Raw genomic sequence first — 56813 nt, forward strand, 5'->3', positions numbered from 1 at the left:
CCCCGGCGCACGTCCTCCTCCCCAGCGTCGCCGGAAGCGGAGCCTGGGGCGGTGCCCCGTCATACGGGACGAAGAGGTCATGCTCATGCCGGACCGCGGGCGGGACGCCCGCGGTCCGGCATGAGCATGACCTCTTCGTCCGCGAAGACGCTTCGGCGTCGCTCAGCACAAGCGCGAACACCTCCCCAGCTCCGCTGGCGAGCAAGATGAGGGCCATGCGCACCTGGACCGTGAAGCCGTCGGCTGACGGCCGCGTCGTCGCACCGGACGAACGCCTGCCGTGGCCGCAGACGCTGGTGCTCGGAGTCCAGCACGTGCTGGCGATGTTCGGCGGCACGGTGCTGGGGCCCCTGCTCATGGGCTTCGATGCGAACGTCGCCATCCTGATGAGCGGCGTCGGCACGCTGATCTTCTTCGTCGCGGTGGGCGGCAAGGTGCCGAGCTATCTCAGCTCCTCCTTTTCCTTCATCGCCGCCGTCGCGGCGGCGACGGGCTATGCCGGCCAGGGGCCCAATGCGTCGATCGACGTCGCCCTGGGCGGCATCATCGTGTGCGGCGCGGTCTATGCGCTGATCGGCGTCGTCGTGATGGCGAGCGGCACGGGCTGGATCGAGCGCCTGATGCCCCCCGTGGTGACCGGATCGATCGTCGCGACGATCGGGCTCAACCTGGCATCGGTGCCGATCAAGACCATGGGCTCCACGGCGTTCGACGCCTGGGTGCAGGCCATGACCTTCCTGTCGGTCGGCCTCGTAGCCGTGTTCACGACGGGACTGGTGCAGCGACTCCTGATCCTGGTGGGCCTCGGCGTAGCCAGCCTGGTCTATGCCGTGCTCACCAACGGGCTGGGCTGGGGACCGCCGATAGACGCCAGCCTGATCGCCAACGCGGCATGGTTCGGCGTGCCGCATTTCACCGCGCCGAGGTTCGAGGGGCGGGCGATCTTCCTCATCCTTCCGGTGGCGGCGATCCTGGTCGCCGAGAACCTTGGCCACCTGAAGGCCGTCGGCGCGATGACCGGGCGCAACATGAATGCCTACATCGGCCGCGCCTTCGTTGGCGATGGCCTCGCCACCGTGGCATCGGCCGCGGTCGGCGGCACCGGAGTCACGACCTACGCCGAGAACATCGGCGTCATGGCGGCGACGCGCGTCTACTCGACCGTGCTGTTCGTGGTGGCGGCGCTGTTCGCCATCCTGCTCGGCTTCTCACCCAAGTTCGGCGCGCTGATCCACACCATCCCGCTGCCCGTGATGGGGGGCGTTGGCATCGTGATCTTCGGCCTGATCGCCCTCGCCGGCATGCGCATCTGGGTCGACAACCGCATCGACTTCACCGACAGCCGCAACATGATGGTGGCCGGCATCACCCTGATGCTGGGCGCCGGCGACTTCACCCTGTCCTTCGGCACCTTCTCGATGGCCGGCATCGGCACCGCCACCTTCGGCGCATTGCTGCTGCACGGGTTGTTGAGCCTGCGGAAGTGACATCTCCTCCCCGGCGTCTTCGCCAGGGAAACACCCGCCCAGCCCTCGGGCGCGCACCACGATGCCGAGAAGTTCGGGCCGGTACCCGCCTCGATCTTCATGGGAGGTGTCGCCGTCTGCGGCGACCTGCCTCCGCCTGGCCGCGCGAAGCCGCTTCGGCTTCGCGCGGCCAGGCGGAGGGCCATGACCCAATCCCGGCTGGTGATGCTCCCGGCTCCATCGGCCCGACCGCGAAGGCGTGCACGAAGGTGCTGGCCACGGTGACCGGCGAGAGGTCGGCCGGATTGTACGATAGCTGGCGGTAGACATGCGGATAAACCGTCATGGTCGAAGCCGGCGTCACCAGCATGGCGCGGCCATCGGGCGGCGAGGTCTTGAGTGCATCGACGGCGATGCGTCCCGCCGCTCGGCGCGATACTGGGCAACCCGCCCCGTCCTGACAAATCCCGACACTGCCTCGCACGTTCGGCTGCGAGACTCCCCCGCCGCCAAGGCGTATAATGCGGGCGTGGTGGATCGCAGTTCCTCGTGACCGGCGACCGCTTGGGCGTCATGGCACGTCGGGCCTGCGACCTTGGGACGAGCGTTCGCAAGGAGGTAAGCATGGCCACGCATGACCACATCCGAAATCCCGTCGAATGGGGCTGGGACCAGCTGAAGCAGGTCGGTCACGCCATGGGGTCGGCGGCTCATTCGATGGAGGGCACCTGGGAGGCGCGCGACACCGCGCCGCCCGTCGTCCGCCGCATTGGCCTCGCCGACCTGCGCGACTCGCTGGTCCAGGGCGCGCGCGACTTCGAGGCGTGCCGGACCGACGTCATCTTCCTGTGCCTCCTCTATCCGGTCGCCGGCCTGATCATGGCGCGCATCGCCTTCGACTACGGCCTGCTGCCGCTGATCTTCCCGCTGGTCTCTGGCTTCGCGCTGATCTCGCCGCTGTTCGGTGTCGGTCTCTACGAGATCAGCCGCCGCCGCGAACGCGGCGCCGAGACCACGTGGACGGACGTGTTCGGCGTCCTGCGCTCGCCGGCGCTGGGCTCGATCGCCGTGCTCGGCTCGCTGCTGCTCGCGCTGTTTGCGCTCTGGCTGTTCGCGGCGAACCTGCTCTACACCGTGACGCTGGGCCCCGATGCGCCGGTGTCCGCCCTGGCGTTCGCCCGCGATGCCGTCAGCACGCCGGAAGGCTGGACGATGATCATCGTTGGCGTCGGACTCGGTTTCCTGTTCGCGCTGGCCGTGCTGGTTATCAGCGTGGTGTCGTTCCCGCTGCTGCTCGACCGCGACGTCGGCGTCGCCACCGCGATCCGGACCTCGTTCCGCGCCGTCGTGCAGAATCCGCTGCCGATGGCGGCATGGGGGCTGATCATCGCCATCGGCCTGGTGATCGGCACGATCCCGCTGCTCGTCGGGCTCGCCATCGTGCTGCCGGTCCTCGGCCACGCCACGTGGCACCTATATCGCAAGGTGGTGACGCGCTGATTGTGCTCGCCTCCCCCGTATTCGGGGGAGGGATTCGAGTTGTGTCCTCGCCCCGAATTACTCCTCCGCCTCGAATTCGACCAGCTCGGCGCCCTCGGCGACCTGCTCGCCGACGGTGTAGCGCAGAATCTTGACCTTGCCGTCCATCGGCGCGGCGAGGGTGTGCTCCATCTTCATCGCCTCGAGCACGAGCAGCGGCTGGCCCTTGCTCACGCTGTCGCCGACCTTCACCCGCAGATCGATGATCTTGCCCGGCAGCGGCGCGCGCACGGCGGCCTCGCCCGAGGCGGCGGCCTCGTACTGCGTCACGTCGAACGGATCGACGAGGCGCAGCCGACGGCTGGCGCCATCGGCGAACACGGTGTAGTCGATGCCGTCGCCCGTCGGGCGGCGCACCACGGAGGCTGTGAACGTATCGTCTGCCAGGCGGATGGCGAGCCTGTCCTCCTCGAGACGCCGGACCTCGGCATCGATGGCCCCGCCCGGCAGCTCGAGCCGGACGCCGCCGGCCCGCCGGCGGCGCGCGATTACCGTGACCTCGCGCTCGCCGTCCCTCCAGCGCACCTCGTCGTGCCCGTCGTCGAGCAGCCGGAAAGCGTTCTGCCGGGCCCACGGCGACCACGGATCGCCGGACGCCTGCGCGGCCCTGTCCGTGGCCTCCTGCCATTCGACCAGCCGCGCCAGCGTGGCGACCGCGAGCGCTCGATCGTCAGCCGGCTGGAGTTTGGCGAACAGCGTGTCGCGATGGCGCTCGATGAAGCCCGTGTCGACCTCGCCGCCGACGAAGGCCGGATGCGCACACAGCGCCTTCAGGAGCGCCGCATTGGTTGTCACGCCGACCACCTCGGTCTCGCCCATCAGGGCCGCCATGCGGCGCAGTGCCGACGGTCGGTCGCGATCGTGCACGATCACCTTGGCGATCATGGGATCGTAGAACGGCGTGACAGTGTCGCCCTGGCGCACGCCGGTGTCGACGCGCACGTGCGGCCCCTCTTCGGGCAGGCGGAGATGGACCAGGGTGCCGGTCGACGGCAGGAAGTTGCGCGCCGGATCCTCGGCATAGAGCCGGACCTCGACGGCATGGCCGTCGATGTGGAGCTGGTCTTGCGCGAGCGGCAACCTGCCGCCCGCCGCCACGATCAGCTGCCATTCGACCAGGTCCTGACCGGTAACGGCCTCGGTCACCGGATGCTCGACCTGCAGCCGGGTGTTCATCTCCATGAAGTAGAAGGTGCCGTCCTGATTGGCGATGAACTCGACGGTGCCGGCGCCCTGGTAACCGATCGCCCTGGCCGCCGCGACTGCCGCCTCGCCCATCGCCTTGCGGCGCGCCGGGTCCACGGCCGGCGCCGGCGCCTCCTCGATCACCTTCTGATGGCGGCGCTGGATCGAGCAGTCCCGCTCGAACAGGTAGACGCAGTTTCCGTGGCTGTCGGCGAAGACCTGGATCTCGATGTGGCGCGGCCGCGTCAGGTACTTCTCGACCAACACGTGGTCGTCGGCGAAGGAAGCCTTTGCCTCGCGCTTGGCGCCCGCCAGCGCGTCGACGAATTTGGCCGCATCCTCGACCACGCGCATGCCCTTGCCGCCGCCGCCGGCCGACGCCTTGATCAGCACCGGATAACCGATCCGCTCCGCTTCGCGCGCTAAAAGGTCGGCCGACTGGACGTCGCCGTGATAGCCCGGCACCAGCGGCACCCGGGCCTTCTCCATGATCTTCTTGGCCTCGCTCTTGGAGCCCATGGCATGGATCGCCGCGGGTGGCGGGCCGATGAACACGATGCCCGCCTTGCCGCAGGCCTCGGCGAAGCCGGGATTCTCGGACAGGAAGCCGTAGCCCGGATGGATCGCCTGGGCGCCGGCACGGTGCGCCGCCTCGATCAGCCGATCGCCCACCAGGTAGCTGTCACGCGCCGGCGACGGTCCGATATGGACGGCCTCGTCGGCCATCGCGACATGGCGCGCGCTGCGGTCGGCATCGGAGTAGACGGCCACGGTCTTGATGCCGAGCCGCCGCGCCGTCTTGATTACGCGGCAGGCGATCTCGCCGCGATTGGCGATCAGGATCTTGGAGAACATCAGACCGCCCACCTTGGCTTGCGCTTTTCCAGGAACGCCTTCATGCCCTCGATCGCCTCGTCCGTCGTGCATTGGTTGGCGACGTGCTCGCCCAGGAAGTCGGCCACCTCGGCATCGTGCGGCACGGCATTGACCGCGGTGATCAGCTGCTTGACCAGGCTCTGCACCGACGGCGCGCTGAGCTTCAGCTCGCCGGCCAGCGTGGCGATGGCCTCGTCGAGCTCATCCGCCTCCACCACCTGATCGACCAGGCCGAGCCTGAGCGCCGTCGCCGAGTCGAACAGGCCGCCATGCATCAGGAGCTGGCGTGCGACGCGCGGGCCGACTGCCTGGATCAGCACCGGAATCGCGATCCCCGCCAGCAGGCCGTTGCGCGCCGAGGTCAGCCCGAAGCGGGCCGAGGACGCGGCGATGGCGAAGTCGCAGGCCAGCATCAGACCGATGCCGCCGCCCACCGCCGACCCGTGCACGCGCGCGATCGACGGCTTGGGAAAATCGTAGACCGCCTGCACGGCGCCCATCATCACATCGGCACCGACCCGGCGGGTGATGGCGTCGAGCCCGGGCCAGGTCAGCACCCAGTTGAAATCGCCCCCGGCCGAGAAGGACCGTCCCTCGGCGGCCAGCACCATGACGCGCACGCCGTCGTCGGCGGCGAAGGCTTCGATCGCCTCGATGATCGCCCGCGCGGTGTCGCCGTCGAAGGCGTTCATCTCCTGTGGTCGGTTCAGGGTCAGGGTGGCGATCCCGCCGGCGACCGCCGTCTTCACGATAGTGGTCATCGCCCGATCACATCCGGAAGACGCCGAAGCGGGTCGCCCCGATCGGCTGGTTCATCGCCGCCGAGAGGCCGAGCGCCAGCGCCATGCGCGTGTCGACCGGGTCGAGGATGCCGTCGTCCCACAGCCGCGCCGTGGCGTAGTATGGATGACCCTCGCGGTCGTAGGCCTCGCGGATCGGCTGCTTGAACGTCTCCTCGTCCGCCTTCGACCAGGTGCCGCCACGCGCCTCGATGTTGTCGCGACGCACCGTGGCGAGCACGCTCGCCGCCTGCTCGCCCCCCATCACCGAGATGCGCGCACTCGGCCACATCCACAGGAAGCGCGGTCCGTAGGCGCGGCCGCACATGCCGTAGTTTCCGGCGCCGTAGCTGCCGCCGACGATCACCGTGAATTTCGGCACGTTCACGGTCGACACCGCGGTCACCATCTTGGCACCGTCGCGGGCGATGCCGCCGGCCTCATACTTGCGGCCGACCATGAAGCCCGTGATGTTCTGCAGGAACAGCAGCGGAATGCCGCGCTGGCCGCACAGCTCGATGAAGTGCGAGGCCTTGAGCGCCGATTCGTTGAACAGGATGCCGTTGTTGGCGACCACGCCGACCGGATAGCCCCAGATGCGGGCGAAGCCGGTGACGATGGTCGTGCCATAGAGATGCTTGAACTCGTCGAGCTCGCTGCCATCGACCAGGCGGGCGATCACCTCGCGCATGTCGAAAGGCGTGCGGTTGTCGGATGGCACGACGCCGTAGAGCTCCTCGGCGGCGTATTTCGGCTCGCGCGGCTCGAGCAGCGAGACTGAGGGCTGCTTCTTCCAGTTGAGGTTGGCGACGATGCGCCGTGCCATGCCGAGCGCGTGGCTGTCGTTCTGCGCGTAGTGATCGGCGACACCGGACGTGCGGGCATGGACGTCGGCGCCGCCCAGATCCTCGGCGCTCACGATCTCGCCGATCGCGGCTTTCACCAGCGGCGGACCGGCGAGGAAGATGGTGCCCTGCTTACGCACGATGACTGTCTCGTCGCTCATCGCCGGCACGTAGGCGCCGCCCGCCGTGCACGAGCCCATCACGACGGCGACCTGGGGGATGCCCTGCGCCGACATGTTGGCCTGATTGTAGAAGATGCGGCCGAAATGGGTCTTGTCGGGAAACACGTCCGGCCACTGCGGCAGGTTGGCGCCGCCGGAATCGACGAGATAGATGCAGGGCAGGCGATTCTCCATCGCCACTTCCTGTGCGCGGAGATGCTTCTTCACCGTCATCGGATAGTAGGTGCCGCCCTTCACCGTGGCGTCGTTGCACACGATCACGCATTCGACGCCGCTCACCCGACCGACGCCGGTGATCACGCCCGATCCCGGCGCCTCATTGTCGTACATGTCGAGGGCGGCGAGCGGCGACAGCTCGAGGAACGGCGACCCCGGATCGAGCAGCGCCCGTACGCGCTCGCGCGGCAGCAGCTTGCCGCGCCCGACGTGCCGCTTGCGCGACTCCTCGCCGCCGCCCAGCCGCACCTCGGCGGTGCGCCGGCGCAGATCCTCGACCAGGCCACGCATGGTCTCGGCATTACGCTTGAAGGTGTCGGAACGGGTGTCGACTTGCGATGAAAGGATCGTCATGTGCGGGCCAAACTGCCCGGCCGCGCGAGGACGTGCAAGGCACGTCTTCCGGACCGCGGGCGTCTCGCCCGCTCTTCCTCATGAGCGGGCGAGACGCCCGCGGTCCATATGAGAATGCGCTACGGCAGCCTTGACAGTGTCCGCCAGCCGACGTTCTGGCCGATGAAGGCGCGCTGGTTGGCGAGGGCTGCGGCGAAATCGGCATCGCGGTCGGCCTCCTCCTTCAGCACGATGTCGGACTTGGCGCGGAATGCCTTCATCAGCTCGGGCGACCATTGCCGGATAACGACGCCGGAGGCACGCAGCTTGTCGATTGCCAGCCCCTGCATGTGCGGCGAGCGGCTCAGCATCCAGGCGATGTTGGCGCGGCAGGCGGTCTCGATCTGCGCGCGCAGGGTGGCCGGCAACCCCTCCCACTTGTCCTTGCGCATGAGGAAATCGAGCAGCGCCGACGGTTGCTGCCAGCCCGGCACGTAATAGGGCAGGCCGAGCTTGTCGAAGCCGAGCGCGGCATCAATCGACGGCGTCGACATCTCGCCGCCATCCACCGTGCCCTGCTGCAGCTTGTAGAAGAACTCACCCGGCGGCAGAGGCACCAGCGTCGCGCCGAGCCGCGCCATCACCTCGCCGGCGAAGCGCCCGTAGCGCAGCCGCAGGCCCTTGAGATCGGCCACGCCGTTGAGATCGCCACGGAACCAGCCACCGCCCTTGGCGCCCTGGATGCCACAGGGAATGCCGGCCACGCCGAGCTTGTCGTAGGCGTCGCGATGGATGCGGCTGCCGTCGCCCTCCAGCATCCAGGAGGTCATGTCCTCCGGGCCGGGACCGAACGGAACGGTGGCGAACACCCCGAAGACCGCCGCCTTGTTGGCGGCATAGCCCGACCAGGTAAAGGCCGCCTCGAGGTCACCGTTGACGATGGCGTCGACCATGTCGCCGGTCGAGGCGATGCGACCCGGCTCGACGATCTTGATCGCGAGCCCGCCGCCCGACATCTGCTTCACGGAGCGGGCAAAAACCCGTACGGCCTCGCCGGACCCGGGCAAAGCCGGGTTGAAGGCGGTCTGCATGTGCAGCAGCCGCTTGGCAATTGGGGCGGCATCGATGCGCTTCTCGAGGGGCTTGTCCTTGTCCCCCGCAACGGCGCTCTCCATCGCCACCAGCATTGCAGCGGCGAGGCCGACAACGGCAAAGATTTTACGGCGCACGACCGACCATCCGTCGCCCGGCTCTCCCAAGCCCCCAAAGCCGCTTCTGCGGCCCTTTTCAGTCCGGGTGAGTTTTGCACGACCCCGGCGCGGGAACAAGGGTAAGGCAGGCCCTACAATGTTGCCAATCCCCGGCCGATCAGGATGCGCTGAACGTCGCTGGTCCCCTCGTAGATCTGGCAGACCCGAACGTCGCGCCAGATCTTCTCTACCAGGTAGTCCGAAACGTAGCCGTAGCCGCCGTGGACCTGAATTGCAGCCGAGCACACCTCCTCGGCCATCTCGGAGGCATATAGCTTGGCCATTGCGGCCTCCGTGAGGCAGGGGCGGCCAGCGTCGCGCAACGTTGCCGCATGCAGCACCATCTGGCGCGCCACGGCGATGCGGGTGGCCATGTCGGCCAGCCTGAATTGCACGGCTTGGTGGTTGACGATCTTGGTCCCAAAGGCCTCGCGGTCGTTGGCGTAGGCCCGGGCGGCCTCGAAGGCAGACCGCGCCATGCCCACGGCCTGGGCCGCGATCCCGATCCGTCCGGCTTCCAGATTGGCCAGTGCAATGCGATAGCCCTCCCCCTCGCCGCCCAGCAGGGCGTCGGCGCCGACCTGGCACTCTTCAAAGGCGATCTGGCAGGTGTCGGACGATTTCTGGCCGAGTTTCTTCTCGACGGATGCGACGCGATAACCCGGCGTCCGTGTCGGCACGATGAAACAGGAGATGCCGCGCCTGGGGACGGTCGGGTCGCTGACGGCGAACACCAGGGCCACGTCGGCCGTCCGGCCGGAGGTGATGAACTGCTTGACCCCGTTCAGCACCCAGCCGTTGCCGCGGCGTTCCGCCCGAGTCCTGAGGTTGGATGCGTCCGACCCGGCGTGCGGCTCGGTGAGGCAGAAGGCGCCGAGCATCTCGCCCCTGGCCAGCGGCTTCAGCCACCGCTCCTTCTGCTCGGGAGAGCCGTAGGCCATCAGCGCGGCGCAGTCCGGCGAGTTGTTGACGCTCATCACCGTCGACAGGCCCCCGTCGGCGGCGGCGATCTCCTCGAGCGCCAGCACGTACGACACCATGTCGGCACCGGCACCGCCCCATTCGGCGGGCACGCACATGCCGAGGAAACCGAGTTGGCCCATCTCGGCCAGCAGCCCCCGCGGGATCTCGCCGGCTGCCTCCCATTCACGAACATGCGGCGCGACCTTGTCCTGGGCGAACGCGCGCGCCGTGTCGCGGATCAGGGTTTGTTCTTCACTGAGCAGCATCGGGCGGAGAGGTCCTTTGAATCTTCATTCTGGATCATGCTCTTCCGGACCGCGGGCGTCCCGCCTGCTCATGATCATGACATGAGCGGCCGGAACGCCCGCGGTCCGGGAAGAGGACTAGCGCCGGCTCAACAGTCGCGCGCGCTGGCGCTGCCAGTCGCGATCCTTGATTGCCTGGCGCTTGTCGTGCGCCTGCTTGCCGGTGACCAGGGCGATCTCGATCTTGGCGCGGCCACGCGGGTTGAAATAGACCTGCAGCGGCACGACGGTACGGCCTTCGCGCTGGATGGCCCCGATCAGCTTATTGATCTGCTTCCTGTGCAGCAGCAGCTTGCGCGGCCGCCGCGGCTCATGATTGAAGCGGTTGCCGGCGGCGTATTCGGGAATGTGCGCGTTGACCAACCACGCCTCGCCGCCCTGCTCCGTGATGTAGGACTCGGCAATGGTCGAGCGCCCACCGCGCAGGGACTTGACCTCGGTTCCGGTCAGCGCCAGCCCGGCCTCGAAGGTCTCGTCGATGAAGTAGTTGTGCCGCGCCTTGCGGTTCTGGGCCACCACGGTGCGGCCCAGGTCCGGTGCCTTCGCCAAGAATATGCCTCTGCTCGAACCGGCCTAGTTGATCAACCCGGCATGCACCATGGCGTCGCGCACCTGCTTCTTGGTGGCGTCCGTGCATTGCACCAGCGGCAGGCGCAGCTCGGCGCTCGCCTGTCCCAGCAGCTCCGCGCCGTACTTGACCGGTGCCGGGCTGGTCTCGACGAACAGCGCCTTGTGCAGCGGCATGAGGCGATCCTGGATCTCGAACACCTTGTCGAGGTCGCGCTTCTTCCACGCATCGTGCATGTCGCCGCACAGGCGCGGCGCGACATTGGCCGTCACCGAGATGCAACCGTCGCCGCCCTGCGCCAGGAAGCCCACGGCGCTCGCGTCCTCGCCGGAGAGCTGCAGGAAGCCCTTCTTGGCGCGCAGCTTGGTGAGGGTCGGACGCGCCATGTCGTAGCTCGCGTCCTTTATGCCGATGATGTTGCGGACCTGCGAGAGGCGCACGACCGTGTCGACCTGCATGTCGCCACCGGTGCGCGGCGGTACGTTGTACAGCAGGATCGGAATATCGACCGCCTCGGCCACCGCCTTGAAGTGCTGGAACAGGCCTTCCTGAGTCGGCTTGTTGTAGTACGGCACGACCAGCATGGCGGCGTCGGCGCCGGCCTTCTTGGCATGCCGGGTGAGCTCGATCGCCTCTTCGGTCGAATTCGAGCCGGTGCCGGCGATCACCGGCACACCCGTGCCCTTGGCGGTGGCAATGCAGATGTCGATCACCCGCTTGTGCTCATCGGTGCTCAGCGTCGGCGATTCGCCGGTCGTGCCGCACGGCACGAGGCCGTCGGTGCCTTCCTTGATCTGCCAGGCGATGAACTTCTCGAAGCCCTTTTCGTCCACGGCACCCTTGCTGAACGGGGTGATGAGCGCGACGAGCGACCCGGTGAACATGGCTTCCCCTCCGAATTCTTGTGGAAAGAATCACTCTAGGCCTCGCACCAGAACCCTGCAAGGCAACTTGCCATTGTGATGCCGCATCTCCCTGCCTACGATTCCTGGCGTGAAAAAGCTTCGATACCCCCTCATCCTGGTGGCTGCCGTCCTGGCAGCCAGCCCGACGCTCGCCCAGCAAGGTGCGCCGGATACCGGACTGCGCCGCGGATCGGCGGACAAGCCGCAGGTCGGCGCGACGAAGCCCGGCGCCGGCGCACCTCTTGCCTCGTCTGAACCGGGCACACCATCGCAGGCCGTCGGCCCCTACAAGCCGTTGACCGAAGCGGAGACGGCCGCCTTCGCCGCCGCCCTCAAGGCGATCGACCAGGGTCGCTACGGCGATGCCCGGGCGATGGTCGCGAACTTCGGCAATTCCCTTCTCTCGCGCTACGTCGACTGGAGCATCCTGCGCACAGCACCCCGCCCCGAGGCCGCCTTCGGAGCGACCTGGCGGTTCCTGCGCGAGAATCCCGACTGGCCGGAGCCGGAAGTGCTGCGCCGCCAGGCGGAGGACCGCATCGGCCCCGAACACCCGCCCGCCGAGGTCGTCCGTTACTTCACCGCCTTCCCGCCGCTCACCAGCACCGGACACATGCGCCGTCTGGAGGCGGCGCAGGCGGCGAGCCCGGGCGATGTCCAGCGCTTCGCCAGCAACAGCTGGCAGATCGCCACCTTCCGCAGCGCCGACGAGAACGATTTCCTCAACCGCTACGGACAGCTGCTGAAGGGAACCGATCACATCGCCCGCTTCGACCGCATCCTGCGCAGCGGTCGCCCGCAGGTGGCGCGCGACCTGGTTCCGAAGCTGCCCCCCGACTATCAGCCGGTGGCCGAGGCGCGACTGGCGATGACGACGAAGGCCGCCGACGCGCCCAAGCTGGTCCTCGCCTTGCCGGCGGCGCGCTTCAACGATCCGGCGCTCGCCCTGGAGCGTCTCCAATGGCTGCGCCGGACCGGCAATCTCGATGCTGTCAAGGCGCTGTTGATGGGGCCGCCTACCGTGCCCCAGACAGAGGCGTGGTGGAACGAACGCAACCAAATGGCGCGCGAGCTGCTGGCGGCAGGACGCGCCGGCGATGCCTATGCGCTCACGCTACCGCATGGCTTCACCAAGGGCATCGCTTTTGCGGAGGCCGAGTTCCTCGCCGGCTGGATCGCGCTCCGTCATCTCAAGCGCCCGGCCGACGCGCTGAAACACTTCCAGACGCTGTACGACGGCGTAAGCAGCGACAGCTGGCGCAGCCGCGGCGCCTATTGGCTGGGCCGCACGCACGAGGCGGCCAACCGCAGCAAGGAAGCGAACGACTGGTACGGTCGTGCCGCCCCGTTCGGCCAGACGTTCTATGGCCAGCTTGCGGCCCGCAAGCTGCCGGCCGGCGCGAGCCGCCTGCCGAGCGACCCGGTGGCGACGCCGGCCGATACCCAATCGCTTGCCGGCCGCGAGCTCGCGACCGTGGCGCGCCATCTCGGCGAGGCCGGCGACTACGATCGCGCCCGTCCCTTTCTGCTTCGCCTCGCGCGCCTGATCACGGCGCCGGGAGAGACCGCGCTGCTCTCGCAGCTCGCGCTCGAGCTCAAGCAGCCGGACGTCGGACTCACCATCGCGCGACGCGGCGTCCAGAACGGCGTGGTGCTGTTCGACGCAGCCTTCCCGGTGGTCGATCTCGGCCAGACCGGTTCGATCGAACGGGCGCTGGCGCTCGCCTTGACCCGCCAAGAAAGCTCTTTCAATGCGACGGCCGTCTCCTCGTCGGGCGCACTCGGCCTGATGCAACTCCTGCCCGGCACGGCCCGCGACGTTGCCGGCCGGCTCAAGATCCCCTTCATCCAGGAAAAGCTCACGCGCGATCCGGCGTACAACGTGCAGATCGGCAGTCAATATCTTGCCGAGATGCTGAAGCGCTTCGGCGGCTCCTACGAGCTCGCGGCGGCCGCCTACAATGCCGGCCCCAACCGCGTGGCGCGCTGGCTGAACACGATGGGCGATCCGCGCAACGGCAAGATCGACATGGTCGACTGGATCGAGACGATCCCGTTCCGAGAGACCCGCAACTACGTCCAGCACATCATGGAAGGCGTGGTCGTGTACCGCGACCGGCTGATCGGCCCGTTCCGGCCGGTGCCACCGGCGGCGGGACGCTCCTGAACGGCGGTGACCAGCGAAATCAATCGGCGCTCCAGGCCAAGAGCGTCAACCCGGGGATGTCCGAGTAGTCGTCGCCATTCATCGTCACGAGCGTCGCGCGATGAACAAGAGCTTGGGCTGCGATCGTTCGATCGAGCAGCTTTCGTCGTGAGTATCCAGCAGCCTCGACGATCGATCTGAACGCATCTGCCGTGGCAGCATCAAAGGCGACCGCGGGTATCGCCTCCAAGATCGCGTCGAGGCGGGCACGGCGAAGACGCGCGACCGCCGGATTTCGATACACGCCGCCTCCGAGCTCGACACGACTAACGATCGACATCAAAGCCGCATCCGTAAGGGCACCGACCCTCGCTGTTACCCAATGGTCACCATCGCGAAGGTGGATAATGACATTCGTATCCAGCAGAATCGTCATCGCCTAAAGGCTCGGCCGCTCGGGCAGCTCCTCATTGTCTCTCGATTCGACGGAGGGTGGCACACGCAGAAACTTGAGGCGATTGATCATCTCACTTATCGACGTTCTCATCGGAGAAATCGTCATGACGTCGCCGGAGCAAACAATCTCGAGCTCGACGCCTTCGCCGAAGGCCACATCACGCGGCAAGCGAAGCGCTTCGCTATTGCCGCTGCGAAACGTACGTGTACGGACTTTTGGCATGCTACGGCCCACTTGGATATATCCGTATAAACACCTCGGTACGGGAGGCTTCAACCCAGCGCAGAAGCGAAGAGAGCCGGCCCGAAAGCAGCGCAGCAGGCTTGTAGTCTTGGCACTCGGCTGCGGCAGCTAGGGCCTGCAGCACAACTTAGCGACTGATCCTTCCTACTGTGTCGGCAGGCAACGGTCCCTTGTTCACGGCCGTGATGGCGGCCTCGAGCTGGTCGAGGGTCGAGTACCCCACCAGCATGGTCGACACGGCGGGATGGGCGATCACGAAGCGCTGGGCGAGCTCGGTCAGATCGCTCGAGCCGCTCTCGCGGACCAGCGGCTCGAGCTCCTTGGCCCGCGCGACATCGGCGGCGAAGCTTGGCGCGGAGCCGATCGGGGCGACTGACTGCATGGCAAGCGGATGGCGCTCGGTGGTGCCCGAGAGGGCGCCGCCGGCGAGCGCGCGGATGACGATGGCGCCCATGTCGGCCGCCCTCACTTTGTCGAACAGCCGGCCGTAATCCTGACCCGGGGCACCCTTGGCCAACGGCCCGCCGGCGCTGGGGTTGAGGGCGTTGTAGACAACCTGGATGGTATCGAAGAGCTTCGACTCGATGGCGCGGTGCAGCGCCGCCGTCTCGCCGACGCCGCTGAAACCAATGAACCGCGTCTTGCCGGCCTTCCTGAGCTTCTCGAGCGCGGGCACAACCTGCTCGAGCGCCAGGTCGATCGCGAGCTTGTCGCCGCCATCGGTGGCGACCAGCGAATTGTGCAGCTGGAACAGATCGACATGGTCGCGTCCCATGCGGCGCAGGCTGTCCTCCATGCCCTGGACAATGCCCTTGCCGATATCGGCGCGATGCTCGGCGCGCAGCCTGACCTTGGTACCGACCACGACGTCTGCCTTGAGCGCCTTCAGCACGCGGCCGAGATTGCGTTCGGATTCACCGTCGCCGTAAAGCGCTGCGGTGTCGAAATAGTTGATCCCGGCCTCGATGGCGCGCGCCGCGGCGCGCTCCTGGTCCTCCGGCCGTCCCTTGGTGAACAATCCACCGACGGCGCCGGCACCGTAGCCCAACACCGAGACGTTCAGGCCCGTGCGGCCCAGCCTGCGCATTTCCATGTCAGCCCTCACCTTGGATCTTGACCTTGCGGCTCTCGTTGTCGACCACGACATGGTTGTCGTAGTAGGTCAGCCTACGGTCATCGCCCGTCTGGAGCAAATCTGTCGGGAGCGAATCCCTCGGGAGAAAATCATGAGCAAAGACCTTGCCGGCATCGAGCTCTGCGTGTTCGACGCCTACGGCACGCTGTTCGATTTCAATTCGGCGGTCGCCCGGCATCGTACGGCCATCGGTCCCAGCGCCGACGCCTTGTCCGACCTGTGGCGCAGCAAGCAGATCCAGTACACCTGGTTGCGCAACGGCATGGGCGCTTATGCCGAATTCTGGCAAGTGACGGGCGAAGCGCTCGACCATTGCCTCGCCGTTCATGGCATCACGGATCCGGGCGTGCGGCAGAAGTTAATGGGCGCCTACCTCGCGCTCGATCCGTTCCTCGAAGTCCCGGCCACGCTCGAGACCTTGCGTCGCGCGGGCAAGCGACTCGCCATCCTGTCCAACGGCAATCCCGCGATGCTCGCGCCTATGGTCGAAGCATCGGGCCTTTCCGATCGCTTCGAAGCGGTGCTGAGCGTCGACGAGGCGGGCGTGTTCAAGCCGGACCCCAGGGTCTACCGCCTGGTCGAGGCGCGCTCCGGGGTGAAGCCGGCGCATGTTTGCTTCCTGTCGTCCAATTGCTGGGATGCGCACGGCGCGGCACATTTCGGTTTCCAGACCGTATGGGTCAATCGCGCCTGCGCGCCCGATGACCGCCTGCCCGGAAGGCTCTCCGGCGAGATCGCCGACCTCTCCCTTCTTCCTGCCCTGCTCGGTGTTTCCTGATGTCCTCGCCCCAGTCGTTCGCAACACCAACCCTGGCCGATGTGCAGGCAGCAGCACGTCGCCTCGATGGCATCGCCCTGCGCACGCCGCTCCTCGAGAACGACCGAGTCAATGCGATGCTGGGCGGGCGCCTGTTCCTCAAGTCCGAATGCCTGCAGCGCACCGGCTCGTTCAAGCTGCGCGGCGCCTACAATTTTCTGAGCCAGATGAGCGCGGAGCAACGCGGCAAGGGCGCCGTCGGCTGGTCGTCGGGCAACCATGCCCAGGGGCTCGCCGAAGCCGCGCGCCTCATGAAGATGAAGGCCACAATCGTCATGCCGGCCGATGCGCCGGCGCTCAAGGTCGCCAACACGCGCGCCTCCGGCGCCGAGGTCGTGCTCTACGACCGCGTCAAGGACAGCCGCGAGGCGATCGGCACAGATATCGCCCGCAAGGGCGGCGCCACGATCGTGCCTCCCTACGATCATCCGTGGATCCTGGCCGGTCAGGGCACGGTAGGCCTCGAGATCGTCGAGCAGGCTCGCGATCTCGGCGTCACGCTCGATGCCGTGGCCGCCCCGTGCTCTGGCGGAGGACTGGTGACCGGCATTGCACTTGCCGTCAAGGGACTGAGCCCCACGACCAGCGTTCATACCGGCGAGCCGGCCGGCTTCGACGACATGGCGCGCTCGCTCGTCGCCGGCACCAGGCAGACCAACGCCAAGCTCTCCGGCTCAATCTGCGATGCCCTGCTGGCGCCGACGCCGGGCGAAGTCACATTTCCGCTGGCACAGCGGCTGCTCGGGCCGGGCCTGATGGTCAGCGACGACGAGGTGCTCGATGCCATGGAGCTTGCCTTCCGCGAGTTCAAGCTGGTGGTCGAGCCGGGCGGCGCCGTTGCCCTGGCTGCGGCGCTCACCGGTAGGTTGCCGGTGAAGGGGCGCACCGTCGTCGTCGTCTGCTCGGGCGGCAACGTCGATCATGCAACCTTCCAGCGGGCCTTGAGCCGACGCGCCGCATGAAGCTCACGCGCCGGGAGCGCCGCGAATGGCGGATGGTGTTGTGGATCGGCGTGGGCAGCGCCGTGATCAGTGGCTATTTCGGCTTCGCCATCGCGCCGGAGGACGAGCATCCCGTGCGCGCGATCCTCTTGGGCGTGATGACGTCGCTGTTGATCGCCACGCCGATCAGCATCATCGAGGCGCGGCGCGCGCACGGTGGGTTTCTGCGCCCATTGCGCCGACTGCCACTCGCCCTCTACTTCGCGATCAAGGTCGCCTTCTATCTCGTTGTGATCGTGTTCGGCCTGGTCATGTCTCGCTGGATTGCAGCGTGGACGGCGGATCGGGAGATCAGTCTCGACGCCGTCTTCGGCAGCTCGCTCGTCTTCGCCGTCGCGATGTCCGTGCTCGGCAACCTGATCTTCGAGGTGGGCGGACTGCTGGGCTTCGGCACACTCAAGAACCTGCTGACCGGACGCTACGTTCAGCCGCGGCGCGAGCAGCGGGTGTTCCTGCTGATCGACATGCGCAATTCCACCGGCCTGGCCGAGCGGCTGGGCCCGGTTCGCTTCCACGAACTGTTGAACTGGTTCTTTCGTGACATTTCCGACGCGGCACTGGAGTGCGACGCCGAGATCCACAAGTACGTCGGTGACGAGGCGATCCTGACCTGGCCAACCGATCGTGTGCTGGCAGAGGGCGCGTGCCTCGCGTGTCCGTTCATCCTCCAGGACATCATCGCGCGCAACCGCGACCAATACAGGTCGCGCTTCGGCGTCGTGCCGGTATTCCGCGCCGCCGTGCATGGCGGAGAGATCGTCGCCGGCGAAATTGGCGACGTGCGACGGGAGATCGCCTATGTTGGCGATACCCTGAATACGACGGCGCGATTGCTGGACGCCGCCAAGGCCGCTGGTCAGGACGTCCTGGTCTCGGCCGATCTGCTGCAGCAGGTGCACCTGCCGTCGGAGTTGAGGGCGCTCCGTTTGCCGACCCTGGAGGTGCGCGGCCGGTCGGCGCCGCTCGGCATTGCCGTGCTGCAAAGGTCAGCGTCGGGCGGTGAAGCGCTCGATCAGGCTGCCCAGAATTCCCTTGGGCAGGAAGATGATGAACAGCACCAGAAGCACCCCGTAGACTAGATTGTCCCAACCGACGGCCTTGGTGCCGAAGCCGATTCGCAGCCCCTCGGCGAGCGCGATGGTGATGATCGCGCCTACCGTGGGTCCCAGGGCGACGTAGATGCCGCCGACCACGACGGCGAACACCATCTGCAGGGACACGGCGATGCCGCTCACCGTGTCGGGCGAGATGAACATCTGGTACTGGCAGTAGAGCGCCCCGGCCAGCGCTGTCATGAGCGCGCTGATGACGGTGATGCGGAGCTTCTCGAAGGTGACGTTGACGCCTGCCGCCGCGGCGGCGTCCTCGTCTTCCGAGATCGCCTCGAGCGCATAGCGCGCCATGCTGCGGTCGACCATGTGCCAGATCACGATGCCGGCCGCCCAGACACCAAGGGCAATGAGATACCAGGTGGTCTTGTCGTCGAACTGCAGGGCAAGGATATGATTGCCCTTGGTACGCTCCGGCGTGTAGCCGAGCGAGCCCCCGGTGTAGTCGCGTGTCGCCGTGATGACCTGCAGCACGATGCCCGACAGGGCGAGCGTCACCAGCACGAAGTAATGGCCAGTGATGCGAAAGCGAAAGCAGGGATAGGCAACGACCAGCGCCAGCGCGCCGGCCGAGACCAGGGCGACCGGGATGCCGACCCACGGCGAGACGCCGAGATGATTCCACATCAGCGCCGTGACATAGGCGCCGATGCCCATGAAGCCGCCATGTCCCAGCGAGACGAGGCCGAAGCGCCCCATCATCGACCACGATGTGTAGGCGAACGACCAGATCAGGATCAGGATGATGATGTGCAGCGGATAAGGCTCGCGATAGAAGAACGGCAGGGCGATCAGCGCCAGGCCGAGAACCGCGTAGACGATCGTGCGCTGGTTCACGGGACCCTCTTCATTGGCGCTTCGCCAGCAGGCCGGCCGGCCGGATGAACATCATCAGGATGAAGAAGGCGAAGGCCAGCACGTAGCCCCACTCGAGATCGGAGAACAGGCCGCCCAGCGAGATGATCTGGGCGAACAGGAAGGAGGCGGCGAAGCCACCGACGAAATTGCCCAGCCCGCCCAGCACGCAGATCAGGAAGGTGATCGGCCCGAACGACAGGCCGACGAAAGGATGGACGTCGTACTGCAGCACCAGCAGGCAGGCCGCCAGGCCGGCCAGCGCGCCGCCCAGCGCCGAGGTGATGAGATAGATCCGCCGCGTGTCAACGCCCATCAGGGCCATGATCTGGCGATCCTGGGCGATGGCGCGGATGGCGGTGCCGATATAGGTCCGCTTCATGAAGAAGTAGACCACGATCATGCCCACGGCGGCCGCACCGAAGGCGAGCAGGCGCGAGTAGCTGAAATGCATCTCGCCGAACGCCAGCACCGGCAGGCGGATGCCGAGATTGCGGAAGTCGATGCCGAACGCCACGGTGGCGAAGCTCTGCAGCACGAACAGCACGCCGCCGGTGGCGAGCAGCTGGTTGATCGGCGGCCCCGACAGCAACGGCTCGATCACCAGGAAGTGCAGCAGCGCTCCCAGGGCCGCCACCAGAATGATCGCCAGCGGCGCCGCGAGGTAATACGACAGGCCATAGTACTGTACGAGGTAGTACATGCCGTACATGCCGATCATCACCAGCTCGGCGTAGCAGATCCAGGTGACGTCGATGACGCCGAAGATCAGGTTGAGCCCGAGCGCCAGCAGGGCGAGCACGCCGCCCAACAGGATGCCGTTGATCATCGCCTCGACGAGGTAGATGTCGAAAAGCTCGAGGAATGAGTCCATCAACTTCTCCCGCTGGGGGCGCGCGACTGGTGGCGGAGTAAACTCCGCCAAAGTCGCGCGTCATGCTCTTCTGGACCGCGGGCGTCTCGCCCGCTCATGAGGTAGAGCGGGCGAGACGCCCGCGGTGCAGAATAACCCCAAAACACCCAGGTAATCCAGCTTGATGGTGTCGCTCTCCATCATCTCGGCGGCAGTTCCCGAGGCGCGGATGGTGCCGGCTTCGAGCAGGTAGGCGCGGTCGACGACGCGCAGGACCTGCTGGACGTTCTGCTCGACGATCAGCACCGTGAGCCCGCCGGCACGGATACGCTTGACCAGCTCGAACACCTGCTGGACCACCACCGGCGCCAGACCGGCAGACGGCTCGTCGAGCAGGAGGAGCTTGGGGTCGCTCATCAGCGCCCGCCCGATCGCGCACATCTGCTGCTCGCCGCCGGACATCGTGCCGGCGAGCTGGTTGCGCCGCTCCTTGAGGCGGGGGAACAGCGTGAACACCACCTCGAGGCGCGCGGCGAACTTGCGCCGCGCTTCGGGGATGAACGCCCCCATCTTGAGGTTGTCCTCGACGGTGAGCCGCGGAAACAGCCGACGGTTCTCGGGAACGTGGGCGATGCCGAGGCTGACGATGCGATGGGCGGCCGTCGCCACCACATCGGTCCCCTCCATGGCGATGGTGCCCCTGGTCGGCCGGATAAGCCCCGAGATCACCCGCATCAGCGTGGTCTTGCCGGCGCCGTTGGGGCCGATCACGCCGACCGCCTCGCCGGCCCTGACGTCGAGGCTGACGCCGAACAGCGCCTGGAAGCTGCCGTAGCCGGCATCGACCTTGTCGAGTTCGAGCATGCTCGAGGCCGCCATGGTCAGCGCCGCCGCTCGGCCGCTGCCGCTTCCTGGGTCGCCTGGGCGTCGGTGCCGAGATAGACCTCGATCACCCGCGGATCGTTCGACACCGAGCTGGGGAGGCCCTCGCTGATCTTCTCGCCGTGATCGAGCACCATGACGCGATCGACCACGCGCATCAGCACACCCATGATGTGCTCGACCCAGATGATGGTGATGCCGAGCTCGTCGCGGATCTTTCGCAGCATGTCGGCCGCCTGGTCCATCTCCGATTCGTCGAGCCCGCCCAGGCTTTCGTCTGCCAGAAGGAGCTTGGGACCGGTGGCCAGCGCCTTGGCGAGCTCGAGCTTCTTCAGCCCGGCGGCGCCCAGACCGTCGACGGTGGCGCCGCGAGCGGTCGGCAGGCCGACCATGGCGAGCGCCCGCTCTGCCGCCTGGTCGGCCCTCGACCGGCTGTGCCCGCCCTGACCGTAGAAACCGGCCAGCGCCACGTTCTCGAAGATCGAGAGGCGGCGGAACGGGCGCGGGATCTGGAAGGTGCGGCCGATGCCGCGATTGATGATGCGATGGGGCGCCAGGCCGGCAATCTCGCGCCCCTCGAAGGTGATCGAGCCGGCGGTCGGCGGAAACGTCCCCGACAGCATATTGAAGATCGTGCTCTTGCCCGAGCCATTGGGGCCGATCAGGCCGAGAATCTCGCCCTGATCGACCTTGAACGACACGTTGCTGACGGCCGTGAAGCCACCGAAACGCTTTACCAACCCCTCGACAACGAGCACTGCGGCGACTTTCTTCCGTCCCGCCTACTTGTTGCTGTAGGTCGTGCCGGCCGGCAGCGGCAGCACGGCCTCGCGCTGTGCCTGGCTCTTCGGCCACACGACGTAGGACTTGTCGTCGACGTACTGGATGACGACCGGGAAGGCGCGGTCGTTCTGGCCGGCCATCGGCTTGCCCTCGCCCTCGAACTTGACGCCGAAGCCCAGCATCGTGCCGCCCTCGGGAATGTCGGTGTCGAGCGCCGCCTTGCGCAGCGCCTCGGAGTCGATACCGCCGTACTTCTTGATGGCGCGCGGCAGCACGTCGGTCAGGAACAGGTAGGTGTTGGAGGCCGCCATGCCGACATGGGCGGAGCGGATCGCGACGCCGGGCTTCACCTTGTCGAACTCCTCGCCGACATATTTGATCTCGGGCGGGAGCTTGGCTTCGAGCGCCTTCTGGTTGGTCAGCCAGATCGAGATCGGATCGGCGTTGAAGAAGTAGTTGACGTCCTTGCCCAGGCCTTCCTTGAGCTTCTCGTAGACGCCGTAGCCCGCGCCGTGGCCGACCAGGGTCTGGAACTTCAGCCCCTGCTCGCGCGCCTGGCGCAGCAGCAGGGTGATGTCCGGATTGTAGCCGGTATGGAAGACCACGTCCGGCCGCGCCCGCTTGAGCTTGGTGACCAGCGCCGACAGGTCGGGCGCGGTGGCCGAATAGCCTTCCTTGAGCACGATGTTGAAGCCCGCCTTCTTGGCGCCGGCCTCGTTGCCCTTGGCGACATCGACGCCATAGGCGCCGTCCTCGTGGATGATGGCTACGCGCAGGTCCTTCGGCTCCTTGCCGAGCTTCGACTTGGCGTTCTGGTTGATGAAGTCCATCGTCATCAGGCCGAACTGCTGGCCGCTCGGCTGGGCGCGGAAGACATACTTGAGATTTCGGTTCTCGAGCACGGCCGATGAGATGCAGGTGGTGATCCACATGAACTTCTTCAGCTGCTCGACGCGGGCGGCCACCGGCACGCACTGTGCCGACGAGTAAAAGCCCAGCAGCATGTCGACCTTTTCCTGCTCGACGAGGCGCACCGCCTCGTTGATGGCGACATCGGGCTTGCTCTGCGCATCGGCGTAGACCGCCTCGATCTTGTAGCCCTCGACACCAGTCTTGGTGAACTGGTCGAGCACGATCTTGGCGCCGATATACTGCAGCTCGGAACCGCCGCCGGCCAACGGGCCGGTGAGATCGTAGACGACACCGATCTTGAGCTTCTTCTCCTGGGCTTCGGCCGTCATCGCCAGACCCAGCGCCGCGGTGACCGCCACCACGCCGCTCACCAAACGGGCAAACCTTCCCTTGGACATCAAGCCCTCCCTGGAGTGCACACCAGACGCTGAGGCGTCTCTTGTTGTCCGCCATCACACGGGCGAGACAGTCGGATGTCAAGAGTGGCGCGTCAGCTGCGGCCTTCGCCCGGCGTCAGGATGTCGAACATCATGCGCATCTGCTGATCGAGCATGGCGAACAGCGCGGGAAGCCGCGAGAGATCGCCCTCGATCCTGAGCTTGCCCGACATGAGCGCCTCGGGGGCCGCCAAGCGCTGCAGCACGATGGCGTCGAGCGTCTCGCGCGTGGTCGTGATCGACGCCGTCGCCTTATCGGACCATTCGTTCATCCGGTGCGTCAGCGTCGAATGCCTGAGGGTCAGCACCAGCTTCTCGGCCCGGTCGGTGAAGTGCCAGTTGAGGATCATCGACTGGCCGGCCGCCTTGGCTGGATCGAGCCGGATGGCGATGAGGTCGAAGAAAATGTCGGTGCTGAGACCGGCCAGGATGTCGGCGCCCATCCCGGGTCCACGCGCCGGCACCTGGAACACGCCGTGGCGCAGCTCCTGGGCGCCATAGAGGAAGGCGTTGCGCCAGGTCGCCGATTCGGCTTGGTAGCCCATCTGCTCCAGCGCATCGGCGCAGAGCGTGCGCGCTTCGATGTTGTCGGGCTCGGCGTAGACCACTTCCTTCATGACCTGCGCCACCCAGCGATACTCGCCCCTGGCGAAGTCGGCCCTGGCGCGCGCGATCACCGCCGCCGCACCGCCCATGTACTCGACGAATTTTCGCGCCGCCGGCGCCGGCGGCAGCGGATGCAGGTTGCATGGATTGGCATCGTACCAGCTGAGATAACGCTGGTAGACGGCCTTCACGTTGTGATTGACCGTGCCGTAGTAGCCACGCACCGACCAGCGTTCGGCAAGCCCGGGCGGCAGATCGATCGCCTCGGCGATCTCGGCCGGACGCCAGCCCTTGTTCATCAGGCGCAGGGTCTGGTCGTGGACGTGCTTGTAGAGATCGCGCTGGGACTCGAGGTGATCGAGGATCGCCTCCCGGCCCCAGGTCGGCCAATGGTGCTGCCCGATCAGGATGTCGGTGTCGGCGCCGTAGAAGGCGATGGCGTCGCCGATGTACTTCGCCCAGATCCGCGGATCGCGCGCCACGGCGCCGCGCAGCGGAATGAAGTTGTGCAGCAGCGGGCAGGCATTCTCCGCCATGTTGAGCACGCGGAGCTGCGGATAGAACATGTGCATCTCGGCCGGCGCCTCGGTTTCCGGTGCGAGCTGGAAGACGATGCGGATGCCGTCGATCGTGTGCTCCTCGACCGGCTGCACGATGCTTCGTGTCGGGGCGATCAGCCCGACCGTGCCGCGCGCGACGCCCTTTCCCAGGCCGGCGTCGACCTGCCCGCGCGGACCGCGCGGCAGCAGGGTGCCGAACTGGAATTGCGCCCGTCGCGCCATCGGCATACCGGCGAGCACGTTCTCGCCCGACACCGCCTCCATGAAGCCGTCGGGCGCGATCACCTCTACGTTGCCCGCCTTGACGTCCGCCTCGTCGACGATGCCGCGCACGCCGCCATAATGATCGACGTGGCTGTGGGTGTAGATGACCGCCACGACCGGCCTGTCCCCCCGGTGCGCGCGGTAGTGCGCCAGTGCGGCCCGCGCGACCTCGGCAGTGGTCAGCGGATCGATGACGATCAGGCCGCTGTCGCCCTCGATCACGGTCATGTTGGAGATGTCGAAGCCGCGCAGCTGGTAGAGCCGGTCGGTGACCTTGAACAGTCCGTTGGCGAGGTTGAGACGCGCTTGGCGCCACAGGCTGGGATTGACCGTGGCCGGCGCCAGCTCGCCGTCGATGAAGGCGTACTCGCCGAGGTTCCACAGGACCGTGCCGCTGCCCGTGCGCACCAGGCCTTCGGGCACCGGTGCGATCAGGCCGCGCCTGGCCGCCTCGAAGTCCGCCGTCTCCCCGAACGGCAGCTTGGCGGTCATCGCCGCATTGGCGGCCCGCGTCGCGGGCTCGGCGTCACGCGCGACGTCGAGATGCGATCCCGGAACCGGAACGGCCGAAGCGGTTGCCATTTGTCTCTTCCCCCCACTGACGCGGCGGCGCACTTTGCGGGCCAGCCATGGCCAAGCGCAAGCTCTCCCTGTACGCCATCCGGCGCACGGTGGCCGCCCTCCCGGGCATCGAGGAAGGCACGTCGTACGGCACGCCGGCGTGGCGCTGCCGTGGCAAGCTGCTCGCCCGCCTGCACCAGGACGGTGCCTCGATCGTGCTCAAGGTCGGCGACGCCACGCGCGATCACCTGCTTCAAGCCGACCCCGAGACCTTCTTCGTCACGAATCACTACATCGGCTATCCGATGGTGCTGGCGCGGCTCGACCGGCTGAGCGCGGTCGACCTCAAGAAGCTCCTGCTGCGCGCCATGGAGACGAAGCGGTAACGGGGACGATCATGCTCTTCCGGACCGCGAGCGTCTCGCTCGCTCATGTGAATCCATGAGCGAGCGAGACGCTCGCGGTCCGGAAGAACATGGCGCCCGGCGTTGGTGCCCCTACCCCTCGACCTTGATGTTGTTGTCCTTCACGACCTTGGTCCAGCGCGCAGTCTCGAACTTGATCTTCTCGAGATAGGCCTCCGGCGTGCTGCCGGTGGTAAAGAAGCCGAGATCGGCGAACCTGCGCTTCACGTCCGCATCGCTGATCACCTGGTGAACCAGGCCGTTCAGGCGGTCGACGATCGGGCGCGGTACGCCGGCCGGCGCGACCAGGCCAAAGAACACGGCGCTCTCCATGTCGGGCATGCCGAGCTCGATCACGGTCGGCACGTCGGGGCACACCGTGGAGCGCTCCTTCGACGCAACGACCAACCCCTTCATGCGCCCGGCCTTCACGTGATTGCCGGTCGGCAGCACCACGTCGCATATCATCGGCACGTGCCCGGCCAGCACGTCGCGGATGGCATCGGCCGCGCCCTTGTAGGCGACGACTTCCATGTTGAGCTTGTTGCGCGTCTTGAACAGCTCCATCCAGAGATGGGGCTGGTTGCCGATGCCCGACGTCGCGAAGCGCACCTTCTGCGGTTGCTTGTTGACCCAGTCGGCGAACTCGGCATAGGTGCGCGCCGGCAGGTCGTTGCCGAGGGCGACCAGATCGGTGATGTCGACCAAGGTCGAGATGGGCTGAAAGTCATTCAGCGGATCGAAGGGCTGCTTGAAACCGAGCGCGGCGTTGGTCGCCAGCGTCGTGGTGCCGAGCAGCAGCGTATGCCCGTCCGGCCTGGACTTGGCCACTAGCTCCATGCCGATGATGGTGTTGCCGCCGCCACGATTCTCGACGATCACCTGCTGGCCGAGCAGCGCCGTCATCCTCTCGGCGAGGATGCGGCCGGTCGTGTCCGTAGCGCCGCCCGGGATGTAAGGCACGACAATCTTGATCGGCTGGCTGGGCCAGGTCTGCGCCCGCACGGATGACGCGCCCACGATCGTCCAGCCGGCCGCTCCCGCAAGCACACTACGTCTCTTCAGCATCGTTCCCCTCGCGTCTGCTTGACCAGACTATTGTCTTGACATGGATTTGGAGGATAGCGCACTTCTCGGCGTCATGACGAACCTCCGGATGCAGATTCGACGTCGCCGCCGCACCAACCGAAGAGCGCGAGTGCGATGACGCATGCTGCGTCCGACCGCAAGCCGCGCCCCCAAGCGCGGCTTTTTTGTTTTCTGCGCCTGATTCGAGTGTGAGTCATGACCCACGACACTGCCAAGGTCTCCCCTTTCGCCCCCCGTCAGCTTGCCGACATGCCGCCAATCGAGGGCGTTCGCTTCGCCGCCTGCGAGGCTGGAATTCGCTACAAGCACCGCGACGATCTGATGGTCGCCGTGCTCGATCCGGGTACCGCCGCAGCAGGTGTGCTGACCCAATCCAAGACGGGCTCGGCGCCCGTGCTATGGTGCCGGCAGAGCCTCCAGAGCGGCAAGGCCCGCGTCCTGGTGGTGAACTCCGGCAACGCCAATGCCTTCACGGGCAAGAGAGGCCGGGAAGCGGTCGAGACGACCGCCAAGTTCGCCATGAACGCCGCGGGCTGCAGCCGGAGCGAGGTCTACCTCGCATCGACCGGAGTCATCGGCGAACCGCTGGAGGCGGGAAAGTTCCGGCATCTGCTGGACGGCCTCGTCAAATCGGCAACGGCCGATGCCTGGGCCAGGGCGGCGCGCGCCATCATGACAACCGACACCTATCCGAAGCTCGCGACCCGCAAGGCACGGATCGGAAACGTCGAGGTCTCAATCAACGGCTTCTGCAAGGGTGCTGGCATGATCGCCCCCGACATGGCGACGATGCTCTGTTTCCTGTTCACAGACGCGGCGGTCTCGGCAGCGGCCTTGCAGCAGATCGTGACAAGTGGTGCGGCGACGAGCTTCAATTGCATGACCATCGACAGCGACACCTCGACGAGCGACACGTGCCTGATGTTCGCAACAGGTGCCGCGGCAAAGCGCGGCCAGAAGCCGGTCGACGAGGTCGGCGACCCGTCACTCGCCGAGTTCACGGCGGCAACTCACGACCTGCTGAAGGAGCTGACGATCATGGTCGCCAAGGATGGCGAAGGCCTGTCGAAGTTCGTGACGCTCACGATACAAGGGGCGGAAAGCGATGCCGCCGCCCGCCGCATCGGGCTGTCGGTCGCGAACTCGCCCCTCGTCAAGACCGCGATCGCCGGCGAGGACCCCAACTGGGGTCGCGTCGTCATGGCCGTCGGCAAGTCCGGCGAGGCCGCCGACCGGGACAGTCTCTCGATCTGGTTCGGCCATCACGCCGTCGCAGAGAAAGGCGAACGCGCAGCGAGCTACGACGAGCGGACGATCGCCGCCTACATGAAAGCGCCCCAGATCGACATTCGGGTTGACGTGGGCGTCGGCGGCCCGGGCCGCGCCACGATCTGGACCTGCGACTTGACGCAGGACTACTTCCGGATCAACGCGAACTACCGGAGCTGAGCCCGGCGCCGCACTGCACCCAGGGCATTCGCATCGACTGCGCAGCCCTTCGGGCTGCTCCGCTCGGGATGACGGCTCTTGTAATATGCGACTCCCTGGCACTGCACCCGGCCGGCCTACTCGGCGGGCTTCAGCGTGGCCGCGCTCATGGCGCGCTCTCCCGGCAGCAGCGAGATCGCGCAGAAGCCCAGGAACGCAACGCCGGCCAGCACCATCAGCACCACCGGAAAGCCTGCCGCCTTCACCGTCGGCCCGATCAGGGCGACGACGATCGAGCTGACGCCGAAGCCGATCGCCAGCCGGGCGCCGGTGACCCGGCTGCGCATGCGATCGTCGATGTACTTCACGATCATGGCGTCGGTGAAGGGAATGGCGCCGAACACCAGCAGCATGAAGCCGATGGCGGTGACGAACAGGCCCCAATCCTCGACCTGCGAGGCGATCAGGAACAGCGGCACCTGCAGGAACAGGATGGGCAGGTAGACCGACTTCAGCGGAAATCGGTCGATCAGCTTGCCGACCACGAGCTGGGACAAGGAGGCCAGCGAGAAGATGACGAACAGCATGATGGCGAGCTCGGCCGGATCCTGAACCGCGCCCTTGACCCGCTCGCGCAACAGCTCGCCGTTCCCATTGGTGGTGAAGTTGAAGATGATGCTACCCGTCACCGCCGTGAAGGTCATGATGGCGAAGATGCGCGCCAGCACCGACGGCGGCAGGTCGTTCATCCTGGGCTTGCGCTTGGCCGGCGCCACCTCTTCGCGCGGCACCAGAATGGCGAACGCGACGGCGCAGGCCAGGCAGATCACGCCCGGCAGGATGAAGGCCATCTGCCACCCGAAGCGCTGGGCGATATAGACCGAGAGGCCGGCGGCGATGGCGATGCCCATGTTGCCGACCAGTCCGTTGACACCAATGGTGAAGCCGGGGTTGCGCGCCTTTTGCACCAGCATGGGAATGCCGACCGGATGGTAGATCGAGGCGAAGGCGCCCATCAGCGTCAACGCCGCGCCGATCTCCCACTTGTTGGTGCAGAGCGCGATGATCAGAGACGAGACGCCCATGCCGGCAAAGAAGATCACCATCATGATCCAGCGACCCCAATGGTCGCCCAGCCGGCCACTCACGATCGAGCCGGCGCCAAACATGAACAGGGCGCCGTAGTTGAACGGCGTAAGCTCGGTCCACTCGACGCCCCAGACGCCGGCGATGACGCCCCAGCTGTAGGCGAAGACCACCAGGATCCAATGATCCATGGCGTGACCGATGTTGAGCAGGATCGACGTGGGACTGGAATGACTCATGCGACGCGCACCCTGATTCTCTTCCACCGGGACGTCGCCGCTTTGGACCGCGGGCGTCTCGCCCGCTCGTCTCATGTGCGGGCGCGTCGCCCGCGGTCCAAAGCGGCGCATCCCAACCGAGTAGCGTCACCAGAATTTCGGGTACCACTGTCCGGCTTTCGCGAGACTGACAACTTATGTCTCAAAACGGACAAAGATCGACCGACCCGGCGGACTATCAGCGAGTGGCGCGTGCCGTCGCGGCAATGCCGAAGGATTTCGCCGCCGATTTCGTCATCGCCCCGCATCGCCATGAGCGGGCGCAGCTGATCTATGCCACGGCCGGCACGATGCGCGTGTCGACCGGTGCGGCAATGTGGATGGTGCCGCCGCAGCGCGCCCTGTGGATGCCGCCGGGCGTCGAGCATGGAATCGAGATGCTCGACCGCGTCACCATGCGCACGCTCTACCTGCGCGATGATGTCGCCACCGGCATGCCGTCGGGCTGCCGCGTGCTGCCAGTCTCGCCCCTTCTGCGCGAGCTGATCGTGCGCGCTACAGAGCTGCCCCTGCAATACGACGAGGGCGGGCCGGCCGGGCATGTGGTCGCCCTGATCGTGGCAGAGTTGCATGGCGTGCAGGCCCTGAAGCTCGACCTGCCGATGCCGACCGACCGGCGCCTCCGGAGCCTGTGCAGCGCCCTGCTCGCCTCGCCCGGCGATCGCCGCGGGCTCGAGGCGTGGGCACATACTGTCAACGCCAGCGCGCGTACTGTCGCCCGGCTGTTCCGTCGCGAAACCGGTTTCAGTTTTGCAGCGTGGCGCCAACAGGCGCGTTTATTGGAGGCCATGGGGCGGCTCGGCAGCGGCCAGCCGGTTACCAGGGTAGCGATGGATCTCGGCTACGACAGCATCAGCGCCTTCAGCGCCATGTTCCGTCGGGCCGCCGGCGCCTCGCCCAGCGACTACTGGCCGCGATCGTGACAAAGCCCTTACAGCTGTGGGGATTTATCCCGTAAATGCAACCGGTTAGGTCACAGAGTTCTTGACGTCCCCAGTGCAAATCTTCTGAATGCGCGACCCTTTTGCGTTATCCTGAACTGTCATTCACCCGGCAGCTATCCGGCGCCTGGAGTTCCTGTTGAAGCCGACCGATATCAAGACCCCGGACTATTTCCACAAGGTGGTCGATTGCCAGTGGGCCTGCCCCGCTCACACCCCCGTTCCCGAGTACATCCGGCTGATCGCCCACGGGCGCTACTCCGACGCCTACATGATCAACTGGAAGTCCAATGTCTTCCCGGGGATCCTGGGCCGGACCTGCGACCGTCCCTGTGAGCCGGCATGCCGGCGCAGCCGTGTGGAGGACGAAAATCTCGTCAAGGGCAAGAAGGAGCCGGTGGCGATCTGCCGGCTGAAGCGCGTCGCCGCCGACTACAAGGACGACGATATCGCGGTCCGCATGCCCAAGGCGCCGGCCAGGAACGGCAAGCGCATCGCCTGCATCGGCGGCGGGCCGGCCTCGCTTACGGTAGCGCGCGACCTTGCGGTGCTGGGCTACGAGATTGTGATCTACGATCAGGATCCCAAGCTGGGCGGCTTCATCCGCACCCAGATCCCGCATTTTCGCCTGCCCGAGTCGGTGATCGACGAAGAGGTCGGCTTCATCACCGACATCGGCAATATCGAGTTCCGCCACCAGCGCGTTGATTCGATCAAGGCTGTGCTGGCCGAGAATTACGACGCCGTGTTCGTCGGCTGCGGCGCGCCGCGCGGTCGCGAGCTCGAGGTGCCTGGCCGCAAGGAAGCCGCCGCCAACATTCATATCGGCATCGATTGGTTGTCGTCGGTGTCGTTCGGCCATACGACGTCCGTCGGCAAGCGCGTGATCGTGCTGGGCGGCGGCAACACGGCGATGGATTGCTGCCGCACCGCGCGGCGCCTGGGTGGCGAGGACGTCAAGGTGATTGTCCGCTCCGGCTTCGAGGAGATGAAGGCCTCGCCGTGGGAGAAGGAAGACGCGATGGGCGAGGACATCCCCATCCTGAACTTCCTGGTGCCCAAGGAAGTCACCCACGAGGGCGGCAAGATCACCGGCGTGCTGTTCGAGAAGGTGCGCGCCGAATACGACGCCAAGGGACGCCGCAGCCTGGTGCCGTCGGGCGAGCCTGATCAGCATTTCGAATGCGACGATGTCCTGGTGGCGATCGGCCAGGAGAACGCCTTCCCGTGGATCGAGAAGGATGCCGGCATCGAGTTCGACAAGTGGGGTCTGCCCAAGCTCAACGAGGCGACCTTCCAGAGCACCCAGCCCAAGGTTTTCTTCGGCGGCGATGCAGCCTTCGGCCCCAAGAACATCATCTGGGCGGCCGCGCACGGCCACGATGCGGCGATCTCCATCCACAAGATGCTGATCGGCGAGAACATCGAGGAGCGCCCGGCGCCGGGCGTCAACATCGTCAGCCAGAAAATGGGCATCCACGAGTGGAGCTACGACAACGATCCCACGATCGATAAACGCTTCAAGGTCCCGCATCGCGCCAAGGTCGATGCGTTGAAGGACATCATGGCGGAGGTCGAGCTCGGCTTCGATCCCAAGCTCGCCTACAAGGAGGCGCAGCGCTGCCTGAACTGCGACGTCCAGACGGTGTTCACCGGCTCGCTGTGCATCGAATGCGACGCCTGCGTCGACATCTGCCCGATGGATTGCATCACCTTCACCGACAACGGCGAGGAGAAGGACGTGCGGCTGCGCCTCAACGCGCCTGCCGTCAATGTCGGCCAGGATCTCTATATCGGCAACGACCTCAAGACCGGCCGCATCATGGTCAAGGACGAGGATGTCTGCCTGCATTGCGGGCTGTGCGCCGAACGCTGCCCGACCGGCGCGTGGGACATGCGCAAGTATTACATGGAAATGACACACGCGGAGCACGCATGCCGCAAGCACTAGCCGCCGTTAACGATTTCGTCGTCAAGTTCGCCAACGTCAACGGCTCCGGCTCGGCCAGCGCCAACGAACTGTTTGCACGCTCGATCCTGCGCATGGGCGTGCCCGTCAGCCCGCGCAACATCTTCCCGTCCAACATCCAGGGCCTGCCGACCTGGTACGAGGTGCGGGTCACCGAAAAGGGCTGGCTCGGCCGGCGCGGCGGCGTCGACCTGATGGTCGCAATGAACCCGCAAACCTGGGCGCAGGACGTCAAGGAGATCGAGCCCGGCGGCTACCTGTTCTACGACAGCACCAAGCCGATGCCGGCTTCTATGTTTCGCGACGACATCAACATCATCGGCGTGCCGCTGACGGCGATCACCAATGCCACCTATACCGACGCCCGCCAGCGCCAGCTGTTCAAGAACATCATCTATGTCGGCGCGCTCTCGGTGCTGCTCGAGATCGACGACAACGAGATCAAGCGGCTGTTCGGAGAGCAGTTCAAGGGCAAGGAGAAGCTGCTCGATTCCAACGTCAAGGCGCTCAATCTCGGCCGCGACTGGGTGAAGCAGCACATCGATCCCGACAGCGTGAAGCTCAAGGTCCGCAAGGCCGACAATGTCGGCGACCGCATCTTCGTCGAGGGCAACAACGCCGCCGCGCTGGGCGCCGTCTATGGCGGCGCCACGGTGTGCGCCTGGTACCCCATCACGCCCTCCTCGTCGCTCGCCGAAGCCTTCCAGGCGCATTGCAAGCGGCTGCGCCACGACAAGGAGACCGGCAAGGCCAAGTACGCCATCGTCCAGGCCGAGGACGAACTCGCCTCGATCGGCATGGTGATCGGCGCGGCCTGGAACGGCGCGCGCGCCTTCACCAGCACGTCGGGGCCGGGCATCTCGCTGATGACCGAGTTCATCGGCCTCGCCTCCTTCGCCGAGGTGCCGGCCGTGATCGTCAACGTGCAGCGCGGCGGGCCGTCGACCGGCATGCCGACCCGCACGCAGCAATCCGACCTGCTGAGCTGCGCCTACGCCTCCAACGGCGACACCAAGCACGTCCTGCTGTTCCCCGAGGACCCCAAGGAGTGCTTCGACTTCACCGCCGACGCGCTCGATCTCGCCGACCGGCTGCAGACTCCGGTGTTCGTCATGACCGATCTCGATATCGGCATGAACCATCGGCTGTGCCAGCCCTTCGAGTGGGACGAGACGCGCCAGCTCGACCGCGGCAAGGTGATGACCGCCGAGGAGCTGGAGGCCGGCAAGAATTTCGGCCGCTACCTCGACGTCGACGGCGACGGCATCCCGTACCGCACCTACCCTGGCACGCATCCAAGCAAGGGCTCCTACTTCACCCGCGGCACGACCAAGGACGAGTACGCGCGCTACTCCGAGGAAGGCCCGGTCTACGTGCGCAACATGGAGCGGCTGCTGAAGAAGCTCGACACGGCGCGCAGGATCGCGCCGCAGCCGCTGCGCTACGCCGCGCCCAAGCCGACGCGCTTCGGCGTGATCTATTTCGGCTCGACCAGCCCGGCGATGTCCGAGGCGCTCGACCATCTCGAGGAGGGCGGCGACCATGTCAATGCGCTGCGCGTGCGCGCCTTCCCGTTCGCCCAGTCGGTCGAGGATTTCATCCACGAGCACGACAAGGTGTTCGTGGTCGAGCAGAACCGCGACGGCCAGCTGCGTTCCATGATCATGAACGAGTTCACATTGGACGCGCGCAAGCTGGTTCCCGTCCTGCACTATGACGGCACGCCGATCACGGCGCGCTTCATCGCGGCCGACATCGCCAAGAAGCTCGGCCAGCTCAAGGTTGTTCCGTTCGAGAAAGCGGCGTCATGACCTACATTGCCAAGCCCAAGCTGCACCATCCCTCGCTGGTCAAGAACAAGGCTGGCTACACGCGGCGCGACTACGAAGGCGCCGTGTCGACCCTGTGCGCGGGCTGCGGCCACGATTCCATCAGCGCCGCCATCATCCAGGCCTGCTTCGAGCTCGACATCCAGCCGCACCAGGTGGCCAAGCTTTCCGGCATCGGCTGCTCGTCCAAGGCGCCGACCTACTTCGTCGGCGCCAGCCACGGCTTCAACACCGTGCACGGCCGCATGCCGTCGGTGATGACCGGCGCCAACCTCGCCAACCGCGACCTGATCTACATGGGCGTGTCGGGCGACGGCGATTCGGCCTCGATCGGCCTCGGTCAGTTCGCCCACATCATGCGCCGCGGCGTCAACATGACCTACATCGTCATGAACAACGGCGTGTACGGCCTGACCAAGGGGCAGTTCTCGGCGACCGCCGACAAGGGCTCGATCAGCAAGAAGGGCGTGGCCAATTCCGACGAATCGATCGACCTGGTCTCGCTCGCCATCCTGATGGGCGCCAGCTTCGTTGGCCGCTCCTTCTCGGGCGACAAGCACCAGCTGGTGCCGCTGATCAAGGCCGCCATGGCGCACGGCGGTGCGGCTTTCCTCGACGTCATCAGCCCGTGCGTGGCCTTCAACAACCACGCCGGCTCGACCAAGAGCTACGAGTACGTGCGCGAGCACAACGAGGCGCTGAACCGGCTCGACTTCATCGAGGGCCGCGAGGAGATCACCACACAGTACGATCCCGGCACGGTGACGACGGTGCAGCAGCACGACGGCTCGTTCCTGCGCCTGCGCAAGCTCGGCGAGGATTACGATCCGTCCGACAAGATCGCCGCCATGAAGCGCGTCCAGGAAGGGCTGGCTGCCGGCGAGGTGGTGACCGGCCTGCTCTATGTCGATCCCACGCCGCGCGACTTGCACCACCATCTGAACACAGTGCCTCAGCCGCTCAACACCCTCGGCACCGCCGATCTCTGCCCCGGCCCGGCGGCGCTCGAGCGCATCAACGCCAGTCTGCGCTGATCTCGCGCTCCTCCCCAGCTCCACTCCCTGGCAACTCCGCTGGGGAAGCGCCATGCCTCATGCGGACCGCGGGCGTCTCGCCCACTCATGATCATGAACCATGAGCGGGCGAGACGCCCGCGGTCCGCATGAATTTCCCCGACTTTGACAGCGCGAATCGCCCACCCTACAAGCGGCCGAAGGGCCGGCGGGCGGGAGTCGGCGTGCGTGGGGGCAGGGATGGATGAAGGGCGCCAGCCGGAGCCGTCGGTATCGGCCCTGATCGACCGGTTCAAGACGCACCGGGCGACCATCGGCGTGATCGGCCTCGGCTATGTCGGCCTGCCGCTCGGCTGCACAATGGGACGCAAGGGCTTCAATGTCCTGGGCTTCGACATCGATCCGGCCAAGGTCGAGCTGATCAACGCCGGCAGCTCCTACCTCAGTCATATCGGCACCGGGGAAATCGCCGAACTGCGCGGGACCGGCCATCTCGCCGCGACGACCGACTTCGGCCGCCTCGCCGAGTGCGATGCCATCATCCTGTGCGTGCCGACGCCGCTCACCCCGCAGCGCGAGCCCGACCTCACCTTCGTTGTCCGCACCACCGAAACGGTTCTGCCCCATCTGCGGCCGGGCCAGCTCGTCGTCCTCGAATCGACGACTTATCCGGGTACCACGCGCGACGTCGTGCGGCCGATCCTGGAGCGCAGCGGCCTGAAGTCGGGCCGCGATTTCTTCCTCGCCTACTCGCCCGAGCGCGAGGATCCGGGCAACGCGAGCTTCTCGACCGCGGCCATCCCCAAGGTGGTGGGTGGCGACGGGGCCGAGGCGCTCGGCCTCGCCTGCGCGCTCTATGACGAGGTCGTGACGCGCACCGTGCCAGTGTCCTCGCTGGAGGCCGCCGAGGCGGTCAAGCTCACCGAGAACATCTTCCGCTCGGTCAACATCGCCCTCGTGAACGAGCTCAAGATCGTCTTCGAGGCGATGGGAATCGACGTCTGGGAGGTGATCGAGGCGGCCAAGAGCAAGCCGTTCGGCTACATGCCGTTCTACCCCGGTCCGGGCCTGGGCGGCCATTGCATCCCCATCGACCCCTTCTACCTCACATGGAAGGCGCGCGAGTTCGACGTCACCACCCGCTTCGTCGAGCTGGCCGGCGAGATCAATACGGCGATGCCCATGCGTGTGGTCACGCGCGCCATCGAGGCCCTGAGCGATCATGCCGGGCGCGCTCCCAAGGGGGCCCGCATGCTGATCCTGGGGGTGGCCTACAAGAAGAACGTCGACGACACGCGCGAGAGCCCGGCCTTCAAGATCATGGAGCTGCTGGAGAAGCGCGGCGTTCACCTGGAATTCCATGATCCCATGGTCGCCGAGATCCCGATTACGCGCGAGCACGCCGAGTTCGCCGGGCGGCGCTCGGTGCCGCTGACCAGGGACGTCGTGTCGGGCTTCGATGCGGCGATCATCTGCACCGATCACGACGCCGTCGACTACGTGAGCCTCGTCGCCTGGTCGCATCTGGTCATAGACACCCGCAATGTCTGCGCCCGCACCGGCGCCGTGGGCGGGCATGTCGTCAAGGCCTAGCCGCACGGAACGCCGATCATGCGCTGCCTTGTAACCGGCACGGCTGGCTTCGTCGGCTTCCACCTCGCGCGTCGGCTGCTCGAGCTCGGCCACCAGGTTACGGGCATAGACGGCATGACACCGTACTACGATCGCGGGCTCAAGCAGGCCCGGCACGCCGAGCTCGCCCACTTTGGCTCCTTTCGATCACACGTCTGCATGCTTGAGGAGGCCGACCGGCTCGGCGCCCTCTACGAGCAGGCGGCCCCCGACATCGTGCTCCACCTCGCCGCCCAGGCCGGCGTGCGCTACAGCCTCGAGAATCCGCGTGCCTACATCGAGTCGAACATCGTCGGCAGCTTCAACCTGGTCGAGCTCTGCCGCCGCTCGCGGCCGCGCCATCTGCTGATCGCCTCGACGAGCTCGGTCTACGGCGACAGCACCGACTTTCCGCTCGCCGAGACGGCTCCCGCGAACCATCCGCTGACTCTCTATGCCGCCTCGAAGAAGGCGGTCGAGGCGATCGCCCATTCCTATGCCCATCTGTGGGACATACCGACCACCCTGTTCCGCTTCTTCACCGTCTATGGCCCCTGGGGCCGGCCGGACATGGCCTACTTCAAGTTCACCGAACGCATTCTCGCCGGCCGTCCGATCGACATCTACAACCACGGCCAGATGGAGCGGGACTTCACCTATATCGACGATCTCGTCGAGGCGATCGTCCGACTCTGCGACGTTCCTCCCATCCGCGGCAGCCTGAGGACGGTATCGACCGATTCGTCGAGCCCGGCCGCGCCCTATCGGATCGTCAATATCGGCGGCCGCCATCCGGTGAAGCTGCTCGACTTCGTCGCCGAGATCGAACGGGCGACCGCCAGGAAGGCCATCCGCAACTACATGGGGATGCAGCCCGGCGACGTGCTGCGCACCGAGGCCTCGACCGACTTCATCGACGCTCTGATCGGCTATCGGCCGGCGACACCGCTTTCGCTCGGCCTTGGCGAGTTCGTCCGGTGGTATCGCGCGTACTATCGAGCCTGAGCAAGAAAGGTCCCCAGACGGCACGGCCCTCCGGGCGGCTCCGCTCGGGATGACGGAATTTTTTGCCATAGGCGAATACCCTGCATCGGCATCGGGGAGATTCCCCCTCCCTCCGGCCAATGGTGTTGCGGACAGCACCTGAGCAGGCTCACCTCCCCCTTGTGAATGACGGCGCGCCACCAGGGTGGGCCCGTCGCTTGACTCTTATCATTAGTATATACTAATCATAAGTCATGGCTGATGACATCCTTCAGCTCGCGGCGCTTGGCGACCCGACCCGTCGGGCGATCTTCGAACTCGTCGGGGAGCGCCCCCGCTCCGTGGCGGAGATCACGCGGGCGGTGACGGTCTCGCAATCCGCGGTCTCACAACATCTCAAGGTGCTGCGCGAATCGCGGCTGGTCCGCGCCGAGCCGAGGGGCGCCAGCAACGTCTACCACATCGACCCGCACGGGCTTGGCCAGATGCGCGCTTGGCTCGACCGGTTCTGGAGCAAGACCCTGGCTGCCTACAAGGTCGCCGTCGAACAACCGCCAGAGGAGTCACGATGAATACCCGGGTACCCATCACGTCCGTGAAACAGTCCGTCGTGGTCGAGGCGCCTATCGAGCGTGCCTTCAAGGTCTTCACCGAGCAGTTCGGCAGTTTCAAGCCTCCTGAGCACAACCTGCTCGGCGTCCAGATTGCCGAGACGGTGTTCGAGCCTCGGGTCGGCGGCCACATCTATGACCGCGGCATCGACGGCAGCGAGTGTCGCTGGGCGCGCGTACTGGCCTACGAGCCCCCCAAGCGGGTGCTCCTGAGCTGGGACATCAGCCCGCAATGGCAGATCGAGACCGATCCGAACAAGACCAGCGAGTGGGAAGTGCGGTTCACTGCCGAGACGGCGAACCGGACCCGCGTCGATCTCGAGCACCGGAGTCTCGAGCGCCACGGCGGGGGCTGGGAAAGCGTCCGCGATGGTGTTGCCGGGGATCAGGGTTGGCCGCTCTATGTGCGGCGTTTCGCAGGCCTGTTTGCCCGCCAGGCCTGACGGCCGCACGTGCGCCGCCGTCGACCTGAACATCGCGCGCCGGAACTGCCCCCGGTCCCGTTACTGTCAAGCAGCAGAGATCAGCATGGAAGCCTACACCTTGAGCGTCATCGGAGTGCTCGCCCTCTGTCTACTGTCCCTCCTTCTGGCAATCTATTCGGGAGTGTCCAAAGGCCGTGCCGGAGCGCTGTCCGGTCCGCTGCTCCCGGCCGATGACGGGAACTCGCTCTACCGCATCGACCGCGTGCACATGAACTCCGTGGAGGCGCTGGCGCCTTTCGTCGTGCCGGCCGTGCTGGCAATGATGGTGGGTGTCAGGCCGGCTACCCTGGCGGTGCTGATCTGGCTCCATGTCGCGATTCGGCTGGCTCACCTGGCGGTCTATCTGCGCGGCGGCAACGCCGCAAAAGGGGGCAGCCTCAGGACCGTTCTCTACGTCTCGGGAGCACTGGTCACCCTGGTTCTTGTCGTCGTGACCGGCTGGGCAGCCATCTACTGAGCGACCTCGTGGCTGCGGCTCGGAATTGTTCGGATCGGCAGCCGTGTCTTGTACTTCCTGCTTCTCAGTTTCATCGACTCCGCGGACGGCATTCAAAGATCGACCCGCTCGTCGGCCACCGCCCTGCGCTTGTCCATGTTGAAGCGGCCGGCATAGATCGGTCGCTCGCCGGTCGTCGGGCCGGGATACTGAACGATCAGGATCTCGCCGCCGCTTTCGGTGTGGAACTCGCCTTCGAAGTGCGGGTCGGGATGGAACAGCATGGAACCCGGCGTGCAGCGCTTGCCGCCGATGGTGAACTCGCCCTTGAGCACGTACCAGACCTGCGCGAAGCCGTGATAGTGCTCCGGATGAAAGGCGCCCGGCTCCAGGCGCAGGATGCCGGCATTGGGCTCGGTCGGGCTCTCGGGCCGCGGATGAAACAGCATCTTGCCGGTTTCGCCCGGCCAGCGGATCGTCTCCCAATCGATATCGTCGACGTGCCGGACCTGCCAGGGCAGATGGTCCTTGCGAGAGGCCTCGCGCGACGTCGTGAGGGCGGCATTTGCGGTCGCGCTATCGGGAATGTCCTTGCTCATCGTTGGGGCTCCTCGGGTTGGGGGGACGAGGCTAGGCGCCACCAGTCGGGCGCCTCGGCGGATTCGGTGGACCTGGTCACGGCCATCAGCATGTGGGCCTTGCCGCGACCGGCATTCTCGGCCCGGTGGGGCTGCTGCGAATCGATGAAGATCGCGTCGCCGGCCTTCAGCCGATGCTGCTCCTCGCCGACGAAGAAGCGGACCTCGCCCGACAGCACGTAGCAATGCTCCTGGCCCGGATGCGACACCATCGCTTCCATCCGAGCCTTTGCCGGGAACACGAGATGAAAGACCTCCAGGCGATCGAGTGGCGCGCCACCACCCAGCGACTGCCAGAGGTAGCCGGTCGCCGCGACCTCCTGGAACCTGGGCGCATGGCCGCGATGAATCGAAACGCGCGTCCGGGCCGGCGTCGCGGCGCCGCCGAACAGCTCGTCGAGCCCGAGACCGACCACGTCGGTGAGCTGCAGCAGGTTGGCGATCGAGGCGTTGCTGTGTCCGCGCTCGAGCTTCGACAGGAAGCCTTCGGAAACGCCGGCCCGGTTGGCGACGTCGGCCAGCGTCAAGCCGGCACCGAGACGGGCGCTGCGCAGACGACGGCCGGCCTCGCGGGCGGTACGTTCGACCTTGTCCATTGCGCGATTGTGCTCCCGGACTTTCCAAGAAGGCAAGTTTTCTTTCCTCCGAAGCAAGTGCATGCTGCCACCGCCAATGGCATGATCCGAGGCAACCGGAGGAAACCGCCATGACCGCACCGCTGAAGAACCGGGAAACGGGCCGCCATCACGCCCCGCAGTTCAAGCATCCCGACGAGATGGCTTGGGAGATGGGCCGCTTCCGCAACGCCACGAAGTTCCTGTTCCATCCAACCGCGGACGATCCGACGACGCCCAACGCCGGCTTCCTGCGCTACGAGCCCGGTGCCGGCTTCCCCTTCCACAAGCACGACTTTGCGCAGATCTGGTACATCATCGAGGGCGAGTTCCAGATGGGCCATCACAAGTACGGCCCGGGGACCGTGGTCTACATGGCCGATCCGCACTTCGAGGACGAGATGCGCACGGAGACCGGCGGCACCGTCCTGTTCGTCCAGTACCCCGGCCCCACCACGGGCAGCCGGCCGATCTACGACGGCCGCATGAACCTCAGGGTCGCGCCGCCAGCCGAAGAGGTCGACCTCGAGCATTGAGAGTTCATCTCCCTCCTCGGGCAGGGCATTCGCCCACAAAAAACCGCCCGAGCAGAGCCGCCCAAAGGGCGGCGCAGCCGAGGGACCTTCCTTGCTGATGCGGAAAGAAAAGAGGTCCCTCCGCTACGCCTCCCTTTGACTGCGCTCAGGGCAGGCGCTGCGCTCGGCTCCGGTCGGGATGACGGAATTTCTTGCCAGGTGCGAGTGCCCTGCGCGATGAGGATAATCTACGCCGTCGCGGCTTTCACTTCAAGCAATCGGCCCACCTCCCCGGACGTCCGCCGAAGTACGACCTCGCGCTCGTGCCACTGGCGCAGCGACGGGCGATGGCCGATCGAGACGATGGTGGTGTTCGGCAACTGGCGCTTCAGCTCGCTGTAGATCGCCGCCTCGGTCGGCTCGTCGAGCGAGGCCGTCGCCTCGTCGAGGAACAGCCAGTCGGGTTTGAAGACCAAGGCGCGCGCGACAGCCAGCCGCTGCTGCTCACCGCCCGAGAGAACGTAGGTCCAGTGCGCCACCTCGTCGAGGCGCCCGACAAGCGGACTGAGCCGCGCGGCCTCGAGCGCCGCCGCAATGTCCGCGTCGCTCGCCGCCGAGCTCTCGTCGGGATATTTCACGGCGGCGCGCAGCGTGCCGATGGGGATGTAGGGCTTCTGCGGCAGGAACAGCACGCGGGCGCCGGCCGGCACACGGACGTGGCCATCGCCGAACGGCCAGATCCCCGCCAGCGCGCGAAACAGGGTGCTCTTGCCCGATCCGCTCGCACCGGTGATCAGTGTCGACCGACCGCGCGGCAAGGCGAAGCTCGTGTCGCTGAGCAGCGCCTGGCCGTTGGGCAGGCTGAGCGTCAGGCCGTCGGCGCCGACATCGGCCCGGCCCTGCTCGGCGGCGACGTCGATCGTCGTGGCAGGGCGTTGCTCGATCGCGGCGTGCAGACCATTGAGACGATCCATCACTGCACGCAGCTCGGCCAGGGTCGCATAGTTGTCGATGAAGAAGGACAAGGCGGTCTGGACCTGCCCGAACGCCTGCGCCGTCTGCGTCATGACCCCGAGCGTAATGGCGCCTTCGAAGAAGCGCGGGCCGGTCACCAGGTACGGGAAGATGATGGCGATCTGCGCATAGCCGGTCTGATAAAAGTTGAGCTGAAGGCTCGTCACCAGGACGCGCCACCCGTTCATGAACACGGCCTGGAAGCGTTCGACCAGATTGGTCTGCTCGGCCGGCTCGCCACGATAGAGCGCAATGCCCTCGGCGTTCTCGCGCACACGCACCAGGGAGAAACGGAAATTGGCCTCGAGCGCCTGCTGGGCAAAGTTGAGCGGGATAAGCCGGCGTCCGACCATGTTGGCGAGATAGGTGCCGACGAAGGCATAGATCAACGCCACCCACACCATGTAGCCCGGTACAGCGCCATCGATGCCGACGAAGGCGAGCGACAGCGAACCGGAGAGCTGCCACAGGATGAACAGGAACGACACCAAGGTAGCAGTCGCGCCGATCACGCCCAGCAGCAGCTGCATGGTGTAAAGGCCAAGCCTCTCCAGGTCCTCGGCAATGCGCTGGTCGGCGTTGTCGATCTTGCGTTCGAGCTCGATGCGATAGTAGCCGCGGCCGTCGAGCCAGTGGGCGAGATACCGGCCCGTCAGCCAGCGCCGCCAGCGCAGCCGCAGATAGGGGCTGACCAGCCCGCGGGCGATGGCGAAGGCGATGGTGAGGCCGGCAATCCACGAGAAGTTGATCATCTCCTGCCAGAACCCGGCTTCGTCCTTGTTCTGGAGGGTGTCGAAAAAGCGCCGGCTCCATTCGTTGTAGGCGACGTCGACCGCCACCGCCGAAAGCGTCAGCACGATGGCGCCGATCAACAGCGACCAGGCGATCCAGCGTTCCTCGGACCTGAAATAGGGCATGACCAGCCGCCGCCAATCGCCGAGATACGATCCAACTCGCTTCATGCCCGAATCCTTTCGACGGGCACCCTACCCGCCCGCGTGGCGGCCGGACCATGACATTCGCGACGCAGGGGGCTATAGCGCCGTCCAATGGATGCAACGCTCGCCTCCCGGCGCGTCGCGCTCGATGTGCTGGTGGCCTGCCTCGACAAGGGTCAGCCGCTGGACGACGCGCTGGCGCGCCACCCCGGCTTTCCCGGCCTCGATCCGCGGGACCGCGCCTTCGTCCACCTCCTGCTGGCCACGACGCTGCGCCGCCTGGGCGAGATCGATGCCGTGCTCGGCCACCTCGTGGAGCGCCCGCCCGAGGGCGCCAATGCGGTCGGCCGCCACGTGCTGCGGCTCGGTGCAGCCCAGCTGCTGTTCCTCGGCACGCCGGCCCATGCCGCCGTCGACACTTCCGTGCGGCTGGTGGTCGACGCCGGCCGGCCGCACCTCAAGGGGCTGGCGAATGCCGTTCTGCGGCGGGTCTCGGGTGAGGGTCTGGCCCTGCTCGGCGATCGCGATCCGGCGCGCCTCAATACGCCGCACTGGCTGTGGCAGAGCTGGGCCGAGAGCTACGGCGAGCCGGTCGCGCGGGCGATCGCCGCCGCCCACCTGATCGAGGCCCCGCTCGACCTGACGCCGCGTACCGATGCCGAGGGTTGGGCGGCCCGGCTGGAAGGCGAGCTGCTCGCTACCGGCACGATCCGCCGGCGCGGTGGCGGCGCCGTCACCGAACTGCCGGGCTTCGCCGAGGGCGGATGGTGGGTGCAGGATGCGGCCGCCACCCTGCCCGCCCGGCTGCTGGGCGATGTCTCCGGCAAGCGCGTCGCCGATCTCTGTGCCGCACCCGGCGGCAAGACCCTGCAGCTCTGCGCGCTCGGGGCCCGCGTCACCGCCGTCGACATCTCCGCCCGTCGCATGGCACGCCTGGGCGAGAACCTGCAGCGTGCCGGCCTGTCGGCCGAGCTGGTGACGGCGGATGCAAGCAAATGGACACCGGAGGCGCCATTCGATGCCGTCCTGCTCGATGCCCCCTGCTCCGGCACCGGCACCCTGCGGCGCCATCCCGACATCGCCTGGCTGAAGGACGAGGACGACATCGCCCGCCTCACCCTGACGCAGGACAGGCTGCTGGCACACGCAACGAGCCTGCTCGAGCCCGGCGGCACGCTGGTCTATGCCGTGTGTTCCCTGCAGGAGGACGAAGGCCCGGCGCGGATCGAGGCCCTGCTCGCGCGGGACACTCGCCTGTCACGGCGCAAGATCGTGCCGGCCGAGCTGCCCGACCTCGGCGACGCCGTGACGCCCGCCGGCGACGTCCGCACACTGCCCTCGATGTGGTCTGCCCGCGGCGGCCTCGACGGCTTCTATGTCGCGCGGCTGGTAAAGGCGGCGTAACGGCTCATTGCCGGGGGCGCGCCACTCCAGTGGCGCGATCATCGTCGAGCACGCAAGAAGATCGCGCCACTGGAGTGGCGCGCCCCCAGACATGACGCCCTACACCATCGAGCTCGGACGGTAGAACGGCTGGTGCTTCGAGGTGTCGATGTAATCGGCGTAGAACTTGCGGGCATAGGGCAGCAGGGCCTTCGAAAGGTTGCGTCGCTCGACCTCGTCGTCCGCCAACGCCTTGTTCAAGTCGTCGTGCAACGCCTTCAGGGCGACGGTGCGATCGACCTTGGTGAACTGGCCGTCCTTGTAGATCACCTCACCGTCGCACATCGTCATGGTCACCGACTGTTGCTTGGCACGCTGGATCACCGCGTCGAGCGTCGGCGTCAACTCGTCCAGGTAGGGATAGGCGATGCTATCCCAGTCGAGCAGTACCATGTCGGCCGCCTTGCCGACCTCGAGCGTGCCGATCGCCTCGCCAAAGGGCGTCGTGCGCGCCCCGCCGATCGTCGCCATGCGCAGGACCTGGGCCATGGTCGGCACGTCGGCCTCGACCATGCCCGGCACGCGATGGGCGCGCAGCACCAGCTTCAGCTCCTGCAGCATGTCGCGGTCGTCGTTGATGCCGGCCTCGTCGAGGCCGATCGCGGTATTGATGCCTTTCTTCTCGAAGAAGTTGAGCGCGGCCACGCCGGAGCGCAGGCGGAAGTTCGACGAGCAATTGTGGCAGACGCAGCCCCTGGCCTCGGCCAGGCGGTCGATGTCCTTTTCGCTCAGCCATACGCCGTGACCCAGGGTCAGGCGCTTCGTCACCAGGCCGAAGCGATCGATGTACTCCAGCGCCGTGCAGTTGCCGCGCCGCCAAGCATATTCCTTCTGATAGGCGGTCTCGACCAGGTGCATGTGCATCGGCGTGTCGAATTTCTCCGAGGCATCGGAAAGCACCGTCAACGCCCTGTCGGAGCACCAGTGCAGATTGGCGGGCGCCAGCTGGATCTTGACGCGGCGCTTGTTGTGATGCTGCGAATGGAAGCTCCTGAACATGTCCATCGCATCGTCGAGGCTCATCTTGAAGCGCTCGAACCAGCGCTTCATGGGGCCCTGCAGCTCGGCCGGCAGGCCGGCGACGAACTCTTCGTCGGCCTGGTAGACGAGCCGGTTCTGGTCGCGCACGGCGTAGCAGTAACTGACACGCATGCCGACATCCTCGTAGGCGCGGATGACGTCGCCGGCGCGCTTCTCGACCTCGGCCAGGGTGCCCGGCATCCAGCCATGGATGTGCTGCACCGTGGTGATGCCCGAGCCGATCATCTCGAACGCCGAGTAGAGCGTGTCGAGATAGAGATCGAGATTGCGGATCACCATGCGGGTGATGAACCACAGCTCGAGGGGCATGTCGGGCGAGCCGAGCTGCACCGGGGTCAGGCCGACATGGTGATGGCCGTTGACGAAGCCCGGCAGGAGGACCTCTTTTCCGGTGCCGATCACCGGCACGGTCGGGTGCTTGGCGTGCAGGTCGTCGTAGGTGCCGACGGCGACGATGACGCCGTCCTCCTGCAGCACGGCGCCGTCCTTGATCTCGTTCCAGTCGAAACGATCCTTTACGCCGGTGATGGTGGCACGGCTGCGCACGAGACTGGTGGCCATAACTCCTCCTGATCAAATTCTCCGTATCACGGGCTGAGTGTTCACATATGGGAGAAAAATGCCGTCATCCCGAGCGGAGCCGCCCGAAGGGCGGCGCAGTCGAGGGACCTTTCTTGTTGACGCTGCAGGAAGAAAGGCCACTCCACTTCGCCTCGCTGCGCTCGGCTCCGGTCGGGATGACGGTGTTTCTCCATTTGTGAATGCCCCGTATGACAGGCGAGGCTACCTGACCGAAGCGAGCGCTTCCTGCTCGGCGAAGGCGCGATCGACCTCGTCGCGCAGGAGCTCGGTGAGCTGGATTCGCATCGCCTCGGCCTCGCGCGAGAACAGGTTGCGCGGCCGCGGCAGGTCGATCGGGTAGATCGTCTTGATGCGGCCGGGCCGCGCCGTGAACACGACGACGCGATCGGCCAGCGCCACCGCCTCGTCGATATGATGGGTGACGAACAGGACAGAGGCGCCCGAGTCGCGCCAGACGTCGAGCAGGAAATCCTGCATGCGGGCACGGGTCTGCACGTCGAGGGCGGCGAACGGCTCGTCCATCAAGAGAACCTTGGGTCGCATCGCCAGCGCACGTGCCACGGCGACGCGCTGGCGCATGCCGCCCGACAGCTCGTCCGGCCGCTTGTCCATCGCCGCACTGAGGCCGACCCGCTGCAGCGCCTCGGCAGCAACGGCGCGGCGCTCGGCTTGCGGGGCGCCCCGGATGGCAAGACCGAAGCTCACGTTCTGCCACACCGTGAGCCAGGGAAAGAGCGAGGTTTCCTGGAAGATCAGGCTGCGCTCCGGCGACGGCTTCTCGACCTCGTCGCCGAAGAACCAGATGGCGCCGTTGGTGGCGTCCTCGAGCCCGGCGATGAGGTAGAGCAAGGTGCTCTTGCCGCAGCCCGAGGGCCCCAGGAAGACGACGAACTCGCCGGGCTTGATGTCGAGATCGACGTCGCGCAGCGCCTCGTGCGCGCGTTTGGTGCCAGCCGCCCAGGTCTTGCCGACGCCACGGCAGACCACGGCGTCCCTGGACGAGAAAGTCGGTGCGTCAAAGGCCACGCAGCTTCTCCTGGGTATCGGGCAGCCAATACAGGATGCGGCGCTGGGCGAGCCTCAGGAGCCAATCGAAGGCGAAGCCCAGGATGCCGATCACGGCGATGGTGAAGAACACCAGCGACGGATTGAAGGTGTTGCGCGCCAGCATGATCACCTGGCCCATGCCATAGCCGACGCCGGTCGATTCGGCGACCAGCACGACCATCCAGGCGCCGAACAGGTTCAGACGCAGCACGGCCAGCATGCCGGGCAGGATCGCCGGAACGATGACACGACCGTAGATCTGCGCCTTGCTCGCGCCCATGGTGCGCGCGACGTTGATCAGGTTGGGGCTGACCCCGTCGATCTGGTTGATGGTCGCCAGCACCATGTGGAAGAACAGCGCCACCACCACCATGAAGATGGCCGGCGCATTGCCGATGCCGAACAGGAAGATCGCCACCGGCAGCCACGCGATCGGCGATACCGGCGACAGTAAGGTAACGGTCGGCAGCACCAGCTTGTCGAAGAAGCTCCAGTATCGGATCATGACGCCGATGCCGATCGCCAGCAGCGAGGCGATCACCAGGCCGACGAAGACCCGCGCCGTCGTGGCGCCCACCGTGATCATGACCGATTCGAAGGCCGTCGGGCCTTCGTTCATCGCCTGGCCGACCTGCCAGCGCGTCGCGGTGTTGAAGAACTTGCCCTGTTCGGCGATGTTGCCCAGGAAGATGTGCGGCGGCGGCAGCAGCTTCGGGTCGGCCCAGCCGAGCGCCCAGCACAATTCCCAGATACCGGCGAACAGGCCGATCGAAAGACAAGTCCACCACACCTTGGTCAGCCAGTCGAGCCTGACCATCGATGCAACCATGCGGGTTGCCGCCGCCGGGCGGGATGATCCGGCGGCGGCGCCCGAATCGCCGTCGCGTGTGACGACAGCCATCAGGCAGACTTGAACTTGAGCTTGCCGTAGAGGTCGGGATTCTCCTTGATCACCGCCTCGAGCAGCGTCCAGTCGATGGCGTCGCGGCCGGGCTTCTTCTTGATGTAGCCCATCTCCATGACGCTGTCGGTGCGCTGCAGGATGAAGTCGGTCTGGCTGCGCGCGTCGACCACGGCGGGCTGCTTGCCCTGGGCGATGCGCGCGTTCTCGATCGACGTCTTGTAGTACTTGCCGACCAGCTCCTTCAGGACCGCCTCGGTCTGGGTCTCGGCATCGAGCTGGGCCTGCATCATGCCCTTGATGATCGCCTTCAGGCCCTCGGGATTGTCCTTCATCAGGCTGGCGCGCGCCGCCAGCACGCAATCGGTGTAGCCCTTGCCGTAGAGGTCGATGCCGTTGGTCAGCATGACCGCGCCCTTGACGTCGTTCACCAGCGCCGAAGCATAAGGCTCGATGGTGCAGATCCAGTCGAGCGCACCGGCCTTGAAGGCCTCGACCGCCTCGGGCGTGTTGCCCATGTAGCGGACCTTCACGTCCTTGAACGAGATGCCGTTCTTCTTGAGGTAGTCGTAGGGCATGACCTCGAGCGTATCGAGTTGGAACGTGCCCAGCGTCTTGCCCTTGAGCTTCTGCGGCGAATCGAGCCCGGGGCGGGCCACGATCGCGCAGCCCTCGACGCCGCCGCCGGCGACGATCTTCACCGGCGCGCCGGCGTCATACAGGGCCATGAACGAGGTGTAGGGCATCAGGCCGATATCGACCTGGCCCATGCCGAGGAAGGTCACCTGCTCGGCGAAGGTCGGCGTGTTGATGAACACCAGTTCGGTGCCGGCGCCCTTGGCGTACTGCCGCGAATGGGCGAGGAAGATGTTGAGATTGCAGAAGCCCGACCCGTGGGTCGATTTGACGGGCGCGCCGGCAAGCGCAGACCCGCCCATCAGCCCGGGGCCGATCGCCATGGCGATGGCACCACTTGCCGCGGCGCCCTTGAGGAAGCGGCGGCGCGAGGATGCGACCTTGCCGGAGAAGTCCATGTCGGAAAGCCTGGGAAAATGCGTACAGCCAATGCGATCACACATGACGTGACCTCCTCGATCAGCGGAGAGTTTCGATTTTGGTAGCGGTGTGTCGGTGCTCTTGCCTTGACGACTCCCTGCCGACGATCGCGTACGACCGCCGTCATCGAAATTGTCGGCACGCCAACCGAAGAGAACCGCTGACGCGGCCTGCGCTTACGAGGAAATTGCAAGCACCGTGCCAGCCGTCGCGGCACGGAGGTTCGGGTGTCGCCACAGGCATGCTGCACTGCGGTCGCCCAAAACTTGGTCAGATGATCATTTCTTGGTCGTCGTCCGCTGCCAGCGTCGCCGCTCCGCGTGGCCGAGGTACAGCCCGGAGCAGACGATCACGGCCGCGCCGACCCAGGTCCAGAAATCGGGAATGTTGCCGAACACGAGGTAACCCAGGATCGCCGCGCCGATGAGCTGCACGTAGTTGAAGGGAGCGATGGTCGCCGCCGGTGCCTGGCTGAAGGCGATGGTGACGAAGTAGTGGCCGACGCCAGCCAGCACGCCGATGGCGACAAACAAGAACCAGTCCCAACCCAAGGCCGGCGTGACCCATTCGAACGGCAGGATGGGTGTCGCGGCGACCGTGCCGACGATGGTGGCCATGGTCGCCGACGCATCCGGGCGCTCGGCCTGACCGTAGCGACGGGAGTAGAGCTGATAGAAGGCGCTGCAAAGCGTGCTGCCGACGATCAGCAGGGAGTGCCATTCGAAGCGCGCGTCGCCGGGCCGCACGACGATCAAGGCGCCGGCGAAGCCGACACAGACGGCGAGCCAGCGGGCCAGCCCGACCGGCTCGCCGAGGAATCGCGATGACAACGCGGTCACGATCAACGGGCTTGTGAGCGAGATCGACGCCGCTGTCGCCAGCGGCAGATGGACCAAGCCGTGAAAGTACAGGAACGAGGAGAAGAACAGCAGCAGGCCGCGCACCACTTGGCTGCCGACATTGCGCCAGCGAAACAGGGCAAGCCCGCTCCGCGGCAGGAACAGCGCCAACATGAACACGAAGGCGAACAGATAGCGCGCCCAGATCACCTGCATGACCGGGTAGTTCTGGGTCAGCGTCTTGGAGATGGCGTTGAGGACCGAGAAGCAGGCGACTGACAGCAATATGGCCAGGATGGCGCGCAGAATCCGGTCCGTCGGCGGCATGGGCGCCGGCGGGACTTTGACACTCATGACGCGGAACCTAACCGCCCTGCTCCGGCGTACAAGCATCCGTTGCGGCGGCAGCCCAGCGCGTGGCGCAGGGCTCCCGATCAGCGAGGTCCGGAGATTGCTTCGCGATCCTCCTCGTCGCTCGGCCAGAGCAGCAACGACACCAGCAGCAGGATACCCAGCCCGCCGGCGATGCCGACAAAGCGATCAATGCCGGGCATGATGCTGGTCGGCGGCGCCGCCCCCTGGATCAACGTGATCACGTAGACGAAGGCCGATTGGGTGCCGAGATAGCCGACGCCGTGCTTGCCACCTTGCATATAGGCGCCGACCCACACCCCGGCCGCGATCAGCGCGAGCCACCACACGAACGACGTCAGGTCGAGGCCGAGAACGGTCAGCGCGAGCACGCCGCCGATCAGGCAGCCGATGAAGCGATGCAGAGATCGCTCGGCAACGGCGTGGCGGGTGCCGAGGCCACCATAGGTGATGACCGGCGCCGACATCACGACGGCAATCGAGATCGTCATCTCGGCGACCTGGGGAAGGTCGAGAAGGATCCAGACGATCAGGACGATGACGACCGAAATGCCGGCGCGCGCCCCGTGCAGCAGGGCAGGCCACTGGGCGCCCAGCAGATGACGCCACCCCGGCATGGCAGGCGGACGGTCGGCATGCCACTCCTGGAAGAGATTGGCCATCAGGATCGCCGCGACCACGCCGATGGCCACGTCGTACACGCGGTAGTACGCCGTCGGCACGATCTGAAGCGGATCGTTCAGGCCGCTCAGCAGCACCATGATCGAGGTGATGGCGAGGAACAGCCAGGCGAGCCCATGCGGGCTCACCTGCATGGCCATCACGCCCAGCATGGTCACGCCGCCCATGACGAAGCACAGTGCGACGTGGTCGTAGGGCAGCCAGCGCCCCAGGATGAAGCCCACCAGCGCCCCTGCGATCGTGCCGATGAGGCGCAACAGCCCGCGCCGCACCGACCCGGCGCCGGTCGACATCATCGACATGAAGGCGCTGATCGCCGCCCACCACGGCGATTCCACTTCCAGGTAGAGGGCCACGACGGTGGCCAGCACTACGGCACTGGCGACGACGACGCCTTGCCGGTTCAGGGCGGGGTCCCGTCCCAGCTCGGCGAGCTCCAGCCGCAAGCTCTCGAGCGCCTTGGCGGTCATGCGACCACCCTCGACAAAATCCTCGGCGATTGCGCGAGTGAAGTCGCGGATCATGGGAAGATCACGGTGCGCGCGTCGGCTCCCATGTAGAGCTTGCCCTGCGGTGGCGGACCGTCGAGCACGATGGTGACGGGAATGCGCCGCTGCAGGCGGATCCAGTCGGTTGTCGGCGCCACGTAGGGCAGCAGCATCGGCGCCTGCGGATCGCGACTGAAGCCGCGGGCGATACCGGTGACCTTGGCGCGATGGAGCTGCCACGGGGCGCTGTCGAGCCACACCCAGGCCGTCGACCCGATGGCGAGCTGGCGCACATAGTACTGCTTGTAGTTGGCCATGATGCGCCAGGCGTCGGAATCGACGATGCCGATCATCGGGATGTTGATCGTCGCCGTGTCGCCCGGACGTGTGGTCAGGTTGGTGATCGCGCCGTTAACCGGCGCCACGACGATGGTCCGGCTGAGCTTCCATTGCGCCGTCGCCATTTCGGCCTTGGCCAGGGCGAGCGCCGCCTGGTGGGCGTTGATGCTGGTGCGCGCCTTGGTGATCGCGACCTGGGCGATCGTCATCTCGGCGGCGGTGCGCCGCAAGGCGTCGTTGGCGCGATCGAGCTCGGCACGCGGCGCGTTGTTCTCCGCCGCCAGCACGGCGTAGCGGGCCTGCTCCTGGACGGCGTAGGTGTGGGCGGATGTTGCCGCCTCGAGCGCCGCCATGGACGAGGAAAGCTCCTCCTGCGCCACCTTGACCAGGGCGGTCGATTCATCGATCTGCGCCTGGCGCTGATTGACCTCGAGCTGGAACGGCGTCGGATCGATGGTCACCAGCTTGTCGCCGACCTTGACGTCCTGGTTGTCGACCACGTGCACGGTGATGATGCGTCCGGTGATCTCGGGGGCAACCGCGACGAGGTCGGAGCGGACATAGGCGTCGTCGGTGTAGGCGACGAAGTAGGTCGCGACCTCCCACAGCACGAACAGCACCACCAGGGTGCCGCCGACGGTGATCAGCCGGCGCAACCGGCTGGCCGTGCGGGCAGGCTTTGGCGCTTCCGCTGCCGGCGCCGGCTGACCGCCCGGCGGCGGCGCGGCGGCCGGTTCGACCTCCGGCGCCGGCGGCTCGGGCGGTGCGTGAGGCTCCGCAGGCTTGGGCGCAGCCTCGGCTTTGGCCGGCGCGGCCGCAAGGCGAGTCACTGCGGCGAGCGGCCGGACGATTTCCCCTTGCGGCTCACGCCGCGGCGGTGCAGTCGGGGGCGCGGCATCGCTCATCGCTCTGCAACATAGCGTGATTCACGGGTCGGTTCACGTGCCTGCTCCCGCCCCCGGTCAGGGCAATCACGTGTCGCAAAAATGCCGTCGCCCCGAGCGGAGCCGCCCATCGGGCGGCCCAGTCGAGGGACCTTTCAATCGCCCTTGGAGAGCGACGCCACGAGTTTGGCCAGCTCGACGGCACTGAAGGGCTTGGCGACGACATGGACCTGCGGATGCGGCATCGGCCCGGCCGGCTCGGCTCCCGAGCAGCGGATGATCGCCACCGCCGGCCGCCGCTCGAGCGCCGCCTCGATGACACGCTCCCCAGACATGTCGGGCAAGCCGATATCGACGATCACCACAGACAGCGGCACGTCACTGTCGATGACCTCGATCGCCTTCTGCCCGGACGCCGCCTCGATGCACGCAATATTCAACCCATCCAGCGCGTCGACGACCACGGCGCGGATCAGGAACTCGTCCTCGACCAACAGCACGCTCGTCATGCAGCCTTCCTAGTCGGCGGCTTTCGCCAGCATGGGTTGGGGCTTGAACGGCAGGATCGTTGTCGCGCGTACGGCGGGCAGTGGCAAGGGCGGCGTCTCCGCGCCGAGGGCGCGGGCTGCGTTCCACGCCCAGCGCGGATCGAGCAGGAAGGCGCGCGCGTGCGCGGTGCAATCGGCCTCGCCCGATGCGATGATCCGCTCGGCCTGCTCCGGCTCGGTGATGATGCCGACCGCCCATGTCTTGATGCCGACTTCCTTGCGGATGCGCGCCGCGAACGGAACGTGGTAGCCGGGCGCCACCGCGATCTTCTGCGCCGGCGAGTTGCCGCCCGAGCTGACGTCGATGAAGTCGCAGCCCAGCGCCTTGAGCTGCCGCGCGGTTTCCACCGTATCGTCTATGGTCATGCCGCCATCGACCCAGTCGGTCGCCGACAGGCGGATGCCCAGGGCCTTCTCGCGCGGCCATATCCTGCGACAGGCCTCGAACACCTCGAGCGGAAAGCGTCGGCGCTTCTCCATCGTGCCGCCGTACTCGTCGGTCCGACGGTTGGTGAGCGGCGAAAGGAACTGATGCAGGCAGTAGCCGTGCGCGCCGTGCAGCTCGATCACGTCGAAGCCCAGCCGGGCGCTGCGCTCGACGGCCGACACGAACGCCTGCTTGACGCGCTTCAGGCCGACCCCGTCGAGCGCGACCGGCGTATGCCATTTCGTGTCGTACGGCACGGCTGACGCGGAGAAGGTCGTCCACGGCAGGTCCGGCGCGTCGGCCTGGGTGAGCGGTCCGCCGCCCTTCCACGGGCGCTGCGCCGACGCCTTGCGGCCGGCATGGGCCAGCTGGACGGCGAGCTTTACGTTCGGCATCCAGGCCCGCACCCAGTCGACGACCGGCTTCAGGGCCGCTTCGTTGTCGTCGCTGTATAGACCGAGACAGCCTTGAGTGATGCGGCCCTCGCGCTCCACATGGGTCGCTTCGAGGCACAGCAGCCCGGCGCCCGACATCGCCATCATGCCGTAGTTCACCAGGTGCCACGGCTGGGCGCTGCCATCGACTGCCGCATACTGGCACATCGGCGACACGACGATGCGATTGGGCAGGGTGACCCCGCCGATCTCGACGGGCGTGAACAAATGGACGGTCATGGGGCTCCTGCTGGAATGAGCTTCAATTCATCGTCTTCCGGACCGCAGGCGTCCCACCCGCTCATGCTCATGAGCGAGCGGGACGCTCGCGGTCCGCAAGATCATGAGGCATTCACCCGCTGATCGACGGGCCGGTCTCGTGGCCCAGCCATTCCTCGATCAGGCGGCGGGCGATCGAATCGCGGCGCGGCATGAAGAAGGAGCCATCCTTCGGCAGGTTCTCGGGCCGAAGCTCCTCGCGGCTGAGCCACAGAGCGCTCGCCAGCTCGTTCTCGTTGACGGTGAAGTCGAGCGACTCGGCCTCGGCATGAAAGCCGATCATCACCGAGGCGGGAAACGGCCAGGGTTGCGATGAGCGATAGGTGACGTTCTTCACCCGTACCTTCACCTCCTCGTAGACCTCGCGCGCCACCGCATCCTCGAAGCTCTCGCCGGGCTCGACGAAGCCCGCGAGCGTCGAATGCATGCCGCGAGGAAACTGCTTGCCGCGTCCCAGCAGGCACTTGTCGCCGTGATGGACCAGCATGATGACGGCCGGATCGGTGCGCGGGAAATGCTCGGTCTTGCAGTTCTCGTTGGTGCACATCCGGACGTGGCCGCCGCGCGCGATCTTTGTGCTGGCGCCGCACACGCCGCAGTAGCGATGGCGGCGATGCCAATAGGTCATGCCGCGGGCATAGGCGAGGATCGAGCCTTCGCGCGCGAACAGGAGCGCGCCGACCTGCCGCAGGTCGACGAACTCGCCAAGATCCTTCAACGGCACGTCCTTGCCGGTGACGTCGACGGCGAAGTAGGGCGTGCCCTCGACATACCCCAGGAAGATGTGGGTTTCGGCCGCATTGGCGACCGCTCTTCCCATCATGCCCTGGAGGAACACCGCCTCAGGGTTGCCGCCGGCCTTCACCAGGTTGCGTTCGGTGTCGATCGGCACGAATCGCGCCGCACCGGACGAAGCGAGCTCGATCATGCGCTCCTCGTCCTCGCGCTCATGGCTCGCGCGATCGATCTCGGCACTGGAATAGGGATTTCTCGGTCTTTGCTGCATGGGCGCGGACCGTGCCACAGGGGCGGCGCGGCTGCAATTGCAGGAGTCTGGCTCGCGATCGCCGGGCGGGCTGGCTTATAGTAAATTCCGTCATCCCGAGCGGCGCGAAGCGAAGTCGCCGCGGTCACCTAATCGCCTCTGCCAGCACCTCGGCGACGTGTACTGCCTGTCGGTTGCTGCCGTCGGCGATCTGGTGCCGGCAGGACGTTCCGTCGGCCACGATCAGGGCATCGTCGCCGGCCTTGCGCACCGCCGGCAGCAGCGACAGCTCGGCCATGGCGATGGACGTCTCGTAGTGCTCGGCCTCGTAGCCGAAGCTGCCGGCCATGCCGCAGCAGCTCGACTCGATCACGCTGACGGTCAGCTCGGGCACGAGGGCGAGCGCCTCTTGAACGGCGGTCATGGCGCCGAAGGCCTTCTGGTGGCAGTGGCCATGCAGCAGGGCGGACTTGTATGAGAGCGGCTTGAGCTCGAGGGCGAGGCGACCCGCCTTCTTCTCCTGCACCAGGAATTCCTCGAACAGGAAGGCGTTGTCGGCGAGCGCCCTCGCCTCCTCGCCGAGCCCGAGCGCGAGAAATTCGTCGCGCATGGTGAACAGGCACGATGGCTCGAGTCCGATGATCGGCACGCCTCGGGCGACGAACGGGTTCAAAGCATTAAGCAGGCGCCGTGCCTCGCCCTTGGCCTTGTCGACCTGCCCCATCGCGAGATAGGTGCGGCCGCAGCACAGCGCCGGCGCCCCGAGGGTCGGCCAGGCAACCGCAACACGATGCCCGGCGGCCGACAGCACGCGGCGTGCGGCATGCAGGATGTGCGGCTCGAAATTGTTGGAGAAGGTGTCGGCGAAGATCACCACTGTCGCGTCGCGCTCGTCGACGTTGGTCGTGGCGAGAAAGGTATCGCCGCGCCACCTGGGCAGGGTGCGCTGCCTGGCGAAGCCCAGCCAGGGCTGCACCAGGCCGGCAAGATTGAACAGCCACGGCAGTCGCCGCGCCCACGGCGCGATCTCCGGCAGGCCGCCAATCAGCTTGTCGCGCAGGCTGAGCCCCTTGCTCATGCGGCGGGCCGATCGCACCTCGATCTTCATGCGCGCCATGTCGACGCCGGTCGGGCAGTCGCGCTTGCAGCCCTTGCAGCTGACGCAGAGGTCCATCGCCCGGGCGACGGCGTCCGAGCGCAGCGCCTCGGGGCCGAGCTGGCCGGAAAGCGCGAGCCGCAGCGTATTGGCACGGCCACGCGTCAGGTGGATCTCGTCACGCGTGACCCGAAATGACGGGCACATCGTGCCGGCATCGAACTTCCGACAGTGGCCGTTGTTGTTGCACATCTCGGCAGCCTTGGCGAAGCCGCCGGTCGGATCGCCGCCGCTGCCCGGTTCGCTCAGCGTCTCGGTGACCGGATCGTTCTGGACGTTCCACGCCGACCAGTCGAGCGCCGGCTGGTAGGCGACACTGGCGTAGCCGGGCTTGAAGCGGAACAGCGAGCGGTCGTCCATCCGCGTCGGCCGCACGATCTTGCCGGGATTGAGAA

At 66.5% G+C, this 56813-nt stretch carries 50 protein-coding genes (1 of these 50 running past the window's edge); 19 read left to right on the plus strand and 31 right to left on the minus strand.

Annotated features, from left to right (window positions below; all coding sequences use genetic code 11):
• Window positions 1-215: 215 nt before the first annotated feature.
• Window positions 216-1487 (plus strand): solute carrier family 23 protein, encoded by a 1272-nt coding sequence (locus AB7O82_RS00300; protein WP_428554929.1) that lies wholly within the window; start codon window positions 216-218, stop codon window positions 1485-1487.
• A gap of 675 nt (window positions 1488-2162) precedes the next feature.
• Window positions 2163-2966: a DUF2189 domain-containing protein gene (locus AB7O82_RS00305; RefSeq protein ID WP_428543609.1), complete on the plus strand. Its 804-nt coding sequence runs from the start codon at window positions 2163-2165 to the stop codon at window positions 2964-2966.
• Between the two features lie 57 nt (window positions 2967-3023).
• Here the strand turns inward: AB7O82_RS00305 and AB7O82_RS00310 are convergent, their stop codons facing one another.
• The 7 genes from AB7O82_RS00310 to dapA form a co-directional block, all read right to left on the minus strand.
• Window positions 3024-5045 (minus strand): acetyl/propionyl/methylcrotonyl-CoA carboxylase subunit alpha, encoded by a 2022-nt coding sequence (locus AB7O82_RS00310; RefSeq protein ID WP_428543607.1) that lies wholly within the window; start codon window positions 5043-5045, stop codon window positions 3024-3026.
• Window positions 5045-5827, minus strand: a complete 783-nt coding sequence (locus AB7O82_RS00315) for an enoyl-CoA hydratase/isomerase family protein (RefSeq protein ID WP_428543605.1) — start codon at window positions 5825-5827, stop codon at window positions 5045-5047. The genes AB7O82_RS00310 and AB7O82_RS00315 overlap by 1 nt, the downstream gene beginning before the upstream one ends.
• Before the next feature lie 7 nt (window positions 5828-5834).
• The gene (locus AB7O82_RS00320) at window positions 5835-7442 is read right to left on the minus strand and encodes a carboxyl transferase domain-containing protein (protein WP_428618370.1); all 1608 of its coding nucleotides are present in this window, start codon (window positions 7440-7442) and stop codon (window positions 5835-5837) included.
• Window positions 7443-7561: 119 nt separating this feature from the next.
• Window positions 7562-8650, minus strand: a complete 1089-nt coding sequence (locus tag AB7O82_RS00325; RefSeq protein WP_428543601.1) for a TRAP transporter substrate-binding protein — start codon at window positions 8648-8650, stop codon at window positions 7562-7564.
• Between the two features lie 113 nt (window positions 8651-8763).
• Complete coding sequence (locus AB7O82_RS00330; RefSeq protein ID WP_428543599.1) at window positions 8764-9900, minus strand: acyl-CoA dehydrogenase family protein; 1137 nt, start codon at window positions 9898-9900, stop codon at window positions 8764-8766.
• Window positions 9901-10017: 117 nt separating this feature from the next.
• Entirely contained in the window at window positions 10018-10488 is a 471-nt protein-coding gene (gene smpB / locus AB7O82_RS00335) for an SsrA-binding protein SmpB (RefSeq protein WP_428543597.1), read from the minus strand.
• Window positions 10489-10512: 24 nt separating this feature from the next.
• Entirely contained in the window at window positions 10513-11391 is an 879-nt protein-coding gene (gene dapA / locus AB7O82_RS00340; RefSeq protein ID WP_428543595.1) for a 4-hydroxy-tetrahydrodipicolinate synthase, read from the minus strand.
• 109 nt (window positions 11392-11500) lie between these two features.
• Here dapA and AB7O82_RS00345 point away from each other — a divergent pair, with 109 nt between their 5' ends.
• Window positions 11501-13579 carry a transglycosylase SLT domain-containing protein gene (locus AB7O82_RS00345; RefSeq protein WP_428543593.1) on the plus strand — a complete coding sequence of 693 codons (2079 nt, stop codon included), beginning with the start codon at window positions 11501-11503 and terminating at the stop codon, window positions 13577-13579.
• 19 nt (window positions 13580-13598) lie between these two features.
• On the opposite strand, the gene AB7O82_RS00350 is transcribed toward AB7O82_RS00345, so the two are convergent.
• Both AB7O82_RS00350 and AB7O82_RS00355 read right to left on the minus strand, forming a co-directional pair.
• A complete protein-coding gene (locus tag AB7O82_RS00350) occupies window positions 13599-13994 on the minus strand; it encodes a PIN domain-containing protein (protein WP_428543591.1) in 396 nt (131 codons plus the stop codon).
• Between the two features lie 391 nt (window positions 13995-14385).
• Window positions 14386-15351: an aldo/keto reductase gene (locus tag AB7O82_RS00355; RefSeq protein WP_428543589.1), complete on the minus strand. Its 966-nt coding sequence runs from the start codon at window positions 15349-15351 to the stop codon at window positions 14386-14388.
• Here AB7O82_RS00355 and AB7O82_RS00360 point away from each other — a divergent pair.
• Genes AB7O82_RS00360 through AB7O82_RS00370 form a run of 3 tightly spaced genes read left to right on the plus strand, consistent with a single transcriptional unit; the run spans window position 15350 to window position 18290 of the window.
• A complete protein-coding gene (locus AB7O82_RS00360; RefSeq protein ID WP_428543587.1) occupies window positions 15350-16171 on the plus strand; it encodes a haloacid dehalogenase type II in 822 nt (273 codons plus the stop codon). The two genes, AB7O82_RS00355 and AB7O82_RS00360, sit on opposite strands and share 2 nt — an antisense overlap.
• Window positions 16171-17172, plus strand: coding sequence for a threonine ammonia-lyase (locus tag AB7O82_RS00365; protein ID WP_428543585.1), 1002 nt, complete (start codon window positions 16171-16173; stop codon window positions 17170-17172). Before AB7O82_RS00360 ends, AB7O82_RS00365 begins: the two co-directional genes overlap by 1 nt.
• A complete protein-coding gene (locus AB7O82_RS00370; protein ID WP_428543583.1) occupies window positions 17169-18290 on the plus strand; it encodes an adenylate/guanylate cyclase domain-containing protein in 1122 nt (373 codons plus the stop codon). The genes AB7O82_RS00365 and AB7O82_RS00370 overlap by 4 nt, the downstream gene beginning before the upstream one ends.
• On the opposite strand, the gene AB7O82_RS00375 is transcribed toward AB7O82_RS00370, so the two are convergent.
• The 6 genes from AB7O82_RS00375 to AB7O82_RS00400 all read right to left on the minus strand — a co-directional run bounded on the left by AB7O82_RS00375 (window position 18198) and on the right by AB7O82_RS00400 (window position 25054).
• Window positions 18198-19157, minus strand: a complete 960-nt coding sequence (locus tag AB7O82_RS00375; protein ID WP_428543581.1) for a branched-chain amino acid ABC transporter permease — start codon at window positions 19155-19157, stop codon at window positions 18198-18200. The genes AB7O82_RS00370 and AB7O82_RS00375 overlap by 93 nt on opposite strands.
• A 10-nt stretch (window positions 19158-19167) precedes the next feature.
• Window positions 19168-20049, minus strand: a complete 882-nt coding sequence (locus tag AB7O82_RS00380) for a branched-chain amino acid ABC transporter permease (protein WP_428543579.1) — start codon at window positions 20047-20049, stop codon at window positions 19168-19170.
• 60 nt (window positions 20050-20109) lie between these two features.
• Entirely contained in the window at window positions 20110-20892 is a 783-nt protein-coding gene (locus AB7O82_RS00385) for an ABC transporter ATP-binding protein (protein WP_428618392.1), read from the minus strand.
• A 17-nt stretch (window positions 20893-20909) separates the two neighbouring features.
• Window positions 20910-21668, minus strand: a complete 759-nt coding sequence (locus AB7O82_RS00390; protein ID WP_428543575.1) for an ABC transporter ATP-binding protein — start codon at window positions 21666-21668, stop codon at window positions 20910-20912.
• Window positions 21669-21692: 24 nt separating this feature from the next.
• Window positions 21693-23003: an ABC transporter substrate-binding protein gene (locus AB7O82_RS00395; RefSeq protein WP_428543573.1), complete on the minus strand. Its 1311-nt coding sequence runs from the start codon at window positions 23001-23003 to the stop codon at window positions 21693-21695.
• A 92-nt stretch (window positions 23004-23095) separates the two neighbouring features.
• Window positions 23096-25054, minus strand: coding sequence for an alkyl/aryl-sulfatase (locus tag AB7O82_RS00400; RefSeq protein ID WP_428543571.1), 1959 nt, complete (start codon window positions 25052-25054; stop codon window positions 23096-23098).
• A gap of 47 nt (window positions 25055-25101) precedes the next feature.
• Here AB7O82_RS00400 and AB7O82_RS00405 point away from each other — a divergent pair, with 47 nt between their 5' ends.
• Window positions 25102-25419 carry an MmcQ/YjbR family DNA-binding protein gene (locus AB7O82_RS00405; protein WP_428618373.1) on the plus strand — a complete coding sequence of 106 codons (318 nt, stop codon included), beginning with the start codon at window positions 25102-25104 and terminating at the stop codon, window positions 25417-25419.
• A gap of 111 nt (window positions 25420-25530) precedes the next feature.
• Here the strand turns inward: AB7O82_RS00405 and AB7O82_RS00410 are convergent, their stop codons facing one another.
• The gene (locus AB7O82_RS00410; RefSeq protein ID WP_428543567.1) at window positions 25531-26505 is read right to left on the minus strand and encodes a Bug family tripartite tricarboxylate transporter substrate binding protein; all 975 of its coding nucleotides are present in this window, start codon (window positions 26503-26505) and stop codon (window positions 25531-25533) included.
• A 216-nt stretch (window positions 26506-26721) separates the two neighbouring features.
• Here AB7O82_RS00410 and argJ point away from each other — a divergent pair, with 216 nt between their 5' ends.
• On the plus strand, window positions 26722-27975 hold the full coding sequence (gene argJ / locus AB7O82_RS00415; protein ID WP_428543565.1) for a bifunctional glutamate N-acetyltransferase/amino-acid acetyltransferase ArgJ: 1254 nt from the start codon (window positions 26722-26724) through the stop codon (window positions 27973-27975).
• 116 nt (window positions 27976-28091) lie between these two features.
• Here argJ and AB7O82_RS00420 read toward each other — a convergent pair whose 3' ends face one another.
• Complete coding sequence (locus AB7O82_RS00420; RefSeq protein ID WP_428543563.1) at window positions 28092-29279, minus strand: MFS transporter; 1188 nt, start codon at window positions 29277-29279, stop codon at window positions 28092-28094.
• Between the two features lie 224 nt (window positions 29280-29503).
• Here AB7O82_RS00420 and AB7O82_RS00425 point away from each other — a divergent pair, with 224 nt between their 5' ends.
• The 9 genes from AB7O82_RS00425 to AB7O82_RS00465 all read left to right on the plus strand — a co-directional run bounded on the left by AB7O82_RS00425 (window position 29504) and on the right by AB7O82_RS00465 (window position 39218).
• Window positions 29504-30241, plus strand: a complete 738-nt coding sequence (locus AB7O82_RS00425; protein ID WP_428543561.1) for an AraC family transcriptional regulator — start codon at window positions 29504-29506, stop codon at window positions 30239-30241.
• A 157-nt stretch (window positions 30242-30398) separates the two neighbouring features.
• Entirely contained in the window at window positions 30399-32210 is a 1812-nt protein-coding gene (locus AB7O82_RS00430; RefSeq protein ID WP_428543559.1) for an FAD-dependent oxidoreductase, read from the plus strand.
• The gene (locus AB7O82_RS00435; protein ID WP_428543557.1) at window positions 32195-34039 is read left to right on the plus strand and encodes a 2-oxoacid:acceptor oxidoreductase subunit alpha; all 1845 of its coding nucleotides are present in this window, start codon (window positions 32195-32197) and stop codon (window positions 34037-34039) included. The genes AB7O82_RS00430 and AB7O82_RS00435 overlap by 16 nt, the downstream gene beginning before the upstream one ends.
• Window positions 34036-35091, plus strand: a complete 1056-nt coding sequence (locus AB7O82_RS00440; RefSeq protein WP_428618376.1) for a 2-oxoacid:ferredoxin oxidoreductase subunit beta — start codon at window positions 34036-34038, stop codon at window positions 35089-35091. The genes AB7O82_RS00435 and AB7O82_RS00440 overlap by 4 nt, the downstream gene beginning before the upstream one ends.
• Before the next feature lie 219 nt (window positions 35092-35310).
• Entirely contained in the window at window positions 35311-36663 is a 1353-nt protein-coding gene (locus AB7O82_RS00445) for a nucleotide sugar dehydrogenase (RefSeq protein WP_428618378.1), read from the plus strand.
• Between the two features lie 18 nt (window positions 36664-36681).
• Entirely contained in the window at window positions 36682-37686 is a 1005-nt protein-coding gene (locus AB7O82_RS00450; RefSeq protein WP_428618381.1) for an NAD-dependent epimerase/dehydratase family protein, read from the plus strand.
• A 233-nt stretch (window positions 37687-37919) separates the two neighbouring features.
• Window positions 37920-38237, plus strand: a complete 318-nt coding sequence (locus AB7O82_RS00455) for an ArsR/SmtB family transcription factor (RefSeq protein WP_428543301.1) — start codon at window positions 37920-37922, stop codon at window positions 38235-38237.
• A complete protein-coding gene (locus AB7O82_RS00460; protein ID WP_428543299.1) occupies window positions 38234-38719 on the plus strand; it encodes an SRPBCC family protein in 486 nt (161 codons plus the stop codon). The genes AB7O82_RS00455 and AB7O82_RS00460 overlap by 4 nt, the downstream gene beginning before the upstream one ends.
• Before the next feature lie 85 nt (window positions 38720-38804).
• Window positions 38805-39218: an MAPEG family protein gene (locus AB7O82_RS00465; protein WP_428543297.1), complete on the plus strand. Its 414-nt coding sequence runs from the start codon at window positions 38805-38807 to the stop codon at window positions 39216-39218.
• A gap of 92 nt (window positions 39219-39310) precedes the next feature.
• On the opposite strand, the gene AB7O82_RS00470 is transcribed toward AB7O82_RS00465, so the two are convergent.
• On the minus strand, window positions 39311-39796 hold the full coding sequence (locus AB7O82_RS00470) for a cupin domain-containing protein (RefSeq protein WP_428543295.1): 486 nt from the start codon (window positions 39794-39796) through the stop codon (window positions 39311-39313).
• Window positions 39793-40431, minus strand: coding sequence for a helix-turn-helix domain-containing protein (locus AB7O82_RS00475; RefSeq protein ID WP_428543293.1), 639 nt, complete (start codon window positions 40429-40431; stop codon window positions 39793-39795). Before AB7O82_RS00475 ends, AB7O82_RS00470 begins: the two co-directional genes overlap by 4 nt.
• A gap of 110 nt (window positions 40432-40541) precedes the next feature.
• On the opposite strand from AB7O82_RS00475, the gene AB7O82_RS00480 reads away from it, so the two are divergent.
• Window positions 40542-40985 (plus strand): cupin domain-containing protein, encoded by a 444-nt coding sequence (locus AB7O82_RS00480; protein WP_428543291.1) that lies wholly within the window; start codon window positions 40542-40544, stop codon window positions 40983-40985.
• A gap of 227 nt (window positions 40986-41212) precedes the next feature.
• On the opposite strand, the gene AB7O82_RS00485 is transcribed toward AB7O82_RS00480, so the two are convergent.
• The gene (locus AB7O82_RS00485; protein ID WP_428543289.1) at window positions 41213-42940 is read right to left on the minus strand and encodes an ABC transporter ATP-binding protein/permease; all 1728 of its coding nucleotides are present in this window, start codon (window positions 42938-42940) and stop codon (window positions 41213-41215) included.
• A gap of 87 nt (window positions 42941-43027) precedes the next feature.
• Here AB7O82_RS00485 and AB7O82_RS00490 point away from each other — a divergent pair, with 87 nt between their 5' ends.
• Window positions 43028-44320 carry an RsmB/NOP family class I SAM-dependent RNA methyltransferase gene (locus AB7O82_RS00490; RefSeq protein WP_428543287.1) on the plus strand — a complete coding sequence of 431 codons (1293 nt, stop codon included), beginning with the start codon at window positions 43028-43030 and terminating at the stop codon, window positions 44318-44320.
• A 99-nt stretch (window positions 44321-44419) separates the two neighbouring features.
• Here the strand turns inward: AB7O82_RS00490 and AB7O82_RS00495 are convergent, their stop codons facing one another.
• The 11 genes from AB7O82_RS00495 to AB7O82_RS00545 form a co-directional block, all read right to left on the minus strand.
• Window positions 44420-45961 carry an amidohydrolase family protein gene (locus AB7O82_RS00495; protein ID WP_428543285.1) on the minus strand — a complete coding sequence of 514 codons (1542 nt, stop codon included), beginning with the start codon at window positions 45959-45961 and terminating at the stop codon, window positions 44420-44422.
• 222 nt (window positions 45962-46183) lie between these two features.
• Entirely contained in the window at window positions 46184-47008 is an 825-nt protein-coding gene (locus AB7O82_RS00500) for an ABC transporter ATP-binding protein (RefSeq protein WP_428543283.1), read from the minus strand.
• The gene (locus AB7O82_RS00505; RefSeq protein ID WP_428543281.1) at window positions 46998-47930 is read right to left on the minus strand and encodes an ABC transporter permease; all 933 of its coding nucleotides are present in this window, start codon (window positions 47928-47930) and stop codon (window positions 46998-47000) included. The genes AB7O82_RS00500 and AB7O82_RS00505 overlap by 11 nt, the downstream gene beginning before the upstream one ends.
• A complete protein-coding gene (locus AB7O82_RS00510; RefSeq protein WP_428543279.1) occupies window positions 47930-49009 on the minus strand; it encodes an ABC transporter substrate-binding protein in 1080 nt (359 codons plus the stop codon). Before AB7O82_RS00510 ends, AB7O82_RS00505 begins: the two co-directional genes overlap by 1 nt.
• A gap of 255 nt (window positions 49010-49264) precedes the next feature.
• Complete coding sequence (locus AB7O82_RS00515) at window positions 49265-50179, minus strand: DMT family transporter (protein WP_428543277.1); 915 nt, start codon at window positions 50177-50179, stop codon at window positions 49265-49267.
• Window positions 50180-50259: 80 nt separating this feature from the next.
• Complete coding sequence (locus tag AB7O82_RS00520; protein ID WP_428543275.1) at window positions 50260-51402, minus strand: FUSC family protein; 1143 nt, start codon at window positions 51400-51402, stop codon at window positions 50260-50262.
• Window positions 51399-52535, minus strand: a complete 1137-nt coding sequence (locus tag AB7O82_RS00525; RefSeq protein WP_428618384.1) for an HlyD family secretion protein — start codon at window positions 52533-52535, stop codon at window positions 51399-51401. The genes AB7O82_RS00520 and AB7O82_RS00525 overlap by 4 nt, the downstream gene beginning before the upstream one ends.
• A gap of 209 nt (window positions 52536-52744) precedes the next feature.
• The gene (locus tag AB7O82_RS00530; RefSeq protein ID WP_428543271.1) at window positions 52745-53098 is read right to left on the minus strand and encodes a response regulator; all 354 of its coding nucleotides are present in this window, start codon (window positions 53096-53098) and stop codon (window positions 52745-52747) included.
• A 9-nt stretch (window positions 53099-53107) separates the two neighbouring features.
• Window positions 53108-54238 (minus strand): NADH:flavin oxidoreductase/NADH oxidase, encoded by a 1131-nt coding sequence (locus AB7O82_RS00535; RefSeq protein WP_428543269.1) that lies wholly within the window; start codon window positions 54236-54238, stop codon window positions 53108-53110.
• A gap of 112 nt (window positions 54239-54350) precedes the next feature.
• Window positions 54351-55205, minus strand: coding sequence for an NAD(+) diphosphatase (nudC, locus tag AB7O82_RS00540; protein WP_428543267.1), 855 nt, complete (start codon window positions 55203-55205; stop codon window positions 54351-54353).
• A gap of 202 nt (window positions 55206-55407) precedes the next feature.
• Window positions 55408-56813, minus strand: the final stretch of a protein-coding gene (locus tag AB7O82_RS00545; RefSeq protein WP_428543265.1) for an FAD-binding and (Fe-S)-binding domain-containing protein. 1558 nt of this gene lie beyond the right edge of the window; 1406 of the gene's 2964 nt are visible here — the last part of the coding sequence; the start codon falls outside the window, past its right edge; it ends in the stop codon at window positions 55408-55410.

The sequence above is a fragment of the Reyranella sp. genome, assembly GCF_050185545.1.
Classification (GTDB): Bacteria; Pseudomonadota; Alphaproteobacteria; order Reyranellales; family Reyranellaceae; genus Reyranella.

What these genes read in the sequence shown, in the direction of transcription:
- AB7O82_RS00300 (WP_428554929.1), top strand. Translation starts at nt 216, where the DNA reads ATGCGCACCTGGACCGTGAAGCCGTCGGCTGACGGCCGCGTCGTCGCA.
- AB7O82_RS00305 (WP_428543609.1), top strand. Translation starts at nt 2,163, where the DNA reads ATGGGGTCGGCGGCTCATTCGATGGAGGGCACCTGGGAGGCGCGCGAC.
- AB7O82_RS00310 (WP_428543607.1), bottom strand. Translation starts at nt 5,045, where the DNA reads ATGTTCTCCAAGATCCTGATCGCCAATCGCGGCGAGATCGCCTGCCGC.
- AB7O82_RS00315 (WP_428543605.1), bottom strand. Translation starts at nt 5,827, where the DNA reads ATGACCACTATCGTGAAGACGGCGGTCGCCGGCGGGATCGCCACCCTG.
- AB7O82_RS00320 (WP_428618370.1), bottom strand. Translation starts at nt 7,442, where the DNA reads ATGACGATCCTTTCATCGCAAGTCGACACCCGTTCCGACACCTTCAAG.
- AB7O82_RS00330 (WP_428543599.1), bottom strand. Translation starts at nt 9,900, where the DNA reads ATGCTGCTCAGTGAAGAACAAACCCTGATCCGCGACACGGCGCGCGCG.
- dapA (WP_428543595.1), bottom strand. Translation starts at nt 11,391, where the DNA reads ATGTTCACCGGGTCGCTCGTCGCGCTCATCACCCCGTTCAGCAAGGGT.
- AB7O82_RS00350 (WP_428543591.1), bottom strand. Translation starts at nt 13,994, where the DNA reads ATGACGATTCTGCTGGATACGAATGTCATTATCCACCTTCGCGATGGT.
- AB7O82_RS00360 (WP_428543587.1), top strand. Translation starts at nt 15,350, where the DNA reads ATGTCAGCCCTCACCTTGGATCTTGACCTTGCGGCTCTCGTTGTCGAC.
- AB7O82_RS00355 (WP_428543589.1), bottom strand. Translation starts at nt 15,351, where the DNA reads ATGGAAATGCGCAGGCTGGGCCGCACGGGCCTGAACGTCTCGGTGTTG.
- AB7O82_RS00365 (WP_428543585.1), top strand. Translation starts at nt 16,171, where the DNA reads ATGTCCTCGCCCCAGTCGTTCGCAACACCAACCCTGGCCGATGTGCAG.
- AB7O82_RS00370 (WP_428543583.1), top strand. Translation starts at nt 17,169, where the DNA reads ATGAAGCTCACGCGCCGGGAGCGCCGCGAATGGCGGATGGTGTTGTGG.
- AB7O82_RS00380 (WP_428543579.1), bottom strand. Translation starts at nt 20,049, where the DNA reads ATGGACTCATTCCTCGAGCTTTTCGACATCTACCTCGTCGAGGCGATG.
- AB7O82_RS00385 (WP_428618392.1), bottom strand. Translation starts at nt 20,892, where the DNA reads ATGCTCGAACTCGACAAGGTCGATGCCGGCTACGGCAGCTTCCAGGCG.
- AB7O82_RS00395 (WP_428543573.1), bottom strand. Translation starts at nt 23,003, where the DNA reads ATGTCCAAGGGAAGGTTTGCCCGTTTGGTGAGCGGCGTGGTGGCGGTC.
- AB7O82_RS00400 (WP_428543571.1), bottom strand. Translation starts at nt 25,054, where the DNA reads ATGGCAACCGCTTCGGCCGTTCCGGTTCCGGGATCGCATCTCGACGTC.
- AB7O82_RS00405 (WP_428618373.1), top strand. Translation starts at nt 25,102, where the DNA reads ATGGCCAAGCGCAAGCTCTCCCTGTACGCCATCCGGCGCACGGTGGCC.
- AB7O82_RS00410 (WP_428543567.1), bottom strand. Translation starts at nt 26,505, where the DNA reads ATGCTGAAGAGACGTAGTGTGCTTGCGGGAGCGGCCGGCTGGACGATC.
- argJ (WP_428543565.1), top strand. Translation starts at nt 26,722, where the DNA reads ATGACCCACGACACTGCCAAGGTCTCCCCTTTCGCCCCCCGTCAGCTT.
- AB7O82_RS00420 (WP_428543563.1), bottom strand. Translation starts at nt 29,279, where the DNA reads ATGAGTCATTCCAGTCCCACGTCGATCCTGCTCAACATCGGTCACGCC.
- AB7O82_RS00435 (WP_428543557.1), top strand. Translation starts at nt 32,195, where the DNA reads ATGCCGCAAGCACTAGCCGCCGTTAACGATTTCGTCGTCAAGTTCGCC.
- AB7O82_RS00440 (WP_428618376.1), top strand. Translation starts at nt 34,036, where the DNA reads ATGACCTACATTGCCAAGCCCAAGCTGCACCATCCCTCGCTGGTCAAG.
- AB7O82_RS00445 (WP_428618378.1), top strand. Translation starts at nt 35,311, where the DNA reads ATGGATGAAGGGCGCCAGCCGGAGCCGTCGGTATCGGCCCTGATCGAC.
- AB7O82_RS00450 (WP_428618381.1), top strand. Translation starts at nt 36,682, where the DNA reads ATGCGCTGCCTTGTAACCGGCACGGCTGGCTTCGTCGGCTTCCACCTC.
- AB7O82_RS00455 (WP_428543301.1), top strand. Translation starts at nt 37,920, where the DNA reads ATGGCTGATGACATCCTTCAGCTCGCGGCGCTTGGCGACCCGACCCGT.
- AB7O82_RS00460 (WP_428543299.1), top strand. Translation starts at nt 38,234, where the DNA reads ATGAATACCCGGGTACCCATCACGTCCGTGAAACAGTCCGTCGTGGTC.
- AB7O82_RS00465 (WP_428543297.1), top strand. Translation starts at nt 38,805, where the DNA reads ATGGAAGCCTACACCTTGAGCGTCATCGGAGTGCTCGCCCTCTGTCTA.
- AB7O82_RS00470 (WP_428543295.1), bottom strand. Translation starts at nt 39,796, where the DNA reads ATGAGCAAGGACATTCCCGATAGCGCGACCGCAAATGCCGCCCTCACG.
- AB7O82_RS00475 (WP_428543293.1), bottom strand. Translation starts at nt 40,431, where the DNA reads ATGGACAAGGTCGAACGTACCGCCCGCGAGGCCGGCCGTCGTCTGCGC.
- AB7O82_RS00480 (WP_428543291.1), top strand. Translation starts at nt 40,542, where the DNA reads ATGACCGCACCGCTGAAGAACCGGGAAACGGGCCGCCATCACGCCCCG.
- AB7O82_RS00485 (WP_428543289.1), bottom strand. Translation starts at nt 42,940, where the DNA reads ATGAAGCGAGTTGGATCGTATCTCGGCGATTGGCGGCGGCTGGTCATG.
- AB7O82_RS00490 (WP_428543287.1), top strand. Translation starts at nt 43,028, where the DNA reads ATGGATGCAACGCTCGCCTCCCGGCGCGTCGCGCTCGATGTGCTGGTG.
- AB7O82_RS00495 (WP_428543285.1), bottom strand. Translation starts at nt 45,961, where the DNA reads ATGGCCACCAGTCTCGTGCGCAGCCGTGCCACCATCACCGGCGTAAAG.
- AB7O82_RS00505 (WP_428543281.1), bottom strand. Translation starts at nt 47,930, where the DNA reads ATGGCTGTCGTCACACGCGACGGCGATTCGGGCGCCGCCGCCGGATCA.
- AB7O82_RS00510 (WP_428543279.1), bottom strand. Translation starts at nt 49,009, where the DNA reads ATGTGTGATCGCATTGGCTGTACGCATTTTCCCAGGCTTTCCGACATG.
- AB7O82_RS00515 (WP_428543277.1), bottom strand. Translation starts at nt 50,179, where the DNA reads ATGAGTGTCAAAGTCCCGCCGGCGCCCATGCCGCCGACGGACCGGATT.
- AB7O82_RS00520 (WP_428543275.1), bottom strand. Translation starts at nt 51,402, where the DNA reads ATGATCCGCGACTTCACTCGCGCAATCGCCGAGGATTTTGTCGAGGGT.
- AB7O82_RS00530 (WP_428543271.1), bottom strand. Translation starts at nt 53,098, where the DNA reads ATGACGAGCGTGCTGTTGGTCGAGGACGAGTTCCTGATCCGCGCCGTG.
- AB7O82_RS00535 (WP_428543269.1), bottom strand. Translation starts at nt 54,238, where the DNA reads ATGACCGTCCATTTGTTCACGCCCGTCGAGATCGGCGGGGTCACCCTG.
- nudC (WP_428543267.1), bottom strand. Translation starts at nt 55,205, where the DNA reads ATGATCGAGCTCGCTTCGTCCGGTGCGGCGCGATTCGTGCCGATCGAC.